This is a genomic window from Pseudomonas sp. FG36 (genome assembly GCF_057809275.1).
On the sequence record NZ_JBMDJQ010000041.1, the window covers coordinates 1 to 51121 of the forward strand.

Below are 51121 nucleotides of genomic sequence, written 5' to 3' on the forward strand. Positions count from 1 at the left end.
CCCCCCCCCCCCCCCCCCCCGGCGATGGTGCCGCCGGTGGCGAGGATGACCACGTTGGCGAGTTTCTGTTGTTGCGCGGCTTCCTTGGCGGAAACGCCGGTCGGCAGTACCAACAGCAGCGCCAGGGCGCTCGGTGCGAAGGTCTTGATAGCGGATTTCATCATTACTGCTTCTCTCTTCCTGGGTGAGATGTGCGTTATGTCGCACTGGGGTAAAGGCAGATTTCGTACCAGCAACTACCGTTCGTCGAATTTCATCTGGAAACCCCTGTTGCGACTGGGGGTACTCGAAGCGACCACGGGGTCAAGCCGATCCCGTGGTGTTCGGCTGACCGAACAAGCGAAGGAAATGTGTTCGGTTTTTCGGACAAATTGCGGATAATCCGACCGGCGTAGCCGTGGCTGCCTACGCAATGGATTTGACAAAAGCGGGGCCTGTTTACATAGTTAGTCACCGCAAACGTTTGCGATCCGATAAAAACCACAAGATTCGGAGTCATTTCCATGAAGCTGCCGTTTTCCGGCCGTCCGCTGGCCCTCGCCGTTCTGTCGTCGCTGATGTTCTCCCTGCCTGCCGCCCACGCCGAGGAGGCGCCCAAGGTCGCCCTGGTGATGAAATCCCTGGCCAACGAGTTCTTCCGCACCATGGAAGACGGCGCCAAGGATTATCAGAAAACCCATGCCAGCGAATTCGAGCTGGTCGCCAACGGCATCAAGAACGAGACCGATACCGGCGAGCAGATCCGTATCGTCGAGCAGATGGTCAACTCGGGCGCCAAGGCGCTGGTCATCGCCCCGGCCGACTCCAAGGCGCTGGTGTCGGCGGTGAAGAAGGCCATGGACAAAGGCGTGATCGTGATCAACATCGATAATCGCCTCGATCCCGAAACCCTCAAGAGCAAGGGCATCAGCGTGCCGTTCGTAGGCCCGGACAACCGCAAGGGCGCGCGTATGGTCGGCGACTACCTGGCCCAGCAAAAGCTCAAGGCCGGTGACCAGGTCGGCATCATCGAAGGCGTGCCGACCACCACCAATGCCCAGCAGCGCACCGCCGGTTTCAAGGACGCCATGGAAGCCGCGCAGATGAAGATCGTCTCGGTGCAATCCGGCAACTGGGAGATCGACAAGGGCAACGCCGTTGCCGCCTCGATGCTCAACGAGTACCCCGATTTGAAGGCGCTGCTGGCCGGCAACGACAGCATGGCCCTGGGCGCCGTCTCGGCCGTGCGCGCCGCCGGCAAGACCGGCCAGGTGCAGGTGGTCGGCTACGACAACATCAAGGCCATCGAGCCGATGCTCAAGGATGGCCGCGTGCTGGCCACCCTCGACCAGGCGGCCAGCCAGCAGGCGGTGTATGGCATCCAGGCGGCGCTGAAGATGCTCAAGGGCGAGCAGCCGGGCGTGGATGCCGACAATGTCATCCAGACCCCGGTCGAGCTGATTACCAAGTGACAAAGTGGTCTCTGTAGGAGCGGCTTCAGCCGCGATGCAGGCACTGCGGTGCCTGGCACCCGCTTCGCGGGTGATCGCGGCTGAAGCCGCTCCTACAGGGGGGTATGTCTATCTAGGAGAATGGCCATGTCAGTACCGGCCAATGAAACCGTGCTAGCCGTCAGCGGCCTGGGCAAGACCTACGCCCAGCCCGTGCTCGGTGATGTCACCCTCGAGCTGCGCGGCGGCGAGGTGCTGGCTTTGACCGGCGAGAACGGCGCGGGCAAGTCGACCCTGTCCAAGCTGATCAGCGGCCTGGAGATCCCCACCACCGGGCAGATGCTCTACCGCGGTCAGCCCTATGCCCCCGGCAGCCGCGCCGAGGCCGAGCGTCTCGGCGTGCGCATGGTGATGCAGGAACTCAACCTGCTGCCGACGCTGACCGTGGCCGAGAACCTGTTCCTCGACAACCTGCCCAGCCGCCTCGGCTGGATCAGCCAGAAGCGCCTGCGCCAGCTGGCCACCGCGGCCATGGCCCAGGTCGGCCTGGATGCCATCGACCCGGACACCCCCGTCGGCGAGCTGGGCATCGGCCACCAGCAGATGGTCGAGATCGCCCGCAACCTGATCGGCGACTGCCATGTGCTGATCTTCGACGAACCCACGGCCATGCTCACCGCCCGCGAGGTGGAGCTGCTGTTCACCCAGATCGAGCGCCTGCGCCAGCGCGGCGTGGCCATCGTGTATATCTCCCACCGCCTCGAAGAACTGCAGCAGGTGGCCCAGCGCATCGCCGTGCTGCGCGACGGCAAGCTGGTGTGCGCCGAGCCGATCCAGCGCTACAACAGCGAGCAACTGGTCAACCTGATGGTCGGCCGCGAGCTGGGCGAGCATATCGACCTGGGCCAGCGCACGATCGGTGCGCCGCTGCTCAAGATCGACAGGCTCAGCCGTGGCGACAAGGTCCGCGAGGTGTCGCTCGAGGTCAGGGCAGGGGAGATCTTCGGTATCTCAGGCCTGATCGGTGCCGGGCGCACCGAGCTGCTGCGCCTGATCTACGGCGCCGACCGCGCCGACAGCGGGCAGGTCGCCCTCGGCCAACCGCCGGTACCGGTGACCATCGACTCGCCCAAGGCGGCGGTCAAGGCTGGTATTGCGCTGATTACCGAGGACCGCAAGGGCGAAGGCCTGCTGCTGAGCCAGTCGATCAGCGCCAATATTGCCCTGGGCAACCTCGGCGCCGTGTCCCGTGCCGGCGTGCTCGACGCCGACGCCGAGCGTGAGCTGGCCGAGCGCCAGATCGGCGCCATGCGCATCCGCAGCGCCAGCCCCGCCCAGGCCGTGGGCGAGCTGTCCGGCGGCAACCAGCAGAAGGTGGTGATCGGCCGCTGGCTGGAGCGCGACTGCCAGGTACTGTTGTTCGACGAGCCAACCCGCGGCATCGACGTCGGTGCCAAGTTCGACATCTACGGCCTGCTCGCCGAGCTCGCCCGCCAGGGCAAGGCCCTGGTGGTGGTGTCCAGCGACCTGCGCGAGCTGATGCTGATCTGCGACCGTATCGCCGTGCTCAGCGCCGGCCGCCTGATCGACACCTTCGAGCGCGATCATTGGACCCAGGACCAACTGCTTGCCGCCGCCTTCGCCGGCTACCAGAAACGTGATGCCCTGCTGCACGACGCAGCCCCCAGGATGGACGCATGAAAACCACAACAAACACCTCGGACGCCGCGCCAGTGCGCCGCAGCGGCACCTATTTCGGCCTGGGCACCTACCTCGGCCTGGCCGGCGCCTTGCTGGCGATGATCGTGCTGTTCTCGTTGCTGAGCAGCCATTTCCTGTCCTATGCCACCTTCAGCACCCTGGCCAACCAGATCCCCGACCTGATGGTGCTGGCGGTGGGCATGACCTTCGTGCTGATCATCGGCGGCATCGACCTGTCGGTCGGCTCGGTACTGGCCCTGGCGGCCTCGGCCGTCAGCGTGGCGATCCTCGGCTGGGGCTGGGGCGTGCTGCCCGCCGCCTTGCTCGGCATGGCCGTGGCGGCCTTGGCCGGCACCGTCACCGGCAGTATCACCGTGGCCTGGCGCATCCCGTCGTTCATCGTCTCGCTGGGCGTGCTGGAGATGGCCCGTGGCCTGGCGTACCAGTTCACCGATTCGCGTACCGCGTACATCGGCGATGCCTTCGCCTGGTTCTCCAACCCGATCGCCTTCGGTATTTCCCCGGCCTTCATCATCGCCTTGTTGGTGATCGTGCTGGCCCAACTGGTGCTGACCCGTACCGTGTTCGGCCGCTACCTGATCGGTATCGGCACCAACGAAGAGGCCGTGCGCCTGGCCGGTATCGACCCGCGCCCCTACAAGATCCTGGTGTTCGCCCTGATGGGCGTGCTCGCCGGTCTTGCCGCGCTGTTCCAGATCTCGCGCCTGGAGGCCGCCGACCCCAATGCCGGCTCGGGCATGGAGCTGCAGGTGATCGCCGCCGTGGTGATCGGCGGCACCAGCCTGATGGGCGGGCGCGGCTCGGTCATCAGCACTTTCTTCGGCGTGTTGATCATTTCGGTGCTGGCCGCCGGCCTGGCCCAGATCGGCGCCTCTGAGCCGACCAAACGCATCATCACCGGGGCGGTCATCGTCATCGCCGTGGTACTCGACACTTATCGCAGCCGGCGTGCGAACCGGCGGAACTGAAACCATGGCAACCATCAAAGACGTCGCGGCACTTGCGGGTATTTCCTACACCACCGTGTCCCATGTACTGAACAAGACCCGCCCGGTCAGCGAACACGTGCGGCTGAAGGTCGAGGCGGCGATCGCCGAGCTCGACTACGTGCCCAGCGCCGTGGCCCGCTCGCTGAAGGCGCGCAGCACCGCCACCATTGGCCTGCTGGTGCCCAACAGCGTCAACCCGTATTTCGCCGAGCTGGCCCGGGGTATCGAGGACGCCTGCGAGCGCAACGGCTATTGCGTGATTCTGTGCAACTCCGATGACAACCCGCAGAAGCAGCGCAGCTACCTGCGCGTGCTGCTGGAAAAGCGCATCGACGGCCTGATCGTCGCCTCAGTGGGCGAGGACCAGGACCTGCTCGACAGCCTCAGCGGCGTGCGCACGCCGATGGTCATCGTCGACCGTGCCCTGGAAGGCGTCGAGGCCGACCTGGTACGGATCGACCACGAGCAGGGCGCCTACCTGGCCACCCGCCACCTGCTCAAGCTCGGGCACCGCGAGATCGCCACCATCGGCGGTCCGGTGGACACCGGGGTCAGCCAGCTGCGCCTGGCCGGGTTCCGCCGGGCGATGGCCGAGGGCGGCGTGCGCGTTGCCCCGGGCCATGTGCTGCACAGCGACTTCACCAGCCTCGGCGGGCATGCCGCCGCGGCGCGCCTGCTCGATGGCGAGCGGCCCACGGCGATCTTCGCCGGCAACGACATGATCGGTTTCGGCGTGCTGCGTGCCGCCGCCGAACGCAATATCGACGTGCCCGGCGAGCTGTCGGTGATCGGTTTCGATGACATCGAACTGAGCCGCTACGTGTACCCGGCGCTGACCACGGTCGGCCAGTCGATCCGTGAGCTGGGCGAGAGCGCCGCCGGGCTGTTGCTGTCGCGCATCGTCACGCCGCGTCGCGACGGCGCCGCCGAACAGCGCATCGTCGCCCCGCGCATCGTGCTGCGCGAATCCACCGGGCCACGCCCGGACCTGTTCAACGATTACCGTTAAGGAATGCCCATGGATGCCAAGGTGGTAGTGGTCGGCAGCCTCAACATGGACCTGGTGGCCCGCGCCCAGCGCCTGCCCCGGGGAGGCGAGACCCTGACCGGCGACAGTTTCTTCACCGCGCCCGGCGGCAAGGGCGCCAACCAGGCGGTGGCCGTGGCCCGGCTGGGCGCCAGCGTGGCGATGGTCGGCAACGTTGGCGACGACGCCTACGGTCAGCAACTGCGCCAGGCGCTGCTCACCGAGGGCATCGATTGCCAGGGTGTGAGCGTGTGCCCGGGTGTGTCCAGCGGCGTGGCGCTGATCGTGGTGGATGCCGCCAGCCAGAACGCCATTGTCGTGATCCCCGGCGGCAACGGCCTGCTCAGCCCCGAGTCGGTGAGCCGTTTCGATGCACTGCTGCAGCGCGCCGAAGTGATCATCTGCCAGCTGGAGGTGCCTAGCACCACCGTGGCCTGGACCCTGGCCCGCGGCCGCGAGTTGGGGCGCACGGTGATCCTCAACCCGGCGCCGGCCAGCGGGCCGCTGCCAGCGGAGTGGTATGCCTACATCGATTACCTGATCCCCAACGAGAGCGAAGCCGAGGCCCTGGCCGGGGTGCGGGTCAACGACCAGGAAAGTGCCCGTCGCGCGGCCGAGCGGCTACGCCAGCTGGGGGCGGGGAAGGTGATCGTCACCCTTGGCGGCGATGGCGCCTTGCTGGTCGACGCCAGCGGCAGCCGGCACTTCCCGGCCCCACGGGTGCAGCCGGTGGACACCACGGCGGCCGGCGACACCTTTGTCGGCGGCTTTGCCGCTGGCCTGGCGCGGGGCTTGTCGGAAGACGAGGCGATCAGCTTTGGCCAGCGCGCCGCCGCATTGTCGGTGACCCGGGTGGGCGCGCAGCCGTCCATTCCCCTGTTGAAGGAGCTGGCGCCATGAAGAAGACGCCGCTGCTGAACATCGCCCTGTCGCGGACCATTGCCGGGCTCGGCCATGGCGACATCCTGGTGATCGGCGATGCCGGCCTGCCGGTGCCGCCAGGCGTCGAGCTGATCGACCTGGCACTGACGCCGGGTATCCCGGATTTTGCCAGCGTGTTGCGCGTGGTACTGAGCGAGATGCAGGTCGAACGGCATGTGCTGGCCGATGAAGTGTTCCAGGCCCTGCCGCCCGGGTTGGCCGAGGTCGAGCGTTTGCACGCGGGCGGTGAGCTGGGCCAGCGCCAGGTGCTGAGCCATGCCGACTTCAAGACCCTGTGTCGTCAGGCCCGGGCCGTGGTGCGCACCGGGGAGTGCAAGCCGTACAGCAATATTGCCCTGGTGGCTGGCGTCACTTTCTAGACCGAATGCGAGGGCGTGCGCCCTCGATCGCCGGCAAGCCGGCTCCCACAGGTCGGGCGCAACCTCGGGCTGCAACTGTGGGAGCCGGCTTGCCGGCGAAAGGGCCGCGAAGCGGCCCCTTGTGAATCCATCCCCCTAGCAACAAGGAGTGCTGAATGTCCCTCAAGAACCTGCTCCAAGGAGCCGTCCTCATGTCCGCGCTGGCCGCGACTTCCCTCATGGCCGCGCCCCGCGACCTGATCATCGACACCGACCCCGGCGCCGACGACGTCGTCGCCCTGCTGCTGGCCATGGCCTCGCCCGAGGAACTGAAGATCCGCGCCATCACCACCGTGGCCGGCAACGTGCGCCTGGAGAAGACCTCGCGCAACGCCCGCCTGGCCCGTGAGTGGGCTGGCCGCGAAGAGATCCCGGTGTACGCCGGGGCAGGGCGGCCGATGGTGCGCACGCCGATCTACGCCGCCAACGTGCACGGCGAGGAAGGCCTGACCGGCGTCCAGGTCCACGAGCCGAAAAAGCCGCTGGCCCAGGGCAACGCCGTGCAGTACCTGATCGACACCCTGAGCGCCGCCGAGCCTCACAGCATCACCGTCGCCATGCTCGGCCCGCAGACCAACCTGGCCCTGGCATTGATCCAGAAGCCGGAGATCGTCAACGGTATCAAGGAAGTGGTGGTGATGGGCGGCGCCCACTTCAACGGCGGCAACATCACCCCGGCGGCGGAATTCAACCTGTTTGCCGACCCGCACGCCGCCGAGGTGGTGCTGGCCAGTGGCGTGAAACTCACCTACCTGCCGCTGGACGTCACCCACAAGGTGCTCACCAGCGACGCGCGCCTCAAGCAGCTCGCCGCGGTCAACAACAATGCCAGTAAGCTGGTGGTGGACATCCTCAACGCCTACATCAAGTTCGACATGGACAACTACGGCATGCCCGGCGGCCCGGTGCACGACGCCAGCGTCATCGCCTACCTGCTCAAGCCCGAGCTGTTCAAGGGCCGCCAAGTGCACATGGCGGTCGACAGCCGTGAAGGCCCGACCTTCGGCCAGACCATCGCCGACTGGTACGGCGTGCTCAAGCAGCCGGCCAATGTGATGTGGATCGAGGAGGGCGACGCCCAGGGCTTCTTCGACCTGCTCAGCGCCCGCCTGGCCCGATTGAAATAGTGTCGTGGTGCGCGTAGCGCTCGAACACCTGGTCGATGAAGCTACGCGCCGCCTCGCTGCCACGATCGCGTACCAGCAGGTCGATGGCGATCAGCAATAGCTCCTCGGGGGTTCCCGGGCTGTAGGCGCTCTGGCCTTCGTCCCACTTGACCTTGATATCGGCGTCGATGCTGTGGCTGCTCATGGGGCGGTTCTCGCTTGGGCCTGGGTGATAGGTCGAATACCGCGTCCTGGCGTTCGAAGGGGAGGTGTTTCATGCTCCACTTCTTGCAGTAAATCATGCCTTTGCGCAACCGGATCTGCGACTTAGGCATAAGCCCTGCGTTTGGCCGAACCTGCGGTTCGGTGCAAAATCCGGTGACGATTGCGTTTCGCATCCCCTGGCCGAGTCAGGCAGAATCTCTGGTTTTGCAACAAAACGTTGGTGAAACTGTCGCATAAGGCAGTTCCCGGATCGATTTAGGAGGATTCATGTTCCGTACCCGCGCTTCCCTGGCGACCCTGCTGGTGGCTACCGTCCTGGCAGGTTGCAGCACCGGTGGCTCTTCGGGCGCCAGCGCCCCTGCCGCCCCTGCCGCCCCGGCCGGCAATGACGGCCGCTGCGAAGCCAGTGGCGCCGATTTCACCGTCGGCAAGCCGGCCAGCGCCGAGCTGTTGGAGCAGGCGCGCAAGGCCAGCGGCTCGCAGATGGCACGCATCCTCAAGCCGCACGATGTGATCACCCTGGAGTACCGCTCCGAGCGGTTGAACCTGAACGTCGATGACAAGGGTGTGGTGACCCGCGTCAACTGCGGCTGATTGCCCGCACGCTGTCACTTGGCGCGGGCTGGCCCGCGCCTCCCGCCCTTATTCCACGCTTGCCGGTTCGCGCCGTTCCTCGCGAGTGAACAACCCCTCTCCCAAGGCGCGCGCGGCTCGCAGATGCCGTGCCGGATCCTGTCCTTCGCTGTCGTCCAGCAACGTCGAACTCAACACTTGAGCGCCGCAGTAATCGAAGATGCCGTGCTCGATCTGCACGCGCATGGCCTCGCCGTAGCCGTGGCGCTCGAAGGTGCCGGCATCGGCCCCGGCAACGCCGATCAGGTGCGCGGTCAAACCGTGCAGGCGCTTTGTGGTACTACCGTCCGCGGCCTGGTAGAAGGCCCAGCCATTGCTGAACACACGCTCGACCCAGCCCTTGAGCAGGGCCGGGAGCGACCACCAGTAGATGGGATAGACCAGCACCACGGTGTCGGCGCGTTCGATACGCGCCTGCTCGGCCAGCACATCGGCCGGCGGCGGCCCAAGGCGGCGGTGCACGGCGTGGTCGGCCAGGCTGAAACGGGGGTCGAAACCTTCACGGGCCAGGTCGGCGAACTCGCTGGTGTGACCGGCCGCGCGCAACCCTTCGGCAACCTGTTGGGCGAGGGCATGGGTGAGGGAGTCGGTGTCGTGGTGACCGATGACGATCAGGGCATGCATGGCAGAATCTCCAGAATCAGTATGCGAGAGCCTCGGGAGCGTTATATACTCCCAGTAAGTTACGTTTAGTAAGTTACTTTTGGTAGGTAATCGATGTCAAGCGAGGAAAAGACCGCGCCGCGCAAACGCCTGTCCCGCGAGGAGCGTCGCCGGCAACTGCTGGATGTGGCCTGGCAGCTGGTGCGCGAAGAAGGCACCGATGCCCTGAGCCTGGGGCGTCTGGCCGAGCAGGCCGGGGTGACCAAGCCGGTGGTGTATGACCACTTCGAAACCCGCAACGGATTGCTGTTGGCGCTGTACCAGGAGTACGACGCACGCCAGACGGCGATGCTCGACACGGCCCTGGCCGGTTGTCCGGCGGACCTGCCGGGGCGGGCCTGGGTGATCGCCGAGGCCTATGTGGACTGTGTGGCGACCCAAGGGCGCGAGATCCCCGGTGTCAGTGCGGCACTGGCCGGTTCGCCGGAGCTCGAGGCGCTCAAGCGCGGCTATGAAGGGCCCTTCATGGACAAATGCCGGGAAGCCTTGGCGCCGTTCGCGCCGGGCGGCGATATCGGCGTGGCCGGCCTGTGGGTGCTGGTGGGGGCGGCAGAGGCGCTGTCCCTGGCGGCGGCGGCCGGCGAATTGGCCGCCGAGGCCGCCAAGCGCGAATTGCAGGCGACCATCGTGGCGATGGTCCTGCGTCAGTAACTGCCGGCGCGGCGCAGGCCAGCAATCAAGCCGGCAGGCTCTGGTACGTCTGCTCTTCGCCCGGACTGCGGGCAAACTGGCGCTTGTACTCGCGGCTGAACTGCGAGGTGCTCTGGTAGCCGACCCGATGCGCCACCTGGGCCACGCCCAGGCCTTCGCCGATCAGCATCTGTTGCGCCTTGAGCAGGCGCAGGCGCTTGAGGTACTGCATCGGCGCCAGGTCGGTGCAGCGCTTGAAGTGCTCATGGAAGGTCGACACGCTCATGTTCGCCCGGCCGGCCAGTTCATCCACCCCCAGCGGCTCGGCGTAGTGCTCGCGCAGGTAGGCCAGGGCCGAGGCGATCCGGGCAAAATGTCCCTGTTGTTCGACCAGTGCCCGCAGCACCCCGGCCTGGGGGCCGCGCAGCGCGGTGTAGAGCACCTCGCGCACCCGCGCCGGCCCCAGCACCCTGGCGTCCAGCGGATCCTGCAGGCACTGCAGCAGGCGTTCGACACTCTCGCGCATGGCCGTGTCCAGCGCCGCCGAGGTCATCGACTGCGGGGTCTGTACCTGAACCGCGGCATCCGGCCCCAGGTTCATCGCTTGCACCAGCTCGCCGAGCATGGCGCGATCGATGTCCACCGCCACGCCCAGCAGCGGCGCCTGGGGTGTGGCGAAGGTTTCGCAGAGAAAGGGCACCGACAGCGCCTGCACCAGGTAATGCCCGGCGCCGTACTCCAGGGTGCGCGGGCCCAGGCGCGCCAGCTTGCTGCCCTGGGCGACGATGATCAGGCTGGGTTCGTAGATCTGCGGGCTGCTGGCCACGTAGTGGTCCCAGGTCAGGACTTGGACCTGGGGCAGGGCGGTGGGCACGAACCCCGGGCGCGTGGCGAGGCTGCGGATCAGTGAGCAGAGCGTGGCATTGGCATCCACGTGGCAAGTCAGGTGCATGGCGAAACCGGGCAGAGAATCGGACACTGGCATCTTCGCAGATTGGCTGGCTGGCGCCAGGGGGGAGCGGGCAGGTCAGGAGAATCAGGCATGCATGCCGGAGAATCGGCCGTGGCCGGGGCGGGCCAGGCTACGCAAAATGCGCCGCCTGAAACGTTTCACCTGAGAGAGGTCCGCATGTACACCGCCATCGGCTACGCCGCCCAGTCCCCCACCAGCCCCCTGGCCCCCATGACCTTCCAGCGTCGCAGCCCGCGGGCCGACGATGTCGCCATCGAGATCCTCTACTGTGGCGTGTGCCACTCCGATATCCATCAGGCCCGCAACGAGTGGGGCATTGCCGTCTATCCGCTGATGCCGGGCCACGAGATCGTCGGTCGGGTCACTGCGGTTGGCGCGCAGGTCAGCCGCTACCAGGTGGGCGATCTGGTCGGTGTCGGCTGCATGGTCGATGCCTGCCGTCACTGCGAAGCCTGTCGCCAGGGCGTCGAGCAATACTGCCTGGAGGGCCCGACCATGACCTACGCCACCCCCGACCGGGTCGATGGCAGCAACACCATGGGCGGCTACTCGAGCAGCATCGTGGTCAGCGAGGATTTCGTCCTGCGCATTCCCCAAGGCCTCGAGCTGGCCAGCGCGGCGCCGATCCTCTGCGCCGGCATCACCACCTACTCGCCGCTCAAGCACCATGGCGTTGGCCCGGGGCACAAGGTCGGCGTGCTGGGCATGGGCGGGCTGGGCCACATGGGCATCAAGTTCGCCAAGGCCCTGGGGGCGCATGTCACGCTGTTCACCCGTTCCGCGGCCAAGGCCGAGGAGGCCAGGCGCCAGGGTGCCGATGAAGTGATCGTGTCTACCGACGCCGAACAGATGCGCGCCGCGGCCGGCCGCTTCGACTTCCTGCTCGACACCATCCCGGTCCAGCACGACCTCAACCCCTACCTCGAGACGTTGAGGTTCGACGGTGTGCATATCCTGGTCGGCTTGATCGAGCCGGTCGACCCGCCGCTGCATGCGGCCAACCTGGTGATGCAGCGCCGGGTCCTGGCAGGCTCGCTGATCGGCGGTATCGCCGAAACCCAGGAGGTGCTCGACTTCTGTGCCGAGCACGGGATCAGCTGCGATATCGAGATGCTCGACATCCGCAACATCAACCAGGCCTACGAGCGGATGATCGCGGGCGATGTGAAATACCGTTTCGTCATCGACATGGCCACATTGAAGGCCTGAGTCGACGCGGCTCGTTATCTGAGGGGCGCCGCATACGCCTGGCGCAGGTCGACGCCCCAACCATCGAGCACGGCCTTGACGTTGTCGGCCGTCATCACCTGGCGGTCGTTCTCAAGCGGCACGCCAGTGCCTGCGAGCATCGCCTCGCCCACCACCCTCCCGCTGGTGCCGGCTTCGAACGACAGTTCGGTGGCGATCTCGCTGTCCCGGTCGCGCATCCCCACGGCACTGCTTACTCCAGCCGCGACCAGGGTGATCGGCAGCCACTCGTAGTAGCGCAGGCTTTGTGCGTCGGCGCTGATACGGGTAATGGCTGGCCTGACCACCAGCGTGTTCGGGCCAGGGGTATCCACTACCTTCATCACCTTGCCAATTTCCTTGCGCAGTACCGCGTCGTAGTAGTGGCTGATCGAGGCGAGGGTTGCCTGAGGAATACGCGGGCTCGGTTCGGGTGTCGGGTAGAAGCGGCTGGGCGCCAGGTAGACCTCGATATAGCGCCCCCGTGGCCACTTGGGGTCGGCCCAGCTCAGTACGGTACCGCCAGACGGCGCCTGGTGCGGGGTGAGCAGGCCGTAGTCCTTGAGAAACCCGGTCGGTGCCGGCTTGTTGCTGCTGCATGCCGAGAGGCTCAGGGTGCTGGTCAGCATGACCGTCAGCAGATGCCGCCGGCTCATGGGCGGCGCTCCTCTTGCGCGGCGGCCTGCCAGGCCTGGGTCGGGGGCGCGTCCTGCGAGGCCTGGATCTGCAACTTGCCATGCGCCATCAGCCAGTGGATCAGCTCACGAATGGGCACGGTATGGCTGTATTCGACCCATTCGCCACAGCCTGGGTCGTAGTGCTCGAAGTAGCGCCGCAGGGTGATGTAGCCCAGGTCGTCCGCCAGGCCCAGGCTCTCCTGCTGCACGATCAGGGAGCCTGCCTGGCCGCGGCTGGTGTGGCGCTGGCTGAGGATCAGGGGGGCGGAACCTTCTTGAACATCAGTGTTGTTGCGGCTGTCGGCTATCTTCATGGGGAGCCCTCGGCGAATGGAAGGCCCGCAGGGTGCAAGGTAATGTTTGCCAGGTGATGTCCGAATCGTGTCACTCGTGACGAAATGTTGCTCGATTGAAATAAATGACCCGGGCGGCGCAATGGTTTTAGATACGCCTTTTTTCCGGACCTGAACCACCGTGAGCAGACTGCTGATCGTCGATGACGATGTGGAAATCCTCGCCCTGCTGAAAAAGTTCTTCGTCCAGCAGGGCTACGAGGTGGACCTGGCCGCAGAAGGCCAGGCAATGTGGGCGGCCATCGAGCGCCAGCGCCCGGACGCGATCATCCTCGACCTGATGCTGCCGGGCGAGGGCGGCCTGAGCCTGTGCCAGAAACTGCGTGCGCAGGTCGGGGTGCCGATCATCATGCTCACCGCCATGGCCGAGCTGAGCGACCGCATCATCGGCCTGGAGCTGGGCGCCGACGACTACCTGACCAAGCCTTTCGACCCGCGCGAACTGCTGGCCCGCCTGCGCGCCGTGCAGCGCCGTGCCGGCGAGCAGGCCCCGCGCGGCGAGGCGGCCAGGCCGGTGATCGGTTTCGCCGGCTGGCACCTGGACGTCACCTGCCGCGAGCTGCGCTCGCCCGAGCAGGTGATGATCCCGCTGTCTGGCGCGGAGTTCGACCTGCTTGTGGTGTTCCTTGAACACCCGCAGCGCATCCTCACCCGTGAACAACTGATCGACCTGACCCGTGGCCATGGTCACGACGCCTACGACCGCAGCATCGATGTGCAGGTCAGCCGGCTGCGGCGCAAGATAGAGCCCGACAGCAAGCGCCCGGAGCTGATCCGCACCGTGCGCAATGGCGGCTACCTGTTCAACGCCAAGGTGACCCGCTCGTGATCCGTCGTCTGCTGGGCCGCGACACCCTGCGCAAGCGGATTGCCCTGACCATCTTCGTTGCGTTGCTGGCCTCGCTGGCGTTCAACGCCTTGTTCGTCCAGCTTGCCGGCAGCTGGGCGCGTCCGCCCATCGAGCGCACCGGCCTGCTCGATCAGCTCGCCGTGACCGCCCATATGATCGAGACCGCGCCGCCAGCGTTGCGCGGGCAACTGGCCGAGGCGGCGAGCACGCCGACGTTGCGGGTAAGGTGGAGCACACGACGGGCAGACTTCGGCTTGCCCGGTCCGGGCGTGCCGCTCAATTCCGGGCAGGTGCCGGCGATGGCGCAATTGCTGGGCCCTTCACGCCCGATCGAAGTGTACAACCCGGGCGATTGGCCTGATGGCAGCGCCGATGCGCACTATGTGGCGCTGGTCGGGCTGGATGATGACAGTTGGCTGCTGTTCGTGCCGCCGGAGCGCAGTTGGGGCATGGGCGCTCCGGCGCGGCTGGCGGTGGTCATCGGGCTGGGGCTGGTGGCGACCCTGCTGGTGGCCTGGCTTGCCACCCGGCAGCTGGCCGCGCCGCTGCAACGCTTCGCGAATGCGGCGCGGCGCTTCGGCGGCGATCTGCAGGCGCCGCCCATCGCCATCGAAGGCCCCGAGGAGATCCGTCAGGCGATCATCGCCTTCAACACCATGCAGGCGCAGATCCAGCACTTCATTCGCGAGCGTACCCACATGCTGGCGGCCATCTCCCACGACCTGCGCGCCCCGCTGACACGCATGCGCCTGCGCAGCGAGTTCATGGAAGACCTGGACCACAAGCACAAGCTGATCCGCGATGTCGAAGAAATGCAGAGCATGATCAACGAAGCCCTGGCGTTCTTCCGCGAAGGCACGCAGCTGGAGCAGCGCACGGCCTACGACCTGTCGGAGCTGTTGCAGACCCTGGTCGACGACTACCGCGACCAGCAGCTCGCCGTCACCTTCACGGGCCCGGCGCACCTGGTGCATGACGGCCGTCCGCTGGCGACCAAGCGGGTGATCGTCAACCTGCTGGAAAACGCCATGAAGTATGCCCGTGATCCGCAGGTTACGCTGCGCCGCGCGGCCCACCTGATCGTCATCGAGGTGCGCGACAGTGGTCCGGGCATTCCCGAGGAGGCCCTACAGCAGGTGTTCGAGCCGTTCTACCGACTGGAGGGCTCGCGCAACCGCGACACCGGCGGCGTCGGCCTCGGCCTCTCGGCCGCCCGTGCCAGCGTGCGCGAGCAGGGCGGCGAGCTGACCCTGCGCAATCGCGTGGGCGGCGGGCTGGTGGCCCGGGTCGAACTGCCCGATGGGCGCTGAGCGGGTCAGTACACCCACACCTCGACGCGGCGATTGCGCAGGCGCCCCTGTTGCAGGTCGTTGTCGGCTACCGGCAACTCGTCGCCCATGCCCGTCACGTCCCTGGCCTGGACCCCGGCCCGGGCCAATTCGCGACGTACCGCCATGGCCCGCAGCCGCGACAGCAGGGCGGCGCGGCCGGGTGTTTCCTTGGGGTCGCCGAAGCCCACCAGCACCACCTTGCCCTGCAGCTTGCCGGCCTGGCGCAGGTAGTCGCCGACCCGTTGCACATCGCGCAGGGCCTTGTTGTCGAGGCTGGCGCTGCCCTCCTGGAAGCGGAAGTTGACGCTCAGGCGTTGCGCTTCGCTGGCCAGTGCCCGGTAGCGCGGTGGCATGTCGGCCTGGGCCGGTACCGGCTGTGGCTTGATCTGCTGGGAGACGAACCCCTGGTCGGCGACGATCGCCTGTCCGGCGGGGCTCTGGGCGAACTCCGCCAGGGCCCTGGCCTGGGGCGTGGCGTGGGCGGGCAGGTAGAAGAACAGGCGACGCGACAGCGGGTAGTCTTCGCTGGCCACCAAGGCGCGGCTGGGGAGCAGGGCCGGCGCGTCACCCTCGGCCACCGCCAGCACCTTGGCCTGGTGGACCGTGCCCAGGCCGCTGAAGCCGATGGCCTGGCGGTCGGCCATGACCTGGGCGGCCAGCACATCGGCGGATTCGAAGCGCCGTGCCTGGGGGGCCAGCGCCTGGTTGTGCGGGGCAAGCACCAGGGCCTTGAAGGTCTCGAAGGTGCCGGAGCGGTCGTCGCGGGCATACAGGTGGATCGCCCCACCGGGCACGCCCAGCTGCTCCCAGCGCTGCAACTGACCGGAAAACACCTGCGCCAATTGCGCGGTGGTCAGTTGCGCGAGGGGGTTGTCCGGATGGGTGATCACCGCCACGCCATCCAGGGCGATGACCTGCTCCGAGCCCGCGCCGCGCAGGTTGCCCAGGGCCTGCAACTGTTGCAGCTCGCTGTCACTGATCGGTCGCGAGGCCGCGGCCAGGTCCGCTTCGCCCCGGGCCAACGCGGCGAAGCCGGTGCTGGTGCCGTGGGCGGCGATGTCGATGCGCAAGGGCAGGCCGTTGCGATCGACAGCGTGAAGCGTGGTCTCGTTGGCGGAGGCACCAGGTTGGCGCTCGATGGCGCTCGCGCCCTGCGCTTGCAACAGGCCCCGCACCAAGGCTGGGCCAAGCGCGGCGCCGATGGTGTTGGAGCCCTGGATACGCAGTTGCGCCGGCTCGGCGCAAGCCAGGCTTGCAAGCAGGCACAGCAGTAGGGGAAGCAGGCGAGGCATGCCGGAGACCTGTGGCACAGAGTTGCACCGCAGATTACGACAGAGATCTGACTGAAAGATGACAGCGCTGTTTTGGCCAGATGCAGCCTGGGAGCGGCGCTGCGCCGCTCCCAGGCTTGAGGGCGTTCAGCTCAATGGGTCTGCGGCACGATCATGCTTGCCGGTGCCTGGGCCGCCCGACGGCGCGCCACGCAGTAGTACAGCACGCTGGGTACCACCAGGCCGATCAGCCACGACACGTCCACGCCGCCCAGGTGCGCGACCATGGGCCCGGTGTACAGCTTGGTGTCGATGAACGGCATCTGCACCAGCACGCCGAAGGTGTACACGCCGATGCCTGGCCAGTTCCAGCGCCCGTAGCGACCATCCGGGTCGGCCAGTGCCGGAATGTCATAGCGTTCCTTGGTGATGAAGTAGTAGTCCACCAGGTTCACCGCGCTCCAGGGCACGAAGAAGGTCAGCAGGAACAGGATGAACGACTTGAACGCGCTGAGGAACGAGTGCTGCCCGAGCAGCGCGACCAGGGTCGCCGCGCCGACGATGCCGAGCACGAACACCAGGCGCTGCGCACGGCTGATCTGCAGGTGGCCACGGAAGCCGCTGATGATCGTGGCGATGCACATGAAGCTGCCGTAGCTGTTGAGGGTCGAGATGGTCACCTTGCCGAAGGCGATGCAGAAGTACAGCAGCGCCGCCGTGGTACCGGCACCGCCCAGGCCGACGATATAGGCCACCTCGCGGCCGGAGAACTGGCCACCGGCGATGGCCGCGGCGAACACGCCGAGGATCATCGAGGCCTGGGCGCCGAGCACCGAGCCCAGGCCGGCGGCGAGGAAGGTCTTGAGCGGCGAGGTGTGGCTGGGCAGGTAGCGCGAATAGTCGGCCACGTAAGGGCCGAAGGCGATCTGCCAGGAGGCCGCCAGCGACACAGCGAGCAGGAAGCTGGCCCAGCTGAAGTGGCGGTTGTCGAGGAGCTGGCCGATATCTGCCAGCATCAGGATGCGGCTGAACAGGTAGACGAAGGCGATGATCCCCAGCACGCTGGCCACCCGGCCGATCCAGTGGATCACCCGGTAGCCGGCCAGGGTTGCCAGCACGATCACCCCGGCGAAGATGAGGATGCCGGCGCTGTCGCTGATGCTCAGCAACTGGCCGATGGCCTGGCCGGACAGCACCGTGCCGGTGGCGGTAAAGCCCAGGTACATCAGGCACACCAGGGCCATGGGGATGGCCGCGCCGTACACGCCGAACTGCACGCGGCTGGAAATCATCTGCGGCAGCCCCAAGCGCGGACCCTGGGCGGCATGCAGGGCCATCACCGCGCCGCCGACCAGTTGCCCGAGCAAAAGGCCGATCAACGACCAGAACACGTCGCCGCCCAGCACCACGGCCAGGGCGCCGGTGACGATCGCGGTAATCTGCAGGTTGGCTCCCAGCCACAGGGTGAATTGGCTGTAGACGCGTCCATGGCGCTCAGACTCGGGGATGTAGTCGATCGAGCGGCGCTCGATCACGGGTTTGCTGGACATCGGGAGGCTCCGCTTCGTTGTTTTTGTGAAAGGCGGCGGCTATCGGCGGGACGCAGGGCGGATGGCCGAAGCCCGATATGAGCATGTATATACAAGTCTGGTCAAGTGAAGCTTGCGCAGGGCGATCGCGGGCTTTCGCCGGCCATCACAGCCGACTGTTACACAAGGCTGGTACGCAACTGTGCTGGTCCGCGGCGGCGTGATGCCCGTATGCTGTAACCAAATATGTCTATAACAAGCCTGAAGAAGGAATGCCTGCAATGCCACTCAAGGACCTGCTGATCGCCCTGGTGGTGATCATCGCCTGGGGCGTCAACTTCGTGGTCATCAAGGTGGGGCTCGACGGCCTGCCGCCGATGCTGCTCGGGGCGCTGCGTTTCCTGCTGGTGGCCTTCCCGGCGGTGTTCCTGATCAAGCGCCCGAACCTGCCGTGGCGCTGGCTGATCGCCTATGGCGCAACCATTTCCCTGGGCCAGTTCGCCTTCCTCTTCCAGGCCATGGCCAGTGGCATGCCGCCTGGGCTGGCCTCGCTGGTGCTGCAGTCCCAGGCGTTCTTCACCCTGGGCTTCGCCGCGATGTTTCTCGGCGAGCGGCTGCGCCTGGCCAGTGTGCTTGGCCTGCTGGTGGCCGCCAGCGGCCTGGCGGTGATCGGTAGCGAGGACAGCGGCCACGTGCCGCTGGTCGCGCTGCTGCTGACCCTGTGCGGCGGCGCCATGTGGGGCATGGGCAACATCATCACCCGGCGTTTCGGCCAGGTGGACCTGGTCGCCCTGGTGATCTGGGGCGGGCTGATTCCGCCGCTGCCGTTCCTGGTGCTGTCGTGGTGGCTGGAAGGCCCCGAGCGCATTGGCCATGCCCTGGCCAACATCGGCTGGAGTTCGGTGCTGGCCCTGGTGTACCTGGCGTTCGTCGCCACCATGGTCGGCTACAGCCTGTGGAGCAAACTGTTGTCGCGCCACCCGGCGGGCAAGGTGGCGCCGTTCTCGTTGCTGGTGCCGGTGGTGGGCCTGAGCTCCGCGGCGCTGCTGCTGGGCGAGCGCCTGAGCGAGGCGCAAGGCTGGGGCGCGCTGCTGGTGATGCTGGGCCTGTTGATCAACGTGTTCGGGCCGCGCCTGGGGATGCGCCTGCGCACCGCCAGCGCCGGGCGCACTTGAACGGCGCTCATACCAGCAAGGCCGACCAGGCCGACACCAGCAGCAACCCCGCCAGACCCTGGTTGAACAGGCGCAAGGCCCGCGACGAGCGCAACCAGCGTGCGCTGCCGATGCCCATCAATGCCCAGGCGGTCATGCTGGGCAGGGCGACCAGCAGGAACACCAGGGCCAGCCAGCCCATCGGCAGTGCCGGGGTGGCGAACAGGCCGACCATCGCCACCGCCGTCACCCAAACCTTGGGGTTGACCACCTGCAGGGTCGCCGCGCTCAGTGGGCCAAGGCCACCGTCGCTGCCCGCCAGCAAGGGGGCGCTGGCGCTGCGCAGCATCTTCCAGGCCAGCCAGCTGAGCCACAGGGCGCCGGCCCAGCTCATGGCCATTTGCGCCAGGGGATAGCGCAGCAGCAACGCGCCCAGCCCCATTCCCACCAGCCACACCACCGCCGCTGCCGCGCAGCAGGCCGCCATGATCGGTGCCAGGCTGGCGCGCAAGCCGCGCCGGGCACCGTGGGCGAGGATCAACAGGTTGGTCGGCCCGGGGCTGATGCTGGCGGCCAGGGCAAACAGGATGAAGGGCAACAGCGAGTGCGACATGGTCATGGCTCCGTGTGATCGAAGCACCATGGTCGCGGCCAGCGCGGCTTCAGTCTGGAAGGTTTGAGCAGCGCTTGCGGTAGTCCGCCGGGGTCAGCCGGTAGGCGCGGCGGAACCAGCGGCCCAGGTGGCTCTGGTCGGCAAAGCCCAGGGCGGTGGCGACGCTGGCCGGCGTTTCGCCCAGGGCCAGCAGCCGCCGCGCGCGGGCCAGGCGCAGCTGAATCAGGTAGGCATGCGGCGCCAGGCCGAAGGCTGCCTTGAACGCCCGGGTCAGGCGGAAGCGGTCGACGCCGCAGACCTGTGCCAGCTCGGCCAGGCCGATGTCCTGGTCCAGGTGCGCATGCAGATAGTCGCGGGCGACCTGGGCGCACAGCGGCAGGCGTGGATCGGGGTCCAGGCGTTTGCGCCAGTGCAGGTGCCCGGTGAGACAGCCCAGCAGATCGTCCAGGGCGGTCTGGCGGACGATGCGCAGGTCGCTATAGTGCACCGTCTCGAAGGCCCGGGCGGTCGCGCCGGCCAGGCGCGGATCCTGGTGCAGCAGGGTGCCGAAGCTGGGCAGGGCGCCTGAGGGGGTGTGCTCGAACAGGGCGCGCAGTTCGGTTTCCAGCCAGTTGGCGTCCAGGTACAGGGTCGAATAGGTGAAGCCTTCCACGGTCGGCGCATGGCCGTCATGCAGGTCGCCAGGCTCGAGCACAAACACCTGGCCGGGCGTGCTGCAATGGCGTTCGCGGCGGCAGTTGAACTGCTGCACGCCCTGTTCGGTCACCCCGACCAGGAAGCTGTCGTGCCAGTGCGGGTCGTAGGCGTGGCCGGTGAAATGGGCGCGGACCGACTCGATGCCGGTGTCGGCGTCCTGTCTGAGGTCGATCCAGTTGCTCATGGAGGCGGGCCGTGTGGGTGGTCGATGGATGACCTTAACGCACAAACGGCCCGGGCGTTTAGAACGATTGTGCAGCCTTCAGCGCTGCGCCAGTGCCAGGTTGAGGCCAAGCCCGGCGAATGAGGCGGCGAAGCCGCGGCGCAACCAGGCCTGCACCTTCGGTGAGTCGATCACGGCGCGGCGGAACAGGTGGGCGAGCAGGCCATAGAGGACGAAGACGACGAAGGTCATGGCCATGAACACCGCGCTGAGGCTGAGCATCTGCACGGTCGCGGAGCCGGCCTGCGGGACGATGAACTGCGGCAGGAAGGCGAGGAAGAACAGCGTCAGCTTGGGGTTGAGGATATTCAGCAGGCAGGCTTTGATCACCAATTGGCTGGCGGCGGCGGGGGTGGCGTGCGCGTCCACGGCGAAGGCCGCACGGTCGCGCCAGGTGGCGTAGGCCAGGTACAGCAGGTAGGCGACGCCGGCGAACTTGAGGCCCTGGAAGGCCAGGGCGCTGGTGTGCAGCAGCGCCGAGAGCCCCAGCACCGAGGCCAGCAGGTGTGGGACGATGCCCAGGGTACAGCCGGTGGCGGTCCACAGGCAGGCGCGTCGCCCGGCCACCAGGGCGCTCGATACGGTGAGGATGACCCCGCTGCCGGGGATCAGCACGATGATCAGCGCGGTGACGAGAAATTCCAGGCTCGGCATGAATGACAGCTCCTTGCGGTCGGGGGTGGATGCACTATACGCCCGGCGACAACGGCTGCAACATGTCGTCCGGGCGCAGCGCGGCGAAACGCTCGCGCAGCCACAGGTGCAACTGGGCCACGGCGGGGGTGAGCTGCTTGCGGTGCGGGCACACCAGGGTCACCGGGGTCAGCTCGCCGGGGTATTCGGGCAGCAGCAGCTCCAGCTCGCCGGCGGCGACATCGGCGCTGACATCCAGCCACGACTTGTAGACGATGCCTTCGCCTTCCAGCGCCCAGCGCCGCACCACGTCGGCATCGTCACTGAACAGCGGCCCGCGCACCTGCACGGTGCGGTTGCCCAGGCGCCATTTGTCGTACACCCGGCTTTGCTGCAGGTACAGCAGGCAGTCGTGTTGCTGCAGGTCCTCGGGGGTCAGCGGGCGGCCATGGCGCGCCAGGTAGTCCGGCGAGGCCGCCAGCACCCGGCGATTCCACGGCGCCAGGGGCAGGGCGATGTAGTTGGCGTCCTCGTTCTGGCCGTAGCGGATGGCGACATCCACCGGATCGCGGTACAGGTCGGCCAACTGGTCGGAGAGGAAGAAGCGCAGGCCCAGCCCTGGGTGCTCGCGGCGAAATGCACTGAGCCAGGGCCGCAGCAGGTTGCGGCCCATGTCCGAGGGCGCCGCCACCTGCAACACGCCGCGCAGGCAGCTGTGGCTGCCATGCAGGTCCTCGCGGCCCTGGCGCAGGGCATCGATCACGCGCTGGGCGGTGGGCAGGTACAGCTCGCCTTCGGCGGTCAGGCGCAGGCTGCGGGTGGTGCGGGCGAACAGGCGCACATCGAGCTCGCGTTCCAGGCGCTTGATCGCCGCGGCCACCTGGCCGGGCAGCAGGTCGGCCTCGTGGGCCGCGGCGGTGAAGCTACCCAGGGCGCTGGCACGGGCGAACAGTTCGAGGTCGTTGATGCGCAGCATTTTCACTCCAGGGATGAAAGTGTTGCTGCATTGTGCTGGTTTTTCTTTGCGGTCGGGAAGATAAGATGCCATTCATTCACGAACCCTTGAGGAATTGCCCTAGATGGACACCGTTGCCCTCGCCAAACGCCGTTACACCACCAAGGCCTACGACGCCAGCCGCAAAATCCCCCAGGCCACCATCGACGCGTTGCTCGAGCAGTTGCGCCACAGCCCGTCCTCGGTCAATTCGCAGCCCTGGCACTTCGTCGTGGCCGACAGCGCCGAAGGCAAGGCGCGCCTGGCCAAGGCCACCGATGCGCGATTCGCCTACAACAGCCCGAAGCTGCGCGATGCCTCCCATGTGATCGTGTTCGCCGCCCGTACCAACATGACCGAAGCCCACTTGCAGGCGGTGCTGGGGCAGGAAGCCGCCGATGGCCGCTTCCGCAACGAGCAGGCCCGCGAAGTCCAGGACCAGACCCGTCGCGGTTATGTCGACCTGCACCGCCATGACTTCAAGGACCTGCAGCACTGGATGGAGAAGCAGGTCTACCTGGCCCTGGGCACCGCGCTGCTGGGCGCCGCCGCCCATGGCCTGGACGCCACGCCGATCGAAGGCTTCGACGCCAAGGCCCTGGACGCCGAACTGGGCCTGCGCGAGCAGGGCTACACCAGCGTGGTGCTGCTCAGCCTGGGCTATCGCAGCGAGGAGGATTTCAATGCCGGGCTGAGCAAGTCGCGGTTGGCGGCGGGGCAGGTATTTACCTTCCTGTGAGTATCAGCAGTGGCGCTTGACCTGGGTCAGCCCTGAATCAGCGGCCCCAGGCGTTCGGCCAGGGCCTGGACCATCGCGCTCACCTTGGGCAGGTGTCCGCGGTTGCGGCGCCAGGCCAGGTTGATCGGCAATCCTTCCATCGCATACGCCGGCAGTACCTGCTGCAGCGTCCCGGCATCGAGCTGGCGCTGCACCAGCCAGGTCGGCAACTGGGCGATGCCGTGCCCGGCGCTGACAGCTAGCGCCTGGCCTTCGGCATCGCCGATGGCCAGGCGCCCGGGCATGCCGCGCAGCTGCGTCAGGCCCGGGCGGGCGCCGGCAAAGTGCAGGGCCGGCGTGCTGCCGTCTGCGCAGGCATAGAGCACGCAGCCCTGGGCCTGCAGTTGCTGCAGGTCGTGGGGTGTGCCGTGGCGGGCCAGGTAGGCGGGGGCGGCGCAGAACACCAGGCGCTGGCTGCCCAGGTAACGGTGCTCGATGCCTGGCTGCCAGGTTTGTGGTCCGCCGATGCGCACGACGATGTCGATGGCGTCCTCGACCAGGTCGACGAAGCGATCGGAGAGGGTGATGTGCGGTTGCAGCCGTGGATGCCGCGCGGCGAAGTCCAGTACCGCGGGGAGCCCGTGCAGACGGCCGAAGGTGGCTGGCAGGTCGATGCGCAGCTTGCCGCAGGGCGTCTGGTGTTCGTCGTTGAGGGCCAGCTCGGCTTCCTCGATGTCCGCCAGCACGCGAGTGCACGCGCGGTAGTAGTCGGCGCCGCTGTCGGTCAGGGCCAGGCGCCGGGTGGTGCGTTCGAACAGGCGCACCTGCAGGCGTTTTTCCAGGCGCGCGACGCCCTTGCTCACGGCGGAACTGGTGAGGTTCATGCGTTCGGCGGCGGCGATGAAGCTGCCAGCGTTGGCCACGCTGACGAAGAAGTCGATGTCCTTGAGGCGTTCCGAGGCAGACATGGCGAGGCCTTTTATTGCTGAATTTCATTCACTTGATAAAGGAATAACTACCAGTAATCGGAATGTATTTCCAGATTAAGCTGGCCTGCCATTCAACCAGGATCGCAGCCGATGTCCACTTCCAGCCTGACCCACGCCACCCTCACGCGCCCAGCGCCGCGTACGGGGTTGTCCATCGGCCTGTTCGCCATCGGCGGCTTCGCGGTACTGACCACCGAATTTCTGATTCTCGGCCTGCTGCCAGCGCTGGCCCGCGACCTTGGCCTGTCGGTCGCGGGCGCGGGCCAGTTGGTCACGCTGTTCGCCGTGACCGTGATGTTGTTCGGGCCGCCGCTTACCGCCTGGCTGTCGGCAGTGCCGCGCAAGGGACTGTTCATCGCCATCCTGCTGGTGTTCGCCGCGTCCAACGCGCTGTCGGCGCTGGCGCCGAACATCTGGGTGCTGGCATTGGCACGCTTTATCGCCGCGCTGGCCTTGCCGGTGTATTGGGGCACCGCCAGCGAAAGCGCCGGGCAATTGGCCGGGGCGGGGCGCGAGGGCTGGGCGGTGTCACGGGTGTACCTGGGCATCACTGCGGCATTTGTCTTCGGCATTCCATTGGGCACGCTGGCCGCCGGGCTGGTCGGCTGGCGTGGCAGTTTCGCGTTGCTCGCCGGGCTGTGCCTGCTGGTGGCGCTGTTGATGTGGGCGTGGCTGCCGACTCTGCCGGCGGCACCCACCCGTGCGCCGGGGGAGCGGCAGACGGTAATCCTCAAGGACCGCCGTTTCATCGCCCATGTGCTGCTCTCGGCACTGGTATTCACCGCCATGTTCACTGCCTACACCTACCTGGCCGAGACGCTTGAACAGCTGGCCGCCGTGCCGGCCGGCGAAGTGGGCTGGTGGCTGATGGGCTTCGGCGTGGTCGGCATGCTCGGCAACGGCCTGGCCGGGCGCATCGTCGATCGCAGCCCGTTGCGGGCGACCCTGCTGCTGTTGGCGATGCTGGCGCTGGGCATGGGCGCGGTCACCCCGTTACTCGGTACGGCATGGCTGCTGGGAGGCGCGCTGGTGCTGTGGGGCATCGCCTACACGGCGCTGTTCCCGGTCTGTCAGGTGCGGGTGATGCAGGCCGGCGCCAAGGCCCAGGCCTTGGCCGGGACCTTGAACGTGTCGGCGGCCAATGCCGGTATCGCCGCCGGTGCGGCGTTGGGCGGCGCGACGATCCAGGTCCTGGGTCTGGGCGCCCTGGGCTACGTGGCATGCGGGTTCGCCGTGCTGGCGATGATCGCCACCCTGGCCATGCTGGCGAGCGAGTGAGGCCTACACCGCCCGGGTGTTGAGCAGGCGCACGCCCAGGCCGATGAACAGCGCGCCGCTGGCGCGCTTGAACCAGGCCGCCAGGGGCGAAGCCTTCAGGCGCAGGCCGAAGCGCCAGGCGGTGAAGCAGTAGAAGGAATGCACCAGGCAGACGATCAGCGAGCCGCTCAGGTACATGGCCGCGAACTGGCCGAAGATCGGCCGCCCGGGCTCGAGGAACTGCGGCAGGAAGGCGCAGAAAAATACCAGGGTCTTTGGGTTGCTCGCCGAGACCAGGAAGGCTTCCACGGCGATCCGCCATTGCGTCTGAGGCGGCGTCGCGGCCACCTGCGCCGCCGGTGCGCTGGGGGTTCCTTTACCCAGCAACTGGCGCAGGCCGAGGTAGATCAGGTAAGCGGCGCCAGCCAGCTTCAGCACCAGGAACGCCGTGGGCAACGAGATCAGCAGGGCGCCCACGCCCATGGCCACGGCGGTGATCGTCAGCAGTTGCGCGGTGAGGTTGCCGAACAGGGTCATGCCCATGCCGGAAGGGCCGTAGCGCAAGGCATTGCGCACGGTGAGCAGGACATTCGGGCCGGGGAGCAGCGAGGTGAGCAGGTAGGCGAAGGAGAAGGTCAACCAGAGGTGCAGGGCCATGGAGCGGGTCCTTTGCGCTGGGAAAGGCACACAATGCCAGTAATCGGCGCGGACCGCCATTGGGCACCGCTGAGGGAGCGGCTTGCCCGCTCCCAAAGAAGTTGCCCAGGCCGGTTCAGCGTGCCAGGCGCCCGCTGACGAAGTGGGCGACATCGTTGAAGCCCGGGGTCGAGGCATGGCCGGGCGTCACCAGCGAATCGATGAAGGCCTCGTCCTCCGCCGTGACCTTGACCTCCAACGCACCGGCATAGGTGTCCCACTGCGCCTCGGTGCGCGGCCCGACGATGGCCGAGCTGACCAGGCGGTTGTTGAGCACCCAGGCGATGGCGAACTCGACGATGCCCACGCCCTTGGCCTCGGTATAGGCATGGATCTTCTGGGCGATGGTCAGCGATTCCTGGCGCCATTCCACTTCCATGATGCGCTTGTCCTGGCGGCCGGCACGGCTGCCTTCGTCGGGAGTGGAGCCTGGCGCGTACTTGCCGCTGAGCACGCCACGGGCCAGCGGGCTGAACGGCACCACGCCCAGGCCATGGTAGGCGGCGGCGGTGAGTTGTTCGGGCTCGGCCTGGCGGTTGACGATGTTGTACAGCGGCTGGCTGACCACCGGCTTGGCCACCCCGAGCCTTTGCGCCACGTTGCAGATCTCGGCGATGCGCCAGCCGCGGAAGTTGGACACGCCCCAGTAGCGGATCTTGCCTTGCGCCAGCAGGTCGCCGATGGCGCGCACGGTTTCTTCCAGCGGTACCGAATGGTCCTCGCGGTGCAGGTAGTAGATGTCCAGGTAGTCGGTGCCCATGCGCGTGAGGGTGGCCTCGATGGCATTGAACAGGTGTTTGCGCGACAGGCCGCTGCGGTTCGGCAGGCCATCGACCGGGCCATAGCCGGCCTTGGAGGCGATGATCCACTCGTGACGGTTGCGCGCCACCGCCTCGCCGACGATCTCCTCGGAGCGGCCGCCATTGTAGACATCGGCGGTGTCGACGAAGTTGATGCCCTGGTCCCAGGCCTTGTCGATGATGCGCAGCGAGTCTTCGGTGCTGGTCTGTTCACCGAACATCATGCTGCCGAGCGTCAGGGCCGAGACTTGCAGGCCGGAGTGGCCGAGGGGGCGGTAGATCATTGCAGATAATCCTTTTCTGACATCCTGAGAGGGGTTCCCCTCTTTTACACAGTTCCGCCCTGCTTTGAAAGCGCGGGCCAGGCGCCGTTTCCAGGCCCTGGCGAATGGCTCATCCCTCTGGCCAGGCATCGATCAGCTCACGCGCCTCGCGGCTCGACAGCGGCCGCTTCATGCGCTGCGACAGCACGGCCATGGCCCGTGAATAGCCCTTGGCGATCATCGCCTCGACCTGGTCGTCCAGGCACTGCAGGGCGATGAAGTCGCCCTGTTCCGGCGAGCCGACGTACTCGATACGGTTCCAGCCGCTGGCATGCCCGAGCACTTCGTAGGTGCGCCCGTGCTGGTAGGTCCAGAAGAACGGCACGTCGTCGTAGCGGCGCCGCTCGCCGAGCATGTTGGCGGCGGCGATCACGCCGTGCTGCTGGGCCAGGCGCCAATGCTCGATGCGCACCGGCCGGCCAGCCAGGGGGAAGGTGGCGATATCGCCGGCCGCCCACAGGCCGTCGGCGGCCTGCAGGTGCGCATCCACCGTGAGCGAATGGTCTTCGGCCAGGGCCAGGCCCTGGACGAAACGGGTGGCCGGGGTGACGCCGGTGCCCAGCAGCACCAGCGCGGTTTCCAGGCGCTCGCCATTGGCCAGCAGCACGGCCTCGACGCGCTCGTGGCCGTCGAAGCCGATCACCTCGGTCGGCCCGTGGAACTGCACACCCTTGCGCTCATGCAGCTCGCGCAGGGTCTGGCCGATGCGCTCGCCCAACTGCCGGGCCAGCGGGATGGCGTGGCGCGTGACCACATGCACCTGCAGGCCGTACTTGCGCAGGGCGCTGGCGGCCTCCAGGCCGATGAAACCGTCGCCGACGATCACCACCGGCTGGCCCGGCTCGGCCAGGTCGAGCAACTGCGCGGCATCGGTGCGCGAGCGCAGTACGCAGATGCCGGGCAGTTGCACGCCGGGGAGCTGGGGGCGGTTGGGCTTGCCGCCGGTGGCCAGTAGGGCGGCGTCGTACTTCAACTGCTGGCCGTCGGCCAGGCTGATCACGCGCTTGCCGGCATCCAGCGCGCGTACCTTGCCGTAAATGCGCTGCAGCTGGCCTCGGTGCAGGTCGACTGGGGCGAGCAGTGAGGCTACTTCGTCCACCGGCATCTGCCCGGCGATGACGAATTTGCTGAGGGCGGTGCGATCGTAGGCGTTCGGCTGTTCCTGGTCGACCCACAACAGGCGGCCGGCAAAGCCATGGTCGAGCAAGGTGGCGATGGCGGCTGCCCCGGCGGCGCCGGCACCCACCACGACGAAGGTGCGCGCGTCGCTGTGGCGCGGCGCATCGGCCTCGGGCAGTGGTTGGTCGTCCACCCATACCTGGCCGTCCCTGACCTGCACGGCATGCCGGCGCAGACCGGCCAGCGCCGGTGGCTCGCACACCGCGCCCTCGTCCACGGTGAAGGCGGCCTTGTGCCAGGGGCAGATCAGCAACCCACCACAGACCGCGCCTTGCTCCAGTGGCGCGCCCTCATGCGGGCAGTTGGCCTGGTAGGCACGCACCCGCTCGCCCTGGCGTACCAGGACGATGTCTTCGGTGCCGGCCTGGACGCGCAGGGGACGGTGTTCATCAAGCTGGTCGAGGCTGGCCACGGCATGGAAGGTCATGGGGATCTCCTCAGCAGGTTGTGTTCATTTGACGCCTGCCATGGAGCCAGGCTGCGCTTAGCCGACGACTGGAGAGGTGATTACAACATTTCACAAAAACCTCAAATGAGACTAAATTGACTCAAATCGAATGTGTAAGTACCATCCGCGCCAATTTTAGTTAACGGCTCGGGTGAGTTCATGAGCAATTTGCGTGCAATAGGGATGGTCAGCTGGCTGGCAGTGGCGGTAGCACTGGCCGGCTGCGGAGCGGCTGAAGAACAGCAGGCCGCGACTGAAACGGCATTTCCGGTGGAGACCGTGACGCTGGCCAGCGAACAGCTGGCCCTGGCCGCGACCCTGCCGGGCCGGGTCGAACCGATGCGGGTGGCCGAGGTGCGTGCCCGGGTGGCCGGCATTGTCCTGCACAAGCGTTTCGAGGAAGGCGCCGACGTCAAGGCCGGCGATGTGCTGTTCCAGATCGACCCGGCACCGTTCAAGGCTGCCCTGGCGCGTGTCGAGGCCGACCTTGCGCGGGCCCAGGCGGTGCAGCAGGAGGCCCAGGCACGGGTCAAGCGCTATGAGCCGCTGGTCAAGATCGAGGCGGTCAGCCAGCAGGACTTCGACACCGCCAGCGCCGAGCTGCGCAGCGCCCAGGCGGCCGTGCGCTCGGCCCAGGCCGACGTGCAGACCGCGCGCCTGAACCTGGGCTATGCCACGGTCACCGCGCCGATCTCCGGCCGCATCGGCCGCGCCCTGGCCACCGAAGGCGCCCTGGTCGGGCAGGGCGACGCCACCTTGATGGCGCGCATCCAGCAGCTCGATCCGATCTACGTCGACTTTACCCAGTCCGCCGCCGAAGCCCTGCGTCTGCGTCAGGCCCTCAAGGACGGCGCGCTCGGCGCTGGCGACGACAAGGCGCTGACCGCCCAGGTGGAAGGCACCGACTACCAGCGCCAGGGCGCGCTGATGTTCACCGACGTGGCGGTCGACCGTGGCACCGGCCAGGTCACCTTGCGCGGTCGCTTCGACAATGCCGATGGCATCCTGCTGCCGGGCATGTATGTGCGCGTGCGCACCCCACAGGGCACCGACCAGCAGGCCATCCTGGTGCCGCAGCGCGCGGTGCAGCGCGGCAGCGATGGCGAGGCGCGGGTGCTGGTGGTCGGCACCGGCAACCTGGCCGAGGCGCGCAGCGTGCGCACCGGCGGGATGCACGGCTCGCGCTGGCAGATCACCGAGGGCCTGCGCGCCGGTGACCAGGTCATCGTCGGCGGCCCGGCCGGCCTTGCCCCGGGCATGCCGGTGCAGCCGGCCCAGGCGCAACAGGCCGCGGCACACTAAGGCGAGGGTAGCGAGATGTCCAAGTTTTTCATCAATCGGCCGAACTTCGCCTGGGTCGTGGCGCTGTTCATTTCCCTGGCCGGTTTGCTGGTGATCCCGGCGTTGCCGGTGGCCCAGTATCCCAGCGTGGCGCCGCCACAGATTTCCATCAATGCCATCTACCCGGGCGCGTCCGCCAAGGTGATGGTCGAGTCGGTGACCAGCATCATCGAGGAGTCGCTCAACGGCGCCAAGGGCCTGCTGTACTACGAGTCCACCAACAACTCCAACGGCGTGGCCGAGGTGATGGTGACGTTCCAGCCCGGCACCGACCCGGACATGGCCCAGGTCGACGTGCAGAACCGCCTGAAGAAGGCCGAGGCACGCATGCCCCAGGCGGTACTGACTCAGGGTCTGAAGGTCGAGCAGGCCAGTTCCGGCTTCCTGCTGATGTACGCGCTGACCAGCGCCACCGGTGGCCGTGACGACATCACCACCCTGGCCGACTATGCCGCGCGCAACATCAACAACGAGCTGCTGCGCGTCCCCGGCGTGGGCAAGCTGCAGTTCTTCGCCTCCGAGGCGGCGATGCGGGTCTGGGTCGATCCGCAGAAGCTGGTGGGCTACGGCCTGTCCATCGACGACATCGGCAACGCCATTCGTGGCCAGAACGTCCAGGTACCCGCCGGCAGTTTCGGCAGCACGCCCGGCGCCAGCGAGCAGGAACTGACCGCGACCCTGGCCGTGCAGGGCACCCTGGAAACCCCCGAGGCCTTCGCCGGCATCGTCCTGCGCGCCAACCCGGACGGCTCCAGCGTGCGCCTTGGCGATGTCGCGCGCCTGGCCATCGGCAGCGAGAACTACAACCTCTCGGCGCGCCTGGACGGCAAGCCCGCCGTAGTCGCCGCGGTGCAGCTGGCACCGGGCGCCAACGCCATCGAAACCGCGACCCTGGTCAAGGAGCGCCTGGCCGAGCTGTCGCAGTTCTTCCCGGAGGGCGTCGAATACTCGGTGCCCTACGACACCTCGCGCTTCGTCGACGTGGCCATCGAGAAGGTGATCCACACCCTGATCGAAGCCATGGTGCTGGTGTTCCTGGTGATGTTCCTGTTCCTGCAGAACGTGCGTTACACCCTGATCCCGTCGATCGTGGTGCCGGTGTGCCTGCTGGGCACGCTGATGGTCATGAAGCTGCTGGGTTTCTCGGTGAACATGATGACCATGTTCGGCATGGTGCTGGCCATCGGTATCCTGGTGGATGACGCCATCGTCGTGGTGGAGAACGTCGAGCGCTTGATGGCCGAGGAAGGGCTGTCGCCGGCGGAAGCGACCATCAAGGCGATGGGGCAGGTTTCCGGGGCGATCATTGGCATCACCATGGTGCTGGCGGCGGTGTTCCTGCCGTTGGCGTTCATGTCCGGTTCGGTGGGGGTGATCTACCAGCAGTTCTCGGTGTCGCTGGCGGTGTCGATCCTGTTCTCCGGCTTCCTGGCCCTGACCTTCACTCCGGCGCTGTGCGCCACGCTGCTCAAACCCGTGGCCCATGGGCACCACGAGAAAGGCGGTTTCTTCGGTGCCTTCAACCGCGGCTTCGCCCGTGTGACCGAGCGCTATTCGCTGATGAACAGTGCACTGGTGGCCCGTGCCGGGCGCTGGATGCTCGCCTATGTCGGCATCCTGGTGGTGCTGGGTTATTCCTACCTGCGCGTCCCGGAGGCCTTCGTGCCCGCCGAGGACCTCGGCTACGGCATCGTCGACGTGCAACTGCCGCCTGGCGCCAGCCGGGTGCGCACTGACCATACCGCCGAAGCGCTCGAGCAGTTCCTGATGTCTCGCGAGGCAGTGGCCAATTCGATCGTGGTGACCGGTTTCAGCTTCTCGGGCCAGGGTGAGAATGCCGCGTTGGCATTCCCGACCTACAAGGACTGGTCGCAACGCGGCAAGGGCCAATCGGCGGCAGACGAAATCGTCGCGACCAACGAGCGCTTCGCGGCCAACGGCGACGGCGCCATCACCGCGGTCATGCCGCCGCCGATCGACGGCCTGGGCAACTCCGGCGGTTTCGCCCTGCGCTTGATGGACCGTGGCGGCCTGGGGCGTGAAGCGTTGCTGGCGGCCCGTGACCAGTTGCTGGCCCGCGCCAACGGTAACCCGGTGTTCCTGTACGCGATGATGGAAGGCTTGGCAGAAGCACCACAGTTGCGCGTCAAGATCGACCGCGACAAGGCCCGCGCCCTGGGGGTGAACTTCGAGTCGATCAACAGCACGCTGGCCACCGCCTTCGGTTCGGCGGTGATCAATGACTTCACCAATGCCGGGCGCCAGCAGCGCGTGGTGGTGCAGGCCGAGCAGGGCGAGCGCATGACCCCGGAAAGCGTGCTGCGCCTGTACGCACCTAACGCCAGTGGCGAGCAAGTGCCGTTCAGTGCCTTTGCCACCACCCAGTGGGAGGAAGGGCCAGTGCAACTGGTGCGCTACAACGGCTACCCGTCGATTCGTATCGCCGGCGACGCCGCGCCCGGCTACAGCACTGGCCAGGCGATGGCCGAGATGGAGCGCCTGGTCGGCGAGCTGCAACCCGGCATCGGCTATGCCTGGACCGGCCTGTCCTACCAGGAGAAGGTCTCCAGCGGCCAAGCCGCCGGCCTGTTCGCCCTGGCCATCCTGGTGGTGTTCCTGCTGCTGGTGGCGCTGTATGAAAGCTGGGCCATTCCGCTGACGGTGATGCTGATCGTGCCGATCGGCGCCTTGGGCGCGGTCTGGGCGGTACTGCTCACCGGCATGCCCAACGATGTGTACTTCAAGGTCGGCCTGATCACCATCATTGGCCTGGCGGCGAAGAACGCCATCCTGATCGTCGAGTTCGCCAAGGAACTGTGGGAGAAGGGCTACAGCTTGAGCGACGCCGCGATCGAGGCCGCGCGCCTGCGCTTCCGCCCGATCGTGATGACCTCCATGGCCTTCATCCTCGGCGTGGTGCCCCTGGCCATCGCCACCGGCGCCGGCGCGGCCAGCCAGCGCGCCATCGGTACCGGGGTGATTGGCGGCATGCTCAGCGCCACCTTGCTGGGGGTGGTGTTCGTGCCGATCTGTTTCGTCTGGGTGCTGAAGCTGCTCAAGCGCAAGCCGGCCCCTGTGCAACACGCTGTCGAGGTGACGAAGTGATGGTCATGGGTAAATGTGCACTCCCGTTCGCGCTGGCCGTTACCCTGGTCGGTTGCTCCCTGGCACCGACCTACCAGCGCCCGGAGGCGCCGGTGGCGGCTGCCTGGGGCGATGCCGCCGGCCATCATGGCAAGTCGGTGGAGCAGCTGGACTGGCAGGCGTTCATCGTCGATCCGGCCTTGCGTCAACTGGTCACCACGGCACTGGACAACAACCGCTCCCTGCGTCAGACCCTGCTCGACATCGAGCAGGCCCGAGCGCAATACCGTATCCAGCGGGCCGATCGGGTACCAGGCCTGAACGCCGGTGCCTCCGGTAACCGGCAGCACCTGCCGGCGGACCTGTTGAACAACGGCAGGGAAGGGGTCAGCAGCAGTTACCAGGTGGGGCTGTCGCTGCCAGAGTACGAAGTGGACCTGTTCGGTCGGGTCAAGAGCCTGAGCGATGCGGCGCTGGAGCAGTACCTGGCCACCGAGGAAGTCGGCCGTGCCGCGCGTATCGCGCTGATCGCCGAAGTAAGCCAGGCCTACCTGACCCTGGACGGTGCCGAACGGCGCCTGACGCTGACTCGCCAGACCCTGGCTAGCCGCGAGGACTCGCTGGCCCTGGTCGGCCAGCGACGAGGCGCCGGCACGGCCACGGCGCTGGACCACCAGGAAGCGTTGGGGCTGGTCGAGCAGTCACGGGCTGAGCTGGAAGGCATCGTGCGCGAGCAGCGCCAGGCCTACAACGCCCTGGTACTGCTGCTGGGCAGCGCCGAGGCGGCCAAGTCGATTCCCGCCGAGCGGGCGCAGGCGCCGATGGTCCTGCAGGACATCGCCCCAGGCGCGCCGTCGGCGCTGATCGAGCGCCGTCCGGACATCCTCGCCGCCGAGCATCGGCTGCGGGCGCGCAATGCCGATATCGGCGCGGCGCGGGCGGCGTTCTTCCCGCGGATCAGCCTGACCGGCAGTTTCGGCACCTCCAGTGCGCAGATGTCCGGGTTGTTCGACGGCGGCTCGCGTAGCTGGACGTTCATGCCGCAACTGTCGCTGCCGCTGTTCGACGCCGGGCGCAACAAGGCCGGCCTGAGCCTGGCCGAGGCGCGCAAGGACTCGGCGGTGGCCGCTTACGAAGGCACGATCCAGAGCGCCTTCCGCGAAGTGGCCGACGCCCTGGCCGCCACCGATACCTTGCGTCGCGAGGAAGCCGCGCGGCGTGCCCTGGCCGACACCAGCCGGGCGACCGTGGCGCTGGCCAAGGCGCGCTATGAGGGCGGGGTGGACAACCACCTGCGCTACCTGGACGCGCAGCGCAACGGCTATGTCAACGAAGCGGCGTTCATCCAGGCCAGCACCCAGCGCCAGCTGGCACTGGTCGATCTGTTCCGTGCCTTGGGCGGTGGCTGGCCGGCCCAAGGTTGAAATGCCTCCTTTGGTTGGGAAATCCAACCGCTTGGCCCCAGGTGTCCCTGCCTTGGGGCCTTTTTTTGCCCCGCGATAGGGCCCGAACAGGCGAGCACTAATCGCGCAACAGATCCGGACTGTTGAAGTTGCTCAACCGCGCATCGTCCTCGGCACACGCCAACCCCTGCACGTTCGCCTGCAGCAAGGCCTTCTGCAAACTCCGCTCACCCGCCTGCCAGGCTTGCTCCAGCAATGGCAACACGCGCCGGGGCAGCACACTGAACATCGGCTGCCAATACCCACCCTGGCGCACCATGGCCGTGCTGTCATGCGCCACGGCCAGGCGCAGCAGGTCCTCGACCAGCGCCCGGTCGATGCGCGGCGCATCGCAGGCCAGCACTACCACCCATTCGTGCCGGGCTGCCCTGAGTCCGCTGATCACGCCGGCCAGCGGGCCGGGAAAGTCCGCTTCGGCGTCGGTGACGAGCTGGTCGGCGTAGATCGCGTAGGCCGCCTGGTTGCGGTTGCAGGAGATCACCAGGTCATCGCTCAGTGCCCGCAAGGCGCGTTGCACATGCGCCACCAACGGCTCGCCGCGCCAGGGCACCAGCCCTTTGTCGCGCCCGCCCATGCGCTGGCCACGGCCGCCGGCAAGAATGAGGATGGAGCAGGGGGGAAGAACGTCGGGCATGAAAAAGGGTTCCGGGCAGTCGATGCCGGGAACCCTCCCATTTACCGCAGGGCTTGTCCAGTCAGGCCTGGTGGCTGGCCACCTGCGCCGTCTTGGTCTTGCCGCGCCCGGCCAGGCGCATCACCACGACGAAGAATACCGGCACGAACACCACGGCGAAGGTGGCGCTGAGCATGCCGCCGATCACCCCGGTGCCGATGGCTTGCTGGCTGGCCGAGCTGGCGCCGCTGGCGATGGCCAGCGGCACCACGCCGAGAATGAACGCCAGCGAAGTCATCACGATCGGGCGCAGACGCAGACGCGCGGCCTGGATCGCCGCGTCCGCCGCATCCACGCCCTGGTCCACCAGGTCCTTGGCGAACTCGATGATCAGGATGGCGTTCTTCGCCGACAGTCCGATCAGGGTGATCAGGCCGACCTTGAAGAACACGTCGTTGGGCAGGCCGCGCAGGGTCACCGCGAGCACCGCGCCGAGCACGCCCAGTGGCACCACCAGCAGTACCGCGGTGGGGATCGACCAGCTTTCGTACAGCGCGGCCAGGCACAGGAACACCACCAGCAGCGACAGTGCCATCAGCAGTGGCGCCTGGCTGCCGGACAGGCGTTCCTGCAGCGACAGGCCGGTCCACTCCAGGCCGGCACCTGCCGGCAGCTGCGCCACCAGGCGCTCGATCTCGGCCATGGCCTCGCCCGAGCTGTAGCCGGCCGCCGGCTCGCCGGAAATCGACACCGCCGGGTAGCCGTTGTAGCGGGTCAGCTGCACCGGGCCGGACTGCCAGCGGGCACTGACGAAGGCGCCCAGGGGCACCATCTTGCCGCTGCTGTTGCGCACGTGGATCTTCAGCAGGTCCTCGACCTGGCTGCGCCGGTCGCCTTCGGCCTGCACCACCACCCGCTGCATGCGGCCCTGGTTGGGGAAGTCGTTGACGTAGTTCGAGCCCACCGCGGTGTCGAGCACCGCGCCGATATCAGCAAACGATACGCCCAGGGCGTTGGCCTGGCGGCGGTCCACTTCCAGCTCGACCTGAGGGCTTTCCGCCAGCGAGGCTTCGCGCACGTTGACCAGCACCTTGCTCTTGCGCGCCGCGTCCAGCAGTTGGTCGCGGGCCTCCATCAGCCCGGTGTGGCCCATGCCGCCGCGGTCCTGCAGGCGGAACTCGAAACCGGTCGACTCGCCCAGGCCGTCCACCGGCGGCGGCAGCACCGCGTAGGCGATGGCGTCCTTGAGCTGGGTGAAGGCCAGGGTGGCGCGCTCGGCGATCGACTGCGCGCTGTCGTCGCCACCGCGCTCGGACCAGTCCTTGAGCGTGGTGAAGGCCAGCGCCGCGTTCTGCCCGCTGCCGGAGAAGCTGAAGCCGAGGATCAGCGTGGTGTTGGCCACGCCGGGCTCTTCGGCGTTGTGCGCCTCGATCTGCTGCCCGACCTCGATGGTACGTGCCTGGCTGGCGCCCGGCGGCAGCTGGATGTCGGTGATGGTGTAGCCCTGGTCCTCGGTGGGCAGGAAGGCGGTGGGCAGTTGGCTGAAGCCGTACACCAACACGCCGACCAGCGCGGCATACACCAGCAGGTAGCGACCGCTGCGGGCCAGGGCGTGGGTCACCCAGCGCTGGTAGCCGTTGCTCATGCCTTCGAAGCGGCGGTTGAACCAGCCGAAGAAGCCCTTGCGCTCATGATGCTCGCCCTTCTCCAGCGGCTTGAGCAGGGTGGCGCACAGGGCCGGGGTCAGGCTCAGGGCGAGGAACGCCGAGAACAGGATCGACACCGCCATCGACACCGAGAACTGCTGGTAGATCACCCCCACCGAACCTTGCATGAAGGCCATCGGCAGGAACACCGCCACCAGCACCAGGGTGATGCCGACGATGGCGCCGCTGATCTGGCCCATGGCCTTGCGCGTGGCTTCCTTGGGCGGCAGGCCTTCCTCGGCCATGATCCGCTCGACGTTTTCCACCACGACGATGGCGTCGTCCACCAGGATACCGATGGCCAGCACCATGCCGAACAGGGTCAGTACGTTGACCGAGAAGCCCAGCACGTTCATCACCGCGAAGGTACCCATCAGCGCCACCGGCACCACCAGGGTCGGAATCAGCGTGTAACGGAAGTTCTGCAGGAACAGGAACATCACCGCGAACACCAGCACCATGGCCTCGAGCAGGGTGTTGATCACCTGCTTGATCGAGACCTTGACGAAGGGCGAGGTGTCGTAGGGGATGTCGTACTTCACCCCGGCCGGGAAGTAGCGCGCCAGCTCGTCGAGCTTCTGCTTGACCAGGGTCGCGGTTTCCATGGCGTTGGCGCCGGGCGACAGCTTGACGCTGAAGGCGCTGGTGGCCTTGCCGTTGAGGCGGGTGCCGTACTGGTATTCCTGGGCCCCGATCTCGACCCGCGCCACGTCACCGACAGTGACCGTGGAGCCGTCGGTGTTGGCGCGCAGGACGATGGCGGCGAACTCCTCGGGGGTGCTCAGCTGGCCCTTGACCACCACGTTGGCGGTGATCTCCTGGGTCGGTCGGCTCGGCAGGTCGCCGATGCTGCCGGGGGCGACCTGGGCGTTCTGCGCGGCGATGGCCTCGTCCACGTCGTTGGGCGTGAGGTTGAAGCCGACCAGCTTGGCCGGGTCGATCCAGATGCGCATGGCCCGTTCGGAGCCATACAGCTGCGCCTTGCCGACGCCCTTGAGGCGACGGATCTCGTTCATCACGTTGCGCGCGAGGATGTCCGACAGGGCGATCTCGTCGAGGCTGCCGTCCTCGGAGGTGAGGGTGGCCAGCAACAGGAAACCGGTGGACACCTTCTCGACCTGCAGGCCTTGCTGGGTGACCGGGCGCGGCAGGCGCGACTCGATCACCTTGAGACGGTTCTGCACGTCCACCTGGGCCATGTCCGGGTTGGTGCCGGGCTGGAAGCTGGCGGTGATGGTGGCGCTGCCCAGGCTGCTCTGGGATTCGAAATAGAGCAAGTTGTCGGCACCGTTGAGCTCCTGCTCGATGATGCTGACCACGCTCTCGTCCATGGTCGCCGCCGAAGCGCCGGGGTAGACGGCGTAGATTTCCACCTGCGGCGGGGCCACGTCGGGATACTGGGCCACCGGCAACTGCGGGATGGCCAGGGCGCCGACCAGGAGGATGAACAAGGCCACCACCCAGGCGAACACCGGGCGGTCGATGAAGAACTGCGGCATGGATCAGGCCCTCATTGGCCGTTGTGTTGGGCGACTGCGGTGGCGCCTGGTTGTTCGTCGACTTGCACCTGGTCGCCGGCCTTGACGTGTTGCAGGCCCTCGACCACCACGCGGTCACCCGGGGCCAGGCCCTCGCTGACGATCCAGCGGTCGCCCTGGGCACTGCCCAGGGTCACCTGGCGTTCGCTTATGCGGTCCTGGTGGTCGACCAGCAGCACCTTGGGCACACCGGCGCTGTCGCGCAGGATGGCGCGCTGCGGCACGCTGATGCCCTGGGGCTGCACGGCCTGGTCCAGGCGCACGCGCACATAGCTGCCGGGCAGCAGGTCGAGGTCCGGGTTGGGGAACTCGCTGCGCAGGGTGATCTGGTTGGTGCTCGGATCGACGCTGATATCGGAGAACAGCAGCTTGCCGGCCAGCGGGTAGGCGCTGCCATCGTCCTGGATCAGCGTGGCCTTGACCTGGTCGCGGCCCACCTGCTGCAGCTCGCCGGCACGCAGCGAGCGGCGCAGGGCGTTGAGTTCGCGGGTCGACTGGGTGACGTCGGCGTGGATCGGGTTCAACTGCTGGATGGTGGCCAGCGGCGTGGTCTCGCTCTGGCCGACCAGCGCGCCCTCGGTCACCAGGGCGCGGCCGATGCGCCCGGAGATCGGTGCGGTGACGGTGGCGTAGCCCAGGTTCAGGCGCGCGCGTTCCAGCGCCGCCTTGGCTTCGCCGACCGCGGCGTCGGCCTGGAGGAAGGCGGCGCGGGCGTTGTCGTACTCCTGGCGGCTGACGGCCTTGTCGTCGACCAGTTCGCGGTAGCGTTGCTCCTGCAGGCGCGCCTGGTACAGCGTCGCCTCGGCCTTGGCCAGGGTGGCGCGGGCGCTGTCGAAGTCGGCCTTGAACGGCGCCGGATCGATCAGGAACAGCACATCGCCCTGTTTCACGTCGCTGCCTTCGCGGTACACCCGCTTGAGCACCACCCCGGCCACCCGGGCGCGCACCTCGGCGGTGCGGGGAGCAAGGATGCGGCCGCTGAGTTCGGTGCTGATGGCCAGCGGTTGCACGGCAAGGGTTTCGACCCGGACCTGAGAGGGCGGGGCCTTTTCTTCCTGCTCGGCGGCGTCGTTGCAAGCGGCCAGGGAAAGGGTCATCAGCGCCAGCAGCGCCAGAGGGCGCAGGCGCAAAGCACGGAGCGTGGACATACGGATCTTCCAGGTTTGATCCAGCGTATGCTAAAGCAGCCGTTCGGGTGGCGGCTGTTAAGCTGTGTTGGGCGTGTGTGAAAAAGTGTGAACAATCGGCGGTGGCCCGCCCGGGATTCTATATCCTGCCCTACTTCAATCTTTCGTCAAATCCCCTTATGCCGAACATTCTCCTGGTCGAAGACGACAGCGCGTTGTCCGAACTGATCGCCAGCTACCTGCAACGCAACGATTTCCATGTCCGGGTGATTGCCCGCGGCGACCATGTGCTGGACGAATTCCGTCGGCAGAAACCGGACCTGGTGATCCTCGACCTGATGCTGCCGGGCCTGGACGGCCTGCAGGTATGCCGCCTGCTGCGCCAGGAGACGCAGAGCCTGCCGATCCTCATGCTGACCGCCCGCGACGACAGCCACGACCAGGTGCTGGGGCTGGAGATGGGCGCCGACGACTACGTCACCAAGCCGTGCGAACCCCGCGTGCTGCTGGCCAGGGTGCGCACGTTGCTGCGCCGCAGCAGCGTCAACGAGCCGCGCCTGGATTGCGACCTGATCCAGATCGGCGGCCTGTGCATCGACCTGGCCGAGCGCACGGTCACCTGGCGCGGCGAAGAAGTGGAGCTGTCGAGCGGCGAGTACAACCTGCTGGTGGTGCTGGCGCGCAACGCCGGCGAGGTGATGAGCCGTGACCGCATCCTCCAGCAATTGCGCGGTATCGAGTTCAACGGCACCGACCGTTCGGTGGACGTGGCCATCTCCAAGCTGCGCCGACGTTTCGACGACAGCGCAGGTGAAGCGCGCAAGATCAAGACCGTGTGGGGCAAGGGCTACCTGTTCAGCCGCGTCGAGTGGGAGTACTGATACGCCATGCTGAAGATCCTGGTGCGGTTGTACCTGGTGATCATCGTCGCCTACGCCGGGGCGATCGCGCTGATTCCCGACACCATCGTTGGCTTGTTTCACGATCGCTTCATGGCCTACAACCTCGACCAGGCCAAGGGCGTGCAGACCCTTATCGTGCGTCAGTTCCAGCAGGCGCCGCGGGAGCAGTGGCCGACGGTGGAAAAGGAACTGGCCGCGGCGTTCAAGCCGTTGGAGGTGCGCTTGCTGCGCATGGACGACGCCGAGCTGAGCAGCGAGGAAAAGGCCCGGCTCGAACATGGCTTGTATGTGGTGCGCATGGCCGATTGGGGCTACTACGAAACGGCGCTGGCGCCGCTGGACCAGGACTGGCTGGTGCGCCTGCACTCGCCGGACGACCCGCTGGACATCAACGTGCTGTCCTGGGGCGTGACTGTGCTGATCGGCGCGGCCATGCTTGGCTGCCTGCTGCTGTGGGTATGGCCGCACTGGCGCGACCTCGAGCGCCTGAAGGACACCGCCCGGCGCCTGGGGCGCGGCGAGATGTCCGAGCGCACGCATATCTCGCCGCGCTCGAACATTGGCGAGCTGGCCGGAGTATTCGACACCATGGCCAGCGACCTGGAGCGCCACGTCAACCAGCAGCGTGAACTGCTCAACGCGGTGTCCCACGAGCTGCGCACACCGCTGACCCGCCTGGACTTCGGCCTGGTGCTGCTGTTCGACGAGGTGCCGCCGGCCAGCCGCAAACGCCTGCTGGGGCTGGTGGGCCATGTGCGCGAGCTGGACGAGCTGGTGCTTGAGCTGCTGTCCTACAGCCGCCTGGAAAGCGCCGACCAGGCCCGCGAGCGGGTCGAGGTGTCGTTGCTCGAGCTGGTGGACAGCGTGCTCGGTGGTTTCGCCGAAGAACTCGACGATCGCGGCATCCAGTGGGAGGTGCAATGCGACGCCGACCTGCCACGCTTCGTCCTCGATCCGCGACTGACTGCCCGCGCGGTACAGAACCTGGTGCGCAACGCCATGCGCTACTGCGACGAAAGCCTGCTGCTGCGCCTGCGCCTGGAAGAGGATGGCGCCTGTCTGGTGACAGTCGAGGACGACGGCATCGGTATTCCGGTCGAGGAACGTGAGCGGATATTCCAGCCGTTCTACCGCCTGGACCGCAGCCGTGACCGCAACACGGGTGGTTTCGGCTTGGGCTTGGCGATCAGCCGGCGGGCCATCGAAGGGCAGGGTGGCACGCTGACGGTGGCGCAGTCGGCGTTGGGCGGGGCGCAGTTCAGGATTCGCTTGCCAGCCGGGTAGTCCACCGGACGAAGCGGTCCTTGCCCGTATGCTTGGCTTCGTACAGTGCCTGGTCCGCCCGGATCAGCGCCGTGCTCAGGGTATCGCCGCTATCGATCCGGGCCAGGCCGATACTGATGGTCACCGGGTGTGCCCCGAGGTCTTCGCGTACCCGCTGGCACAGCCTCGCAACTTGCTGCTCGGCGCCTGTTTCATCCAGCCCCTGGAAGAAGATCGCGAACTCCTCGCCGCCCAGCCGGGCGATCTCATAGCCGATCATCGTCGCCTTTATGTGCGCCGCCACGCGCTTGAGCACCTCGTCGCCGATGTCGTGACCGAAGCGGTCGTTGACCTGCTTGAAATTGTCGATGTCGATCATCGCCAGGTACTGTTCGCCGGCCTGTTGCAGCTGCTTTCCGGCCTTGGCCATGAACGAGCGACGGTTGGGGATGTCGGTCAACGCGTCGATATAGGCCTGCTCCAGCAGTACCTTGGTCAGGTAGAAGTTGTGCAGCTTGGCCTGGCGGATACGCAGGTAGCTGTAGATCACCAGGCCGCTTAGGCATACCGCGTAGCTGACCAGCATCGCGCCTTCGAGCTCCAGGGCTTCGATACGGGTGTGGAAGAAGGGGTTGAGCATGACCCAGGTGATGCCCATGGCGCAGAAGAACGACCAGCGCCGCACCGGCAGCACCGACACGGTGTACAGCACCGTCGAGACGCCGAGCACCAGCCACACCGGGCGCAGGGCGATGGGGATGCCCTCGATCACCAGGCGCATGGCCAGAGTGATCACCGTCACGAACAGCAGGTTGAGTACGTCGAAATGCTGGCTCCTGCGGGTGAAACCCAGGACCACGGTGAGGCTGCACAGCAAGGCGATGAACACCCCGGACAGCCAGGTGAAGCCCTGGCCGCCGAGGTAGCTGACGATCAGGTCGAAGACCAGCCAGATGGCAATGCCGATGCAGAAGATCAGCAGGCAGAAACGGCGCATGGCCTCGAATTCGTGCTGGCGGAACTCGGCGCGCAGGGCGGCGGGGGCGACCTGCTGGCGGATGTGGGCTTCGAGGGTCTTGTACATGCTGGAGGATGCCCTCGGCTATTGTGCTGTTCTTGCTGGCCCCGCGTTGGGATTCGTTCAGACGGCTGGTTTCAATCCCTGGAAAGCGTCCCTCTGGCCCAGGGCCGATAGCGCAGGGCGAACACGGCTTCGGCGTGGCAGCCTCCGCTCAGCGCCGGCTGCGCAGGTTCGGCGCGGAACGGTTGGCCAGGCTTGCTGACTTGGCGAAACGCCTCGCGCACGATGCCCACCCGGCAGGGCAGGGCCTGTTCGTAGCCTTGGCGTACCAGCGGCGCCAGGCGGCCTGTGCCAACGCCGTCCTGCCACCAGACGTTCAGGCCAAGGCTGGCCAACTGCTCCAGCCACGCGCCATTGACCCGCGGCGACAGCTGGCCGGCACTGAACGCGCTGATATGCAGGGGCTTGTCCAGTTGCCGGTTGAAAGCCTGCAACTGCGTGTGCAGCGCATCGCGCCTGGCCGGGTCGCGAAAGTGCAGGTCGTCCAGTTCCATGGGCAGGTACCAGCCGGCCACCGGCAGCGCCCATTCGGCCTTGAGCTGCTGGTATTGGGTGAGCGAGCGTCCCAGCTGCGCCTTGAAGTAACTGTTCAGGCCTTCGCCGTCGAGCTGTTCGAGGCGCTGGTAGTAGGCCGGATCCATGTATAGGCCCAGCACCAGCTCGAGGCCTTGGGCCTGCGCTTCGCGCAGGCTCCCGGCCAGCCAGCCCTCGGAGCCTCCAAAGTCGCTGTCGCCGTAGGCGCTCCACTGCACGATCAGGGTCTTGCCGCCCTGGGCCACGGTGGCTCGCCACAGGTTTTGCCACTGCGCCGGGGTGACGTTCGCGTCACGGTTGAGCGGCTGGTAGAACAGGCGCTGGTCGGCCTGGGCGGGTAGCCACAGGATCAGCAGGCAGAGAGCCAGGAAGCTACGCATCAGAAGTTCATCTCCACACCCAGCAGCACGCCGTTGCCGCGTTCGTAGAGGTTGCCGCCCAGTGCCTGTTGGTACTCGGCGCGTACTTTCAGCGAGCCGCGATAGGCGTTGTAGCGGTCGTCGTCGAACCACCACTGCCAGCGCACGCCGACCCCGGCGCGGGCGTCCTGGCGCCAGTCGTTGCTCGGGTCCTGGCTGGAAAACTCGAGGAAGCCGTAGGGCATGATCGTCTGCGGCGACTGGCTGGGCAGTTTCCACGCATGGCCCTGCTGGAAGCGCGACAGCCAGGCATGGTCGCCGGCACGGGTCCACCAGGCGGCGTCGAGGTAGAGGAAGCGCTCGTCCCAGTCGTCCTCGTCGATACGCCAGTCGTTGCGGTATTTGCCCTGATCCAGGAACGAAGCCGTGGCGCGCAGCAGCAGGTCGTTGCTCGATTCGGCGTTGTGACGCAGGTCGCCCCAGTTGCCACCGACCTTGGCCGGGCTGAGCAGTTCGCCCAGGCTCAGGCCGCTGTAGTGCGTGCTGTCGATCTGGCGCTGGTGATAAAGCTCGGCGTACAGGTTGAGGTTGGCCTGGCCGAGCGGCTTGTAGCGCAGGCCAACACCGGTGCCCATGCTCTGCGCGTAGTCGGTGCGGCTCTGGCCACCGAACAGCACGCGGCCGTAGACCGACAGGGTGCTGCCATTGCGGCTGGGCTCCTCGCCCAGGGCGTGGTCCCACATCGCCAGCTGCACGTTCTGCGAGCGGGCCCGGCGCGAGCTGCCGCTGCGTTCGCCGTTGTCGAGGAACTTGTCGTTGGTCGAGGTGCCTGCGGGCGACCAGGTGCTGGCCAGGGTGATGCTGTCGCGGCGCGACAGGGCTTCATGGGCGCGGCGCTGGCGGTACTTGCGCGCCTCCAGGCTGCCGTACTCATCGTCGCCGTCGACCAGGTTGCGCTCCACGTCCAGTACCCGGCGCAGCTCGCGGCGGGCCGAGGCACTGTCCTCGACCTCGTCATAGCGCAGGGCCAGGGTCTCGCCCAGGCGGTAGTCCTCGGGGAAGTCGCGGGTGGCACGCTCCAGGTAGGGTATGGACTGGCGGCGTTGCTGCTTGTCCGCCGAGCCCGCCAGGCGCATGCCGTAGTCGGCGCGGTAACGCGGCTGGTCCGGCGCCAGGCGCACGGCCTCGGCCAGCCAGGCGCTGCTCTGAGTGCTGTCGCCGGCCTGCTGGGCGGTGCCGGCGGCAGCGTAGTAGTGATCGGCGCGCGGGGCATGACGCAGCGCTTCGCGCTGGAAGGCCAGGGCCTGCTGCGGGTCGCCCTGGCGCTGGGCAATGGCGGCGCCCAGCGCCCAGTCGTCGGCACTCTGGTGCGCCGCCGCATCCCAGTGGCGGCGGGCGGCGTCGGCGTCACCGGCGTTCAGCGCGCCACGGGCGGCGGTCAGGCGCGCATTGTCGGTCCAGGCGCTGGCCGGCAGGCTGTTCCAGATCGGCAGTGCCGCCTGGGAGTCGCCGGAGGCTTCCAGGGCGTAGGCCAGGGGCAGGCGACTGCCGCTATCGCCCAGGCGTTCGGCGGCCTGGTAGTAGACCACCGCCTCGCCTGGCTGATCAGGCATGGCGCAACGCCCCAGGGCGCGATACTGCCCGGCTTCGACCGGGGTGGCCGGGATGGCCTTGCGCACGGCGTCGCACTGGCCGGCTTCGGCCAGGCGGCCCAGTAGCTGGCCACGGGTGATGGCATCGACCCGTGGCACCAGAGCGAGCATGCGTGGACCGTCCAGCGGGCCGTCGTTGCGCGCATAGAGATTGCCCAGGCGTTGCAGCAGCGAAGGTGTCAGCCTGCCCTGGCGACGCGCGTAGGCGTTGTCGAGCAACTGCCTGGCGCGCTCGCTCTGGCCGCTTTCGAGCAGCATGAAGCTGGCTTGTTCCAGGGCGGCGAGATCGCCAGTCTGCCGGTAGCGTTGCTCCCACTGCGCCGCAGTGCGCGGTTGCGCAGGCTGCGCGGGGTCGCCATACAGGCGTTGCCTGAGGATGGCATAGCTGCGCGGATTGTCGCGGGCCTGGCATTGGCCGAGCTGCTCGCGGGCCAGCTTCAGGTCCTTGTGGGACAGCCAGTCGACGGTCTCCAGGCACGGGCGTTGCAGTTCATTGCTCAGCTGGCGCACCAGCGGCGCATCATCGCCTTCACGGGCCAGCTCCCACAGCTGCTGGCGCTGCTCGGGGTGCTGCAGTTGCTCGGCGGGTAGGCTCTGCAGCCAGCGCTCGGCCTGTTGGTTGTGGCCCATGGCGATGGCGCGGTTGGCCATGGCCAGGCGGGCGCGGGTCGCCGCTTCCTGGGAGGGGGCGCTGGCCAGGAGTGTGTTCAGGCCCTTTTCATCGACCTGCTGGATATACGCATTGGCCAGGCGCTGCCAGTCCTGCGGGGGCAGTTGGCCCTGGTCGGCCAGCGGTTGCAACTGGTTGATGGTCTCTCCCCAGTTGCGCAATTGTTCGGCGAAGTTGGCCCGGGTCATGCGCAGCACCATGCCATCGTCGCGTACCGGCAGTTGGTTGAGCCACTCCAGGGCCTTGGCCGCGCCGCCGAACTTGGCCAGGCTGACGCTGTAGGCCTGCCACAGGCGCACACGCTGCTGGCCCTGGCTGTCGGCGAGCCAGGCCTCCACCTGGCTCGCGGCCGGCGGGTCCTGTTCGATCCAGGTCAGGCGCAGTTCCAGCAGGGCATCGGCGTGTTCGGGATTGTCGTCGAGGTCTTCGGCAATGGCCTCGGCTTCCTTGTACCGCCGTTGATGGGCCAGGGCTTCGGCCAGCAGGGCGCGGGCCTCGTTGTTGTTCGGTACGCGCCCCAGCACATGGCGGGTCAGGCGCTCGACCTCGGCCCAGTTGTCCTTCTGCGCCTCCCGATAGCCACGCTCCATGAACGGGTAGCTGGTGAAGCGCTGGAAGTCGGTCATCGGCTTGGTCGGCGCGGCCAGGGCGGAAGAACACAGCAGCAGGCTGGCGATGGTCAGGGAAAGACGGGGCGTCATGCCACCTCCCGGGTCAGGTCGTAGGCGGCCTGCTGTTCGCTGGCCTGCTCGGCGAGGGCTTGCTGCAGCACCTCCTCGGTGATGATGCCGCGGGCGATCAGGTGTTCGCCCAGGCTCTGCTGCTCAGGGTTGAAGTCGATCAGGGCCTGGTTGAACAGGGTCACCGGCACCATGCCGCGCACTTGCAGCAGCGAACCGAGCATCACCTGGTGGGTACCGACCCTCTCCAGCAGCGCGGCATCGTCCTGGTGGCGTTCGAGTACCTCGAGCATTTCCCGGGTCTCGGGTTTCTGCCAAGGGCTCGGGTAGTGATAGCGCAGGCCCAGGGTTACGCGCCCCTGCGGCGCCAGGCGGGCACGCACCGGGCGCTTGAGCTGGCGGCTGATGACCCCCAGCGAGACCTGGCTGACCGGGCTTTCGCTGGCCAGCACCAGGGTGTCGCCGTCTTCGTCCACCGGCAGCACGCCGTAGTGGGTGGCGAGTTTGCGCGGCAGCTTGGCGATCAGCGCCGGGGCGATCTTGAACGGATTGAGCGGTGCCCAGGGCAGGTCCAGTTGCTCGGCCAGGGTCTCGACCAGCTGTTCGCTGGTGAGCCAGCCGCGCAGCAGCAGCTCGCGCCCGAGGCGCCGGCGTACCGGGCTGGTGATGGCCTGCTCCAGTTGTTCTTCGCTGAGCAGGCCTTTCTCAACCAGGCGATGGCCCAGCGGGGTGCGTGCCGGCGCGGCGAGGGCAGGGAACTCGTGGGTGGTCTTGTCCCAGGCCACCCGCCGCGAATCGCCCATCTCCATCACCTGGCGCAGGGCGCGCAGGTTGGCGAAGAAGTTGACGAAGTTGCTCCACATCATCCGTGGTGCCGAGAGCAGGCCTTCGAAGACGCCGTAGTAGCGGGTGACGAACCAGAACCGCTGGAACAGGCGGTTGAACAGCAGCAGGCCGTTGAGCCAGAGCAAGGTGCTGAGCAGCGTGCTGTCGCTGAGGATCGACATGAACCGCCACGACTCCGGCGCGATCACCGTGACCAGCCACATGGCCAGCAGCACCAGCAGCAACAGGTTGACCAGGAAGCTCAACAGGTAGGCGAACAGCCCGCGGCGGTCGCGCCAGAGGAAGTAGTTGAGCGCGCCCTTGCGGCTCCAGCCGAGGTTGCTGGTGCCCTGGAACACGATGCCGACGATCCACCGCGATTTCTGGCGGATGGCGTGCTGCCAGTCACGGGGGAAATGCTCGCGCACGCAGATCACCTGGGCGAACTCGCGGCTCATGCCGGGGCGCCACTCCTGCTTGAGGGCCAGCGCCGGGTCGGTGATGGAATAGCGGGCGAAGATGCACTTCATGCCTTTCTGCTTGAGGCGGAAGCCGATGTCGTAGTCTTCGGTGAGGCTCTGCACATCGAAGGCGATACCGTCGCCGTCCTCCAGCAGCGCGCTGATCGCCCGGCGGCTGAAGCAGGTGCCGACCCCGGCGCTGGGCACCTGGCCGGTGAGCGCCTCGCGCACGATGACGTCCTTGCCGTGGTTCTCGGCGAACTCGTCGACGTAGTGGCCAGCGGTGAAACCCTTCCATTCCGGGGCGTAGGGGTACACCGGGATCTGGATCATGTCCTTGTTCGGCAGCAGGTAGTTGAACAGGCGCAGTTCCATGGGCGAGATGACGTCCTCGGCGTCATGCAGGATGAAGCCGGCGAACTCGATGCGCGCGTCCTGCTGGAAACGCAGGATGGCGTCGATGATGTTGTTCAGGCAGTCGGCCTTGCTGGTGGGGCCGGGACGGGCGCAGACCACCTTGTGCACGTTGGGGTAGTGCAGGCACACGGCGTCGACGTCGGCCTGGGTCTGCGGGTCGTTGGGGTAGGTACCGACGAAGATCTGGTAGTTCTCGTAGTCGATGGTCGAGGCCGCCAGGCGCGCCATCTCGCCGACCACGCCGACCTCGTTCCAGGCCGGCACCATGATCGCCAGGGGCTTTTCCGGCACCTCGAACAGGCGCTTTTCGTCGGCCTTGTCGAACTTGTCGTAGATGCGGAAACGTCGGATCAACTTGCGGCCCCAGTAGCACAGGTCGATGAACAGATCGTCCAGTCCCAGCAGGAACATCAGTGTCGCCAGGATGATGGCAAGGATCTTCAGGCCGAACAGGACGTAGGTGAGGAAATCGATGAAGGCCAGGCTCATGCGTTGTCCCGTGCGGCGGATTGCTCGGCGAACCAGCGGCTCAGGCGTTCGGCGATGCGCTCGCTGGCGTGGCCGTCGCCGAAGGGGGTGTAGACCTGGGCCATGCGCTCATAGGCAACCGGGTCGTCGAGCAGTTGGCTGGTCTCCTGGACGATGCGCTCGGTGAGCGTGCCGACCAGCTTGACCGTGCCGCCCTTGAGCACCGCGGGGCGCTCGGTGACCTTGCGCAGCACCAGCACCGGCTTGCCCAGCGCGGGGGCCTCTTCCTGCACGCCACCGGAGTCGGTGAGGATGATGTGCGCGCGGTTCATCAGCCAGACGAAGTGCGGGTAGTCCTGGGGCGCGACCAGATGGATGTTGTCGCGGCCCGAGAGCACGCTGTACACCGCGTGCTGCACCTGCGGGTTGAGGTGCACCGGGTAGAGGAACTGCACGTCCGGGTAACGCAGGGCCAGTTCGGCCAGGGCCAGGCAGATGCGTTCGAAACCGCTGCCGAAGTTCTCCCGGCGGTGGCCGGTGATCAGCACCATGCGCTGGTCATCGCGCAGCACATTGAGCGGGGAGTCGGCGGCGGGGCGCCAGTTGTCCTTGTTCAGCTTGTCGCGCATCCACAGCAGAGCGTCGATCACCGTGTTGCCGGTGACCTCGATGTGCTCGGGCGGCACCCCTTCGCGGATCAGGTTGGCGTCGGAGTCGCGGGTGGGGGTGAAGTGCAGGTCGGCGAGCACGCCGGTCAAGCGTCGGTTGGCTTCTTCGGGCCAGGGCTGCTGCAGGTTGCCGGTGCGCAGGCCGGCCTCGACATGGCCGATGGGAATGTGACGGTGGAAGGCGGCCAGCGAGGCGATGAAGCTGGTGGTGGTGTCGCCGTGGACCAGGACGATATCGGGCCTGACCTGTTCATAGGCCTGGTCGAGCTTGTCCAGCAGGTCGCGGGCCAGGCCGTTGAGGGTCTGGTTCTGGGTCATCACCTGCAGGTCCTGGTCGACTTCGAGGCCAAAGGCGGTGAGGACCTGTTCGAGCATTTCGCGGTGCTGGCCGGTGGAGCAGATCTGCAGGTCGACCTCGGGCCAGTCGCGCAGAACGCGGGCCAGCGGGGCCATCTTGATCGCTTCGGGGCGGGTACCGAATACCATCATCACGGTGTAAGCCATCGTGTAGTTCCTCGTTCGATTCCCTGGACGAAGTTGTACGACGTGTCGCCGCTTGCAGTCATAGATACAAGCAGCCGATCGCGGGGTTGTCCAATACGCGGCGTGCCCCGGACAGTGCGGTGCAGGCCATTGCTGAAGTGTCACGCAGAGGGGGTCGTAGCGGCGAGGAGGTGCTTGCCGAGCGCCAGGGATAGGTGTTGCGGAAACGTTTATGCTAGTTTTTTTTGATTGAACGGTCAGTCAATAAAGTATTTCTGACTTTTTCTTGCGGCGTTCTTCTTGTAGTTTTGCAGGTCTTTTCTTCAGGGAGCTGAACATGCAAGGCAAGGCGCGCAAGGTCGTCCAGGCCATCCTTTACGAGGCCATCGCCGTGGCCTGCGTGGCGCCGGTACTGGAGCTGGCATTCGGCGCGGGCATGGCGCAGTCGACGGTATTGTCGATCCTCATGTCGGGCATCGCGATGAGCTGGAACATGGCCTACAACTGGGCCTTCGAGCGCTGGGAGGCGCGCCAGCACCAGCGCAGCCGCACCTTGCTGCGGCGCCTGCTGCATGCCTTGGGTTTCGAGGGCGGGCTGGTGCTGATCCTGCTGCCGCTGGTGGCGTACTGGCTGGATATCGGCCTGTGGGCGGCGCTGGTGACCAACCTGGCGTTGTTCGTGTTCTTCTTCGTCTATGCGTTCGTGTTCCAGTGGGGTTTCGACAAGGTTTTCGATGTGCCGGTTTCGGCGCAGGAAGTGGCGAAGGGCTGCTGATATCGGGGGCTTTTCGCACAAGCCCCTGGGATTCCCCTTTGTATCGCCCATCGCCAATAATCCTCCATCCACCCTTGCCAGGCTCGCATCAATGCCGCGCCCGATCATCCTGCCGCTCGCCGAGAACTATCGCCATGGCGAGCACATCGCCCCGCACTGCCATGACCGCGCCCAGCTGATCCATGCCATCAGCGGCGTGGTCACGGTCAGCGCCCGCGAGGGCAACTGGGTGGTCCCCCCCGGGCGCGGTGTGTGGGTGCCGGCGGCCGTCGAGCACGAACTGCGCATGGCCGGCGTGGTGCGCATGCGCAC

The 51121-nt window shown here is 67.0% G+C and carries 45 protein-coding genes and 1 pseudogene; 22 read left to right on the forward strand and 24 right to left on the reverse strand.

Translation table 11 applies throughout. From position 1 onward, the window contains the following. Positions 1-161: pseudogene (locus ACODS9_RS23170) on the reverse strand (L-asparaginase); the annotation flags it as partial. A 342-nt stretch (positions 162-503) separates the two neighbouring features. Between ACODS9_RS23170 and ACODS9_RS23175 the strand changes: the two are divergent. The 7 genes from ACODS9_RS23175 to ACODS9_RS23205 all read left to right on the forward strand — a co-directional run bounded on the left by ACODS9_RS23175 (position 504) and on the right by ACODS9_RS23205 (position 7635). Beyond that, complete coding sequence (locus ACODS9_RS23175; RefSeq protein WP_401111388.1) at positions 504-1451, forward strand: sugar ABC transporter substrate-binding protein; 948 nt, start codon at positions 504-506, stop codon at positions 1449-1451. A gap of 126 nt (positions 1452-1577) precedes the next feature. Then, entirely contained in the window at positions 1578-3131 is a 1554-nt protein-coding gene (locus tag ACODS9_RS23180) for a sugar ABC transporter ATP-binding protein (RefSeq protein WP_367858777.1), read from the forward strand. Then, positions 3128-4120, forward strand: a complete 993-nt coding sequence (locus ACODS9_RS23185) for an ABC transporter permease (protein WP_038706376.1) — start codon at positions 3128-3130, stop codon at positions 4118-4120. The genes ACODS9_RS23180 and ACODS9_RS23185 overlap by 4 nt, the downstream gene beginning before the upstream one ends. Positions 4121-4124: 4 nt before the next feature. Then, on the forward strand, positions 4125-5150 hold the full coding sequence (locus tag ACODS9_RS23190; RefSeq protein WP_489094847.1) for a LacI family DNA-binding transcriptional regulator: 1026 nt from the start codon (positions 4125-4127) through the stop codon (positions 5148-5150). A 9-nt stretch (positions 5151-5159) separates the two neighbouring features. Continuing rightward, positions 5160-6068 (forward strand): ribokinase, encoded by a 909-nt coding sequence (gene rbsK, locus ACODS9_RS23195; RefSeq protein ID WP_046855158.1) that lies wholly within the window; start codon positions 5160-5162, stop codon positions 6066-6068. Then, complete coding sequence (gene rbsD / locus ACODS9_RS23200; RefSeq protein WP_110704609.1) at positions 6065-6469, forward strand: D-ribose pyranase; 405 nt, start codon at positions 6065-6067, stop codon at positions 6467-6469. Before rbsK ends, rbsD begins: the two co-directional genes overlap by 4 nt. Before the next feature lie 155 nt (positions 6470-6624). Next, positions 6625-7635, forward strand: a complete 1011-nt coding sequence (locus tag ACODS9_RS23205; RefSeq protein ID WP_489094848.1) for a nucleoside hydrolase — start codon at positions 6625-6627, stop codon at positions 7633-7635. Here the strand turns inward: ACODS9_RS23205 and ACODS9_RS23210 are convergent. Continuing rightward, positions 7607-7819, reverse strand: a complete 213-nt coding sequence (locus ACODS9_RS23210; protein ID WP_023632517.1) for a hypothetical protein — start codon at positions 7817-7819, stop codon at positions 7607-7609. The genes ACODS9_RS23205 and ACODS9_RS23210 overlap by 29 nt on opposite strands. A gap of 287 nt (positions 7820-8106) precedes the next feature. On the opposite strand from ACODS9_RS23210, the gene ACODS9_RS23215 reads away from it, so the two are divergent. Further along, a complete protein-coding gene (locus ACODS9_RS23215) occupies positions 8107-8433 on the forward strand; it encodes an I78 family peptidase inhibitor (protein ID WP_489094849.1) in 327 nt (108 codons plus the stop codon). Positions 8434-8481: 48 nt separating this feature from the next. On the opposite strand, the gene ACODS9_RS23220 is transcribed toward ACODS9_RS23215, so the two are convergent. Then, entirely contained in the window at positions 8482-9096 is a 615-nt protein-coding gene (locus tag ACODS9_RS23220) for an NAD(P)H-dependent oxidoreductase (protein WP_277504784.1), read from the reverse strand. 93 nt (positions 9097-9189) lie between these two features. On the opposite strand from ACODS9_RS23220, the gene ACODS9_RS23225 reads away from it, so the two are divergent. After that, complete coding sequence (locus ACODS9_RS23225; RefSeq protein WP_414538204.1) at positions 9190-9786, forward strand: TetR/AcrR family transcriptional regulator; 597 nt, start codon at positions 9190-9192, stop codon at positions 9784-9786. 25 nt (positions 9787-9811) lie between these two features. On the opposite strand, the gene ACODS9_RS23230 is transcribed toward ACODS9_RS23225, so the two are convergent. Next, positions 9812-10717 (reverse strand): AraC family transcriptional regulator, encoded by a 906-nt coding sequence (locus ACODS9_RS23230; protein WP_401111525.1) that lies wholly within the window; start codon positions 10715-10717, stop codon positions 9812-9814. 177 nt (positions 10718-10894) lie between these two features. Here ACODS9_RS23230 and ACODS9_RS23235 point away from each other — a divergent pair, with 177 nt between their 5' ends. Next, positions 10895-11947 (forward strand): NAD(P)-dependent alcohol dehydrogenase, encoded by a 1053-nt coding sequence (locus tag ACODS9_RS23235; RefSeq protein WP_489094850.1) that lies wholly within the window; start codon positions 10895-10897, stop codon positions 11945-11947. A gap of 14 nt (positions 11948-11961) precedes the next feature. Here ACODS9_RS23235 and ACODS9_RS23240 read toward each other — a convergent pair whose 3' ends face one another. Together ACODS9_RS23240 and ACODS9_RS23245 are read right to left on the reverse strand one after the other, a co-directional pair. Beyond that, positions 11962-12621, reverse strand: coding sequence for a DUF3313 domain-containing protein (locus ACODS9_RS23240; RefSeq protein WP_401111399.1), 660 nt, complete (start codon positions 12619-12621; stop codon positions 11962-11964). Next, positions 12618-12956, reverse strand: coding sequence for a hypothetical protein (locus ACODS9_RS23245; RefSeq protein WP_401111402.1), 339 nt, complete (start codon positions 12954-12956; stop codon positions 12618-12620). The genes ACODS9_RS23240 and ACODS9_RS23245 overlap by 4 nt, the downstream gene beginning before the upstream one ends. A 160-nt stretch (positions 12957-13116) precedes the next feature. Here ACODS9_RS23245 and ACODS9_RS23250 point away from each other — a divergent pair, with 160 nt between their 5' ends. Both ACODS9_RS23250 and ACODS9_RS23255 read left to right on the forward strand, forming a co-directional pair. Then, positions 13117-13824 carry a response regulator gene (locus tag ACODS9_RS23250; RefSeq protein ID WP_401111404.1) on the forward strand — a complete coding sequence of 236 codons (708 nt, stop codon included), beginning with the start codon at positions 13117-13119 and terminating at the stop codon, positions 13822-13824. Next, a complete protein-coding gene (locus ACODS9_RS23255) occupies positions 13821-15155 on the forward strand; it encodes an ATP-binding protein (RefSeq protein WP_489094851.1) in 1335 nt (444 codons plus the stop codon). The genes ACODS9_RS23250 and ACODS9_RS23255 overlap by 4 nt, the downstream gene beginning before the upstream one ends. Positions 15156-15160: 5 nt before the next feature. On the opposite strand, the gene ACODS9_RS23260 is transcribed toward ACODS9_RS23255, so the two are convergent. Both ACODS9_RS23260 and ACODS9_RS23265 read right to left on the reverse strand, forming a co-directional pair. After that, positions 15161-16468, reverse strand: a complete 1308-nt coding sequence (locus ACODS9_RS23260; RefSeq protein ID WP_489094852.1) for a phosphate ABC transporter substrate-binding/OmpA family protein — start codon at positions 16466-16468, stop codon at positions 15161-15163. Between the two features lie 131 nt (positions 16469-16599). Then, positions 16600-17997, reverse strand: coding sequence for a purine-cytosine permease family protein (locus tag ACODS9_RS23265; RefSeq protein ID WP_489094853.1), 1398 nt, complete (start codon positions 17995-17997; stop codon positions 16600-16602). A gap of 260 nt (positions 17998-18257) precedes the next feature. On the opposite strand from ACODS9_RS23265, the gene ACODS9_RS23270 reads away from it, so the two are divergent. After that, positions 18258-19151 (forward strand): EamA family transporter, encoded by an 894-nt coding sequence (locus tag ACODS9_RS23270; RefSeq protein WP_489094854.1) that lies wholly within the window; start codon positions 18258-18260, stop codon positions 19149-19151. A gap of 7 nt (positions 19152-19158) precedes the next feature. On the opposite strand, the gene ACODS9_RS23275 is transcribed toward ACODS9_RS23270, so the two are convergent. The 4 genes from ACODS9_RS23275 to ACODS9_RS23290 all read right to left on the reverse strand — a co-directional run bounded on the left by ACODS9_RS23275 (position 19159) and on the right by ACODS9_RS23290 (position 22271). Further along, on the reverse strand, positions 19159-19743 hold the full coding sequence (locus ACODS9_RS23275; protein WP_489094855.1) for a LysE family translocator: 585 nt from the start codon (positions 19741-19743) through the stop codon (positions 19159-19161). A gap of 49 nt (positions 19744-19792) precedes the next feature. Continuing rightward, complete coding sequence (locus ACODS9_RS23280) at positions 19793-20623, reverse strand: AraC family ligand binding domain-containing protein (protein ID WP_489094856.1); 831 nt, start codon at positions 20621-20623, stop codon at positions 19793-19795. Positions 20624-20701: 78 nt separating this feature from the next. Beyond that, positions 20702-21316 (reverse strand): LysE family translocator, encoded by a 615-nt coding sequence (locus ACODS9_RS23285; RefSeq protein ID WP_038706363.1) that lies wholly within the window; start codon positions 21314-21316, stop codon positions 20702-20704. Between the two features lie 34 nt (positions 21317-21350). Continuing rightward, the gene (locus ACODS9_RS23290; protein WP_102682842.1) at positions 21351-22271 is read right to left on the reverse strand and encodes a LysR family transcriptional regulator; all 921 of its coding nucleotides are present in this window, start codon (positions 22269-22271) and stop codon (positions 21351-21353) included. Positions 22272-22374: 103 nt separating this feature from the next. On the opposite strand from ACODS9_RS23290, the gene nfsB reads away from it, so the two are divergent. Beyond that, complete coding sequence (nfsB, locus tag ACODS9_RS23295) at positions 22375-23028, forward strand: oxygen-insensitive NAD(P)H nitroreductase (RefSeq protein ID WP_046855177.1); 654 nt, start codon at positions 22375-22377, stop codon at positions 23026-23028. A 26-nt stretch (positions 23029-23054) separates the two neighbouring features. Here nfsB and ACODS9_RS23300 read toward each other — a convergent pair whose 3' ends face one another. After that, positions 23055-23975, reverse strand: a complete 921-nt coding sequence (locus tag ACODS9_RS23300; protein ID WP_489094857.1) for a LysR family transcriptional regulator — start codon at positions 23973-23975, stop codon at positions 23055-23057. Positions 23976-24086: 111 nt separating this feature from the next. Here ACODS9_RS23300 and ACODS9_RS23305 point away from each other — a divergent pair, with 111 nt between their 5' ends. After that, positions 24087-25274, forward strand: coding sequence for an MFS transporter (locus ACODS9_RS23305; RefSeq protein WP_489094858.1), 1188 nt, complete (start codon positions 24087-24089; stop codon positions 25272-25274). 3 nt (positions 25275-25277) lie between these two features. Here the strand turns inward: ACODS9_RS23305 and ACODS9_RS23310 are convergent, their stop codons facing one another. The 3 genes from ACODS9_RS23310 to ACODS9_RS23320 all read right to left on the reverse strand — a co-directional run bounded on the left by ACODS9_RS23310 (position 25278) and on the right by ACODS9_RS23320 (position 28678). Beyond that, positions 25278-25910, reverse strand: coding sequence for a LysE family translocator (locus tag ACODS9_RS23310; RefSeq protein WP_489094859.1), 633 nt, complete (start codon positions 25908-25910; stop codon positions 25278-25280). Between the two features lie 115 nt (positions 25911-26025). Further along, positions 26026-27033 carry an aldo/keto reductase gene (locus tag ACODS9_RS23315; RefSeq protein WP_110701497.1) on the reverse strand — a complete coding sequence of 336 codons (1008 nt, stop codon included), beginning with the start codon at positions 27031-27033 and terminating at the stop codon, positions 26026-26028. Positions 27034-27142: 109 nt separating this feature from the next. Continuing rightward, positions 27143-28678 (reverse strand): FAD-dependent oxidoreductase, encoded by a 1536-nt coding sequence (locus ACODS9_RS23320; RefSeq protein WP_489094860.1) that lies wholly within the window; start codon positions 28676-28678, stop codon positions 27143-27145. Between the two features lie 180 nt (positions 28679-28858). Here ACODS9_RS23320 and ACODS9_RS23325 point away from each other — a divergent pair, with 180 nt between their 5' ends. From ACODS9_RS23325 to ACODS9_RS23335, 3 genes are read left to right on the forward strand one after another with little or no spacing between them, the layout of a single operon-like run. Beyond that, a complete protein-coding gene (locus ACODS9_RS23325; protein WP_489094861.1) occupies positions 28859-30001 on the forward strand; it encodes a MexC family multidrug efflux RND transporter periplasmic adaptor subunit in 1143 nt (380 codons plus the stop codon). A 15-nt stretch (positions 30002-30016) separates the two neighbouring features. Further along, positions 30017-33145, forward strand: coding sequence for a multidrug efflux RND transporter permease subunit (locus ACODS9_RS23330; RefSeq protein ID WP_489094862.1), 3129 nt, complete (start codon positions 30017-30019; stop codon positions 33143-33145). After that, complete coding sequence (locus ACODS9_RS23335; protein WP_489094863.1) at positions 33145-34548, forward strand: efflux transporter outer membrane subunit; 1404 nt, start codon at positions 33145-33147, stop codon at positions 34546-34548. The genes ACODS9_RS23330 and ACODS9_RS23335 overlap by 1 nt, the downstream gene beginning before the upstream one ends. Positions 34549-34645: 97 nt before the next feature. On the opposite strand, the gene mobA is transcribed toward ACODS9_RS23335, so the two are convergent. The 3 genes from mobA to ACODS9_RS23350 form a co-directional block, all read right to left on the reverse strand. Beyond that, positions 34646-35221 carry a molybdenum cofactor guanylyltransferase MobA gene (mobA, locus tag ACODS9_RS23340; protein WP_489094864.1) on the reverse strand — a complete coding sequence of 192 codons (576 nt, stop codon included), beginning with the start codon at positions 35219-35221 and terminating at the stop codon, positions 34646-34648. Positions 35222-35282: 61 nt separating this feature from the next. Next, a complete protein-coding gene (locus ACODS9_RS23345) occupies positions 35283-38405 on the reverse strand; it encodes a multidrug efflux RND transporter permease subunit (protein WP_489094865.1) in 3123 nt (1040 codons plus the stop codon). Between the two features lie 11 nt (positions 38406-38416). Beyond that, positions 38417-39592, reverse strand: a complete 1176-nt coding sequence (locus tag ACODS9_RS23350; protein WP_401111451.1) for an efflux RND transporter periplasmic adaptor subunit — start codon at positions 39590-39592, stop codon at positions 38417-38419. A gap of 158 nt (positions 39593-39750) precedes the next feature. On the opposite strand from ACODS9_RS23350, the gene ACODS9_RS23355 reads away from it, so the two are divergent. After that, positions 39751-40452 carry a response regulator gene (locus ACODS9_RS23355; protein ID WP_046855189.1) on the forward strand — a complete coding sequence of 234 codons (702 nt, stop codon included), beginning with the start codon at positions 39751-39753 and terminating at the stop codon, positions 40450-40452. 6 nt (positions 40453-40458) lie between these two features. After that, positions 40459-41757 (forward strand): ATP-binding protein, encoded by a 1299-nt coding sequence (locus tag ACODS9_RS23360; RefSeq protein WP_401111454.1) that lies wholly within the window; start codon positions 40459-40461, stop codon positions 41755-41757. Here ACODS9_RS23360 and ACODS9_RS23365 read toward each other — a convergent pair. From ACODS9_RS23365 to wecB, 5 genes are all read right to left on the reverse strand, one after another. Further along, entirely contained in the window at positions 41732-42820 is a 1089-nt protein-coding gene (locus ACODS9_RS23365) for a GGDEF domain-containing protein (RefSeq protein WP_489094866.1), read from the reverse strand. The two genes, ACODS9_RS23360 and ACODS9_RS23365, sit on opposite strands and share 26 nt — an antisense overlap. Before the next feature lie 71 nt (positions 42821-42891). Beyond that, complete coding sequence (locus ACODS9_RS23370; protein WP_489094867.1) at positions 42892-43731, reverse strand: DUF4434 family protein; 840 nt, start codon at positions 43729-43731, stop codon at positions 42892-42894. After that, positions 43731-46733 carry a phage receptor gene (locus ACODS9_RS23375; RefSeq protein WP_489094868.1) on the reverse strand — a complete coding sequence of 1001 codons (3003 nt, stop codon included), beginning with the start codon at positions 46731-46733 and terminating at the stop codon, positions 43731-43733. The genes ACODS9_RS23370 and ACODS9_RS23375 overlap by 1 nt, the downstream gene beginning before the upstream one ends. After that, the gene (gene nfrB / locus ACODS9_RS23380) at positions 46730-48904 is read right to left on the reverse strand and encodes a cyclic di-3',5'-guanylate-activated glycosyltransferase NfrB (RefSeq protein ID WP_489094869.1); all 2175 of its coding nucleotides are present in this window, start codon (positions 48902-48904) and stop codon (positions 46730-46732) included. Before nfrB ends, ACODS9_RS23375 begins: the two co-directional genes overlap by 4 nt. Next, positions 48901-50055, reverse strand: coding sequence for a non-hydrolyzing UDP-N-acetylglucosamine 2-epimerase (gene wecB, locus ACODS9_RS23385; RefSeq protein WP_094011429.1), 1155 nt, complete (start codon positions 50053-50055; stop codon positions 48901-48903). The genes nfrB and wecB overlap by 4 nt, the downstream gene beginning before the upstream one ends. A 316-nt stretch (positions 50056-50371) precedes the next feature. Here wecB and ACODS9_RS23390 point away from each other — a divergent pair, with 316 nt between their 5' ends. Both ACODS9_RS23390 and ACODS9_RS23395 read left to right on the forward strand, forming a co-directional pair. Next, positions 50372-50809 carry a PACE efflux transporter gene (locus ACODS9_RS23390; protein WP_046855196.1) on the forward strand — a complete coding sequence of 146 codons (438 nt, stop codon included), beginning with the start codon at positions 50372-50374 and terminating at the stop codon, positions 50807-50809. A gap of 91 nt (positions 50810-50900) precedes the next feature. Next, positions 50901-51121 (forward strand): AraC family ligand binding domain-containing protein (locus tag ACODS9_RS23395; protein ID WP_489094870.1); only part of this gene is annotated, 221 nt, incomplete at its 3' end.

Coding starts and splice junctions, on each gene's coding strand:
- ACODS9_RS23205 (WP_489094848.1), top strand. CDS start 6,625: ATGTCCCTCAAGAACCTGCTCCAAGGAGCCGTCCTCATGTCCGCGCTG.
- ACODS9_RS23260 (WP_489094852.1), bottom strand. CDS start 16,468: ATGCCTCGCCTGCTTCCCCTACTGCTGTGCCTGCTTGCAAGCCTGGCT.
- ACODS9_RS23230 (WP_401111525.1), bottom strand. CDS start 10,717: ATGCACCTGACTTGCCACGTGGATGCCAATGCCACGCTCTGCTCACTG.
- ACODS9_RS23330 (WP_489094862.1), top strand. CDS start 30,017: ATGTCCAAGTTTTTCATCAATCGGCCGAACTTCGCCTGGGTCGTGGCG.
- ACODS9_RS23320 (WP_489094860.1), bottom strand. CDS start 28,678: ATGACCTTCCATGCCGTGGCCAGCCTCGACCAGCTTGATGAACACCGT.
- ACODS9_RS23270 (WP_489094854.1), top strand. CDS start 18,258: ATGCCACTCAAGGACCTGCTGATCGCCCTGGTGGTGATCATCGCCTGG.
- ACODS9_RS23225 (WP_414538204.1), top strand. CDS start 9,190: ATGTCAAGCGAGGAAAAGACCGCGCCGCGCAAACGCCTGTCCCGCGAG.
- ACODS9_RS23190 (WP_489094847.1), top strand. CDS start 4,125: ATGGCAACCATCAAAGACGTCGCGGCACTTGCGGGTATTTCCTACACC.
- ACODS9_RS23335 (WP_489094863.1), top strand. CDS start 33,145: ATGGTCATGGGTAAATGTGCACTCCCGTTCGCGCTGGCCGTTACCCTG.
- ACODS9_RS23280 (WP_489094856.1), bottom strand. CDS start 20,623: ATGAGCAACTGGATCGACCTCAGACAGGACGCCGACACCGGCATCGAG.
- ACODS9_RS23240 (WP_401111399.1), bottom strand. CDS start 12,621: ATGAGCCGGCGGCATCTGCTGACGGTCATGCTGACCAGCACCCTGAGC.
- ACODS9_RS23305 (WP_489094858.1), top strand. CDS start 24,087: ATGTCCACTTCCAGCCTGACCCACGCCACCCTCACGCGCCCAGCGCCG.
- ACODS9_RS23390 (WP_046855196.1), top strand. CDS start 50,372: ATGCAAGGCAAGGCGCGCAAGGTCGTCCAGGCCATCCTTTACGAGGCC.
- nfrB (WP_489094869.1), bottom strand. CDS start 48,904: ATGAGCCTGGCCTTCATCGATTTCCTCACCTACGTCCTGTTCGGCCTG.
- ACODS9_RS23360 (WP_401111454.1), top strand. CDS start 40,459: ATGCTGAAGATCCTGGTGCGGTTGTACCTGGTGATCATCGTCGCCTAC.
- ACODS9_RS23245 (WP_401111402.1), bottom strand. CDS start 12,956: ATGAAGATAGCCGACAGCCGCAACAACACTGATGTTCAAGAAGGTTCC.
- ACODS9_RS23220 (WP_277504784.1), bottom strand. CDS start 9,096: ATGCATGCCCTGATCGTCATCGGTCACCACGACACCGACTCCCTCACC.
- ACODS9_RS23355 (WP_046855189.1), top strand. CDS start 39,751: ATGCCGAACATTCTCCTGGTCGAAGACGACAGCGCGTTGTCCGAACTG.
- ACODS9_RS23370 (WP_489094867.1), bottom strand. CDS start 43,731: ATGCGTAGCTTCCTGGCTCTCTGCCTGCTGATCCTGTGGCTACCCGCC.
- ACODS9_RS23310 (WP_489094859.1), bottom strand. CDS start 25,910: ATGGCCCTGCACCTCTGGTTGACCTTCTCCTTCGCCTACCTGCTCACC.
- ACODS9_RS23345 (WP_489094865.1), bottom strand. CDS start 38,405: ATGCCGCAGTTCTTCATCGACCGCCCGGTGTTCGCCTGGGTGGTGGCC.
- ACODS9_RS23275 (WP_489094855.1), bottom strand. CDS start 19,743: ATGTCGCACTCGCTGTTGCCCTTCATCCTGTTTGCCCTGGCCGCCAGC.
- mobA (WP_489094864.1), bottom strand. CDS start 35,221: ATGCCCGACGTTCTTCCCCCCTGCTCCATCCTCATTCTTGCCGGCGGC.
- ACODS9_RS23265 (WP_489094853.1), bottom strand. CDS start 17,997: ATGTCCAGCAAACCCGTGATCGAGCGCCGCTCGATCGACTACATCCCC.
- ACODS9_RS23300 (WP_489094857.1), bottom strand. CDS start 23,975: ATGTCTGCCTCGGAACGCCTCAAGGACATCGACTTCTTCGTCAGCGTG.
- rbsD (WP_110704609.1), top strand. CDS start 6,065: ATGAAGAAGACGCCGCTGCTGAACATCGCCCTGTCGCGGACCATTGCC.
- nfsB (WP_046855177.1), top strand. CDS start 22,375: ATGGACACCGTTGCCCTCGCCAAACGCCGTTACACCACCAAGGCCTAC.
- ACODS9_RS23175 (WP_401111388.1), top strand. CDS start 504: ATGAAGCTGCCGTTTTCCGGCCGTCCGCTGGCCCTCGCCGTTCTGTCG.
- wecB (WP_094011429.1), bottom strand. CDS start 50,055: ATGGCTTACACCGTGATGATGGTATTCGGTACCCGCCCCGAAGCGATC.
- ACODS9_RS23365 (WP_489094866.1), bottom strand. CDS start 42,820: ATGTACAAGACCCTCGAAGCCCACATCCGCCAGCAGGTCGCCCCCGCC.
- ACODS9_RS23285 (WP_038706363.1), bottom strand. CDS start 21,316: ATGCCGAGCCTGGAATTTCTCGTCACCGCGCTGATCATCGTGCTGATC.
- ACODS9_RS23325 (WP_489094861.1), top strand. CDS start 28,859: ATGAGCAATTTGCGTGCAATAGGGATGGTCAGCTGGCTGGCAGTGGCG.
- ACODS9_RS23215 (WP_489094849.1), top strand. CDS start 8,107: ATGTTCCGTACCCGCGCTTCCCTGGCGACCCTGCTGGTGGCTACCGTC.
- rbsK (WP_046855158.1), top strand. CDS start 5,160: ATGGATGCCAAGGTGGTAGTGGTCGGCAGCCTCAACATGGACCTGGTG.
- ACODS9_RS23235 (WP_489094850.1), top strand. CDS start 10,895: ATGTACACCGCCATCGGCTACGCCGCCCAGTCCCCCACCAGCCCCCTG.
- ACODS9_RS23315 (WP_110701497.1), bottom strand. CDS start 27,033: ATGATCTACCGCCCCCTCGGCCACTCCGGCCTGCAAGTCTCGGCCCTG.
- ACODS9_RS23375 (WP_489094868.1), bottom strand. CDS start 46,733: ATGACGCCCCGTCTTTCCCTGACCATCGCCAGCCTGCTGCTGTGTTCT.
- ACODS9_RS23180 (WP_367858777.1), top strand. CDS start 1,578: ATGTCAGTACCGGCCAATGAAACCGTGCTAGCCGTCAGCGGCCTGGGC.
- ACODS9_RS23350 (WP_401111451.1), bottom strand. CDS start 39,592: ATGTCCACGCTCCGTGCTTTGCGCCTGCGCCCTCTGGCGCTGCTGGCG.
- ACODS9_RS23290 (WP_102682842.1), bottom strand. CDS start 22,271: ATGCTGCGCATCAACGACCTCGAACTGTTCGCCCGTGCCAGCGCCCTG.
- ACODS9_RS23185 (WP_038706376.1), top strand. CDS start 3,128: ATGAAAACCACAACAAACACCTCGGACGCCGCGCCAGTGCGCCGCAGC.
- ACODS9_RS23210 (WP_023632517.1), bottom strand. CDS start 7,819: ATGAGCAGCCACAGCATCGACGCCGATATCAAGGTCAAGTGGGACGAA.